The organism is Fodinicurvata fenggangensis DSM 21160 (genome assembly GCF_000686045.1).
GTDB lineage: Bacteria > Pseudomonadota > Alphaproteobacteria > Kiloniellales > DSM-21159 > Fodinicurvata > Fodinicurvata fenggangensis.
Window position 1 is genome coordinate 57143 of sequence record NZ_JMLV01000012.1, and the last position, 55916, is coordinate 113058.

The 55916-nt window shown below is 62.6% G+C and carries 51 protein-coding genes and 1 tRNA gene (1 of these 52 cut by a window edge); 19 read left to right on the top strand and 33 right to left on the bottom strand.

Annotated features, from left to right (window positions below; all coding sequences use genetic code 11):
- Together BP38_RS0114895 and BP38_RS20915 are read left to right on the top strand one after the other, a co-directional pair.
- Positions 1–375 carry the 3' end of a zinc-dependent alcohol dehydrogenase family protein gene (locus BP38_RS0114895; protein WP_026988389.1) on the top strand. 666 nt of this gene lie to the left of the window's left edge, so 375 of the gene's 1041 nt are visible here — the last part of the coding sequence; its start codon lies off the left edge, out of view; it ends in the stop codon at positions 373–375.
- A gap of 47 nt (positions 376–422) precedes the next feature.
- A complete protein-coding gene (locus tag BP38_RS20915; RefSeq protein ID WP_051609418.1) occupies positions 423–1574 on the top strand; it encodes an alpha/beta hydrolase in 1152 nt (383 codons plus the stop codon).
- A gap of 66 nt (positions 1575–1640) precedes the next feature.
- On the opposite strand, the gene ilvC is transcribed toward BP38_RS20915, so the two are convergent.
- The 4 genes from ilvC to miaA all read right to left on the bottom strand — a co-directional run bounded on the left by ilvC (position 1641) and on the right by miaA (position 6496).
- A complete protein-coding gene (ilvC, locus tag BP38_RS0114905) occupies positions 1641–2660 on the bottom strand; it encodes a ketol-acid reductoisomerase (protein WP_026988390.1) in 1020 nt (339 codons plus the stop codon).
- Between the two features lie 228 nt (positions 2661–2888).
- Positions 2889–3419 carry an acetolactate synthase small subunit gene (gene ilvN / locus BP38_RS0114910; protein WP_035725465.1) on the bottom strand — a complete coding sequence of 177 codons (531 nt, stop codon included), beginning with the start codon at positions 3417–3419 and terminating at the stop codon, positions 2889–2891.
- Positions 3420–3477: 58 nt separating this feature from the next.
- A complete protein-coding gene (locus tag BP38_RS0114915; protein ID WP_026988392.1) occupies positions 3478–5256 on the bottom strand; it encodes an acetolactate synthase 3 large subunit in 1779 nt (592 codons plus the stop codon).
- Positions 5257–5461: 205 nt separating this feature from the next.
- Positions 5462–6496 (bottom strand): tRNA (adenosine(37)-N6)-dimethylallyltransferase MiaA, encoded by a 1035-nt coding sequence (gene miaA / locus BP38_RS0114920; protein ID WP_081816713.1) that lies wholly within the window; start codon positions 6494–6496, stop codon positions 5462–5464.
- On the opposite strand from miaA, the gene serB reads away from it, so the two are divergent.
- Complete coding sequence (gene serB, locus BP38_RS0114925) at positions 6495–7394, top strand: phosphoserine phosphatase SerB (RefSeq protein ID WP_026988394.1); 900 nt, start codon at positions 6495–6497, stop codon at positions 7392–7394. The two genes, miaA and serB, sit on opposite strands and share 2 nt — an antisense overlap.
- A gap of 36 nt (positions 7395–7430) precedes the next feature.
- Here serB and BP38_RS0114930 read toward each other — a convergent pair whose 3' ends face one another.
- From BP38_RS0114930 to hflK, 4 genes are all read right to left on the bottom strand, one after another.
- Positions 7431–8939 (bottom strand): DegQ family serine endoprotease, encoded by a 1509-nt coding sequence (locus BP38_RS0114930; RefSeq protein ID WP_245602424.1) that lies wholly within the window; start codon positions 8937–8939, stop codon positions 7431–7433.
- 134 nt (positions 8940–9073) lie between these two features.
- A complete protein-coding gene (locus BP38_RS0114935; RefSeq protein ID WP_026988396.1) occupies positions 9074–9262 on the bottom strand; it encodes a DUF2065 domain-containing protein in 189 nt (62 codons plus the stop codon).
- Positions 9263–9336: 74 nt separating this feature from the next.
- On the bottom strand, positions 9337–10239 hold the full coding sequence (gene hflC / locus BP38_RS0114940; RefSeq protein WP_026988397.1) for a protease modulator HflC: 903 nt from the start codon (positions 10237–10239) through the stop codon (positions 9337–9339).
- 20 nt (positions 10240–10259) lie between these two features.
- The gene (hflK, locus tag BP38_RS0114945; protein ID WP_026988398.1) at positions 10260–11456 is read right to left on the bottom strand and encodes an FtsH protease activity modulator HflK; all 1197 of its coding nucleotides are present in this window, start codon (positions 11454–11456) and stop codon (positions 10260–10262) included.
- Between the two features lie 153 nt (positions 11457–11609).
- Between hflK and apbC the strand changes: the two genes are divergently transcribed.
- Positions 11610–12770, top strand: coding sequence for an iron-sulfur cluster carrier protein ApbC (gene apbC, locus BP38_RS0114950; RefSeq protein WP_026988399.1), 1161 nt, complete (start codon positions 11610–11612; stop codon positions 12768–12770).
- Between the two features lie 61 nt (positions 12771–12831).
- On the opposite strand, the gene BP38_RS0114955 is transcribed toward apbC, so the two are convergent.
- Positions 12832–13716, bottom strand: a complete 885-nt coding sequence (locus BP38_RS0114955; protein WP_026988400.1) for a transglutaminase family protein — start codon at positions 13714–13716, stop codon at positions 12832–12834.
- Between the two features lie 170 nt (positions 13717–13886).
- On the opposite strand from BP38_RS0114955, the gene BP38_RS20920 reads away from it, so the two are divergent.
- Positions 13887–14777, top strand: a complete 891-nt coding sequence (locus BP38_RS20920; protein WP_051609419.1) for a transglutaminase-like domain-containing protein — start codon at positions 13887–13889, stop codon at positions 14775–14777.
- A gap of 42 nt (positions 14778–14819) precedes the next feature.
- On the opposite strand, the gene folD is transcribed toward BP38_RS20920, so the two are convergent.
- Entirely contained in the window at positions 14820–15713 is an 894-nt protein-coding gene (gene folD / locus BP38_RS0114965) for a bifunctional methylenetetrahydrofolate dehydrogenase/methenyltetrahydrofolate cyclohydrolase FolD (protein WP_026988401.1), read from the bottom strand.
- Here folD and BP38_RS22695 point away from each other — a divergent pair.
- Positions 15712–15858: a hypothetical protein gene (locus BP38_RS22695; protein ID WP_155992461.1), complete on the top strand. Its 147-nt coding sequence runs from the start codon at positions 15712–15714 to the stop codon at positions 15856–15858. The two genes, folD and BP38_RS22695, sit on opposite strands and share 2 nt — an antisense overlap.
- 13 nt (positions 15859–15871) lie before the next feature.
- Here the strand turns inward: BP38_RS22695 and BP38_RS0114970 are convergent, their stop codons facing one another.
- On the bottom strand, positions 15872–16162 hold the full coding sequence (locus BP38_RS0114970; RefSeq protein WP_026988402.1) for a YggT family protein: 291 nt from the start codon (positions 16160–16162) through the stop codon (positions 15872–15874).
- Positions 16163–16385: 223 nt separating this feature from the next.
- Here BP38_RS0114970 and BP38_RS0114975 point away from each other — a divergent pair.
- Positions 16386–16461: transfer RNA gene (locus BP38_RS0114975), tRNA-Ala, on the top strand.
- 305 nt (positions 16462–16766) lie between these two features.
- Here the strand turns inward: BP38_RS0114975 and BP38_RS0114980 are convergent.
- Positions 16767–17339, bottom strand: coding sequence for a hypothetical protein (locus BP38_RS0114980; RefSeq protein ID WP_026988403.1), 573 nt, complete (start codon positions 17337–17339; stop codon positions 16767–16769).
- A 143-nt stretch (positions 17340–17482) separates the two neighbouring features.
- On the opposite strand from BP38_RS0114980, the gene BP38_RS20930 reads away from it, so the two are divergent.
- Positions 17483–19486 (top strand): ATP-binding protein, encoded by a 2004-nt coding sequence (locus BP38_RS20930; protein ID WP_051609420.1) that lies wholly within the window; start codon positions 17483–17485, stop codon positions 19484–19486.
- Positions 19487–19829: 343 nt separating this feature from the next.
- Here BP38_RS20930 and BP38_RS20935 read toward each other — a convergent pair whose 3' ends face one another.
- Positions 19830–20309: a nucleoside deaminase gene (locus tag BP38_RS20935; protein ID WP_035725470.1), complete on the bottom strand. Its 480-nt coding sequence runs from the start codon at positions 20307–20309 to the stop codon at positions 19830–19832.
- Between the two features lie 139 nt (positions 20310–20448).
- Between BP38_RS20935 and BP38_RS0114995 the strand changes: the two genes are divergently transcribed.
- The 5 genes from BP38_RS0114995 to BP38_RS0115015 all read left to right on the top strand — a co-directional run bounded on the left by BP38_RS0114995 (position 20449) and on the right by BP38_RS0115015 (position 26248).
- The gene (locus BP38_RS0114995) at positions 20449–20871 is read left to right on the top strand and encodes a DUF3775 domain-containing protein (RefSeq protein WP_026988404.1); all 423 of its coding nucleotides are present in this window, start codon (positions 20449–20451) and stop codon (positions 20869–20871) included.
- Between the two features lie 61 nt (positions 20872–20932).
- Positions 20933–21790 (top strand): pseudouridine synthase, encoded by an 858-nt coding sequence (locus tag BP38_RS20940; protein WP_051609421.1) that lies wholly within the window; start codon positions 20933–20935, stop codon positions 21788–21790.
- Positions 21787–22359, top strand: coding sequence for a 16S rRNA (guanine(966)-N(2))-methyltransferase RsmD (gene rsmD, locus BP38_RS0115005; protein ID WP_026988405.1), 573 nt, complete (start codon positions 21787–21789; stop codon positions 22357–22359). The genes BP38_RS20940 and rsmD overlap by 4 nt, the downstream gene beginning before the upstream one ends.
- A 78-nt stretch (positions 22360–22437) precedes the next feature.
- Complete coding sequence (locus tag BP38_RS0115010) at positions 22438–24702, top strand: penicillin acylase family protein (RefSeq protein WP_162175173.1); 2265 nt, start codon at positions 22438–22440, stop codon at positions 24700–24702.
- Between the two features lie 31 nt (positions 24703–24733).
- Positions 24734–26248 carry a GH3 family acyl-acid amido synthetase gene (locus BP38_RS0115015; protein ID WP_026988407.1) on the top strand — a complete coding sequence of 505 codons (1515 nt, stop codon included), beginning with the start codon at positions 24734–24736 and terminating at the stop codon, positions 26246–26248.
- Here the strand turns inward: BP38_RS0115015 and BP38_RS0115020 are convergent.
- The 5 genes from BP38_RS0115020 to BP38_RS0115040 are packed head-to-tail and all read right to left on the bottom strand — an operon-like array spanning position 26224 to position 30236.
- The gene (locus BP38_RS0115020) at positions 26224–26883 is read right to left on the bottom strand and encodes an ABC-type transport auxiliary lipoprotein family protein (RefSeq protein WP_026988408.1); all 660 of its coding nucleotides are present in this window, start codon (positions 26881–26883) and stop codon (positions 26224–26226) included. The two genes, BP38_RS0115015 and BP38_RS0115020, sit on opposite strands and share 25 nt — an antisense overlap.
- A gap of 18 nt (positions 26884–26901) precedes the next feature.
- Positions 26902–27867, bottom strand: a complete 966-nt coding sequence (locus BP38_RS0115025; protein ID WP_026988409.1) for an MlaD family protein — start codon at positions 27865–27867, stop codon at positions 26902–26904.
- 42 nt (positions 27868–27909) lie between these two features.
- On the bottom strand, positions 27910–28680 hold the full coding sequence (locus BP38_RS0115030) for an ABC transporter ATP-binding protein (protein WP_026988410.1): 771 nt from the start codon (positions 28678–28680) through the stop codon (positions 27910–27912).
- Between the two features lie 5 nt (positions 28681–28685).
- Complete coding sequence (locus tag BP38_RS0115035; protein WP_081816716.1) at positions 28686–29855, bottom strand: ABC transporter permease; 1170 nt, start codon at positions 29853–29855, stop codon at positions 28686–28688.
- A gap of 9 nt (positions 29856–29864) precedes the next feature.
- Positions 29865–30236, bottom strand: a complete 372-nt coding sequence (locus BP38_RS0115040) for a hypothetical protein (protein ID WP_026988412.1) — start codon at positions 30234–30236, stop codon at positions 29865–29867.
- Positions 30237–30501: 265 nt separating this feature from the next.
- Here BP38_RS0115040 and BP38_RS0115045 point away from each other — a divergent pair, with 265 nt between their 5' ends.
- Complete coding sequence (locus BP38_RS0115045) at positions 30502–31998, top strand: CoA-acylating methylmalonate-semialdehyde dehydrogenase (RefSeq protein WP_026988413.1); 1497 nt, start codon at positions 30502–30504, stop codon at positions 31996–31998.
- Positions 31999–32029: 31 nt separating this feature from the next.
- Here the strand turns inward: BP38_RS0115045 and BP38_RS0115050 are convergent, their stop codons facing one another.
- The 6 genes from BP38_RS0115050 to mdh all read right to left on the bottom strand — a co-directional run bounded on the left by BP38_RS0115050 (position 32030) and on the right by mdh (position 40887).
- Complete coding sequence (locus BP38_RS0115050; RefSeq protein ID WP_026988414.1) at positions 32030–32827, bottom strand: AMP-binding protein; 798 nt, start codon at positions 32825–32827, stop codon at positions 32030–32032.
- Between the two features lie 23 nt (positions 32828–32850).
- Positions 32851–34635: a 2-oxoglutarate dehydrogenase complex dihydrolipoyllysine-residue succinyltransferase gene (odhB, locus tag BP38_RS0115055; protein WP_026988415.1), complete on the bottom strand. Its 1785-nt coding sequence runs from the start codon at positions 34633–34635 to the stop codon at positions 32851–32853.
- A gap of 73 nt (positions 34636–34708) precedes the next feature.
- Positions 34709–37612, bottom strand: coding sequence for a 2-oxoglutarate dehydrogenase E1 component (locus tag BP38_RS20945; protein WP_051609422.1), 2904 nt, complete (start codon positions 37610–37612; stop codon positions 34709–34711).
- Between the two features lie 67 nt (positions 37613–37679).
- Positions 37680–38558 carry a succinate--CoA ligase subunit alpha gene (gene sucD / locus BP38_RS0115065; protein ID WP_026988416.1) on the bottom strand — a complete coding sequence of 293 codons (879 nt, stop codon included), beginning with the start codon at positions 38556–38558 and terminating at the stop codon, positions 37680–37682.
- Entirely contained in the window at positions 38559–39755 is a 1197-nt protein-coding gene (gene sucC, locus BP38_RS0115070; RefSeq protein WP_026988417.1) for an ADP-forming succinate--CoA ligase subunit beta, read from the bottom strand.
- A gap of 175 nt (positions 39756–39930) precedes the next feature.
- Complete coding sequence (mdh, locus tag BP38_RS0115080) at positions 39931–40887, bottom strand: malate dehydrogenase (RefSeq protein WP_026988419.1); 957 nt, start codon at positions 40885–40887, stop codon at positions 39931–39933.
- A gap of 802 nt (positions 40888–41689) precedes the next feature.
- On the opposite strand from mdh, the gene BP38_RS0115095 reads away from it, so the two are divergent.
- Both BP38_RS0115095 and BP38_RS0115100 read left to right on the top strand, forming a co-directional pair.
- The gene (locus BP38_RS0115095) at positions 41690–42745 is read left to right on the top strand and encodes a fatty acid desaturase (protein WP_245602426.1); all 1056 of its coding nucleotides are present in this window, start codon (positions 41690–41692) and stop codon (positions 42743–42745) included.
- A complete protein-coding gene (locus tag BP38_RS0115100; RefSeq protein ID WP_026988421.1) occupies positions 42742–43821 on the top strand; it encodes a zinc-binding metallopeptidase family protein in 1080 nt (359 codons plus the stop codon). The genes BP38_RS0115095 and BP38_RS0115100 overlap by 4 nt, the downstream gene beginning before the upstream one ends.
- Positions 43822–43830: 9 nt before the next feature.
- On the opposite strand, the gene BP38_RS0115105 is transcribed toward BP38_RS0115100, so the two are convergent.
- Together BP38_RS0115105 and BP38_RS0115110 are read right to left on the bottom strand one after the other, a co-directional pair.
- Entirely contained in the window at positions 43831–44889 is a 1059-nt protein-coding gene (locus tag BP38_RS0115105; RefSeq protein WP_026988422.1) for a MaoC family dehydratase, read from the bottom strand.
- Positions 44890–44946: 57 nt separating this feature from the next.
- Positions 44947–45834 carry an HpcH/HpaI aldolase/citrate lyase family protein gene (locus BP38_RS0115110; RefSeq protein ID WP_026988423.1) on the bottom strand — a complete coding sequence of 296 codons (888 nt, stop codon included), beginning with the start codon at positions 45832–45834 and terminating at the stop codon, positions 44947–44949.
- Positions 45835–45988: 154 nt separating this feature from the next.
- Between BP38_RS0115110 and pdxY the strand changes: the two genes are divergently transcribed.
- Positions 45989–46846, top strand: coding sequence for a pyridoxal kinase PdxY (pdxY, locus tag BP38_RS0115115; RefSeq protein WP_026988424.1), 858 nt, complete (start codon positions 45989–45991; stop codon positions 46844–46846).
- A 36-nt stretch (positions 46847–46882) separates the two neighbouring features.
- On the opposite strand, the gene BP38_RS0115120 is transcribed toward pdxY, so the two are convergent.
- On the bottom strand, positions 46883–47896 hold the full coding sequence (locus BP38_RS0115120; protein WP_026988425.1) for an aspartate-semialdehyde dehydrogenase: 1014 nt from the start codon (positions 47894–47896) through the stop codon (positions 46883–46885).
- Between the two features lie 92 nt (positions 47897–47988).
- On the opposite strand from BP38_RS0115120, the gene BP38_RS20950 reads away from it, so the two are divergent.
- Both BP38_RS20950 and BP38_RS0115130 read left to right on the top strand, forming a co-directional pair.
- Positions 47989–48969: a L,D-transpeptidase family protein gene (locus BP38_RS20950; protein WP_051609423.1), complete on the top strand. Its 981-nt coding sequence runs from the start codon at positions 47989–47991 to the stop codon at positions 48967–48969.
- A 58-nt stretch (positions 48970–49027) separates the two neighbouring features.
- Complete coding sequence (locus tag BP38_RS0115130) at positions 49028–49639, top strand: pyridoxamine 5'-phosphate oxidase family protein (protein WP_026988426.1); 612 nt, start codon at positions 49028–49030, stop codon at positions 49637–49639.
- Between the two features lie 92 nt (positions 49640–49731).
- Here the strand turns inward: BP38_RS0115130 and BP38_RS22700 are convergent, their stop codons facing one another.
- The 6 genes from BP38_RS22700 to BP38_RS0115155 form a co-directional block, all read right to left on the bottom strand.
- Complete coding sequence (locus BP38_RS22700) at positions 49732–49977, bottom strand: hypothetical protein (protein ID WP_155992462.1); 246 nt, start codon at positions 49975–49977, stop codon at positions 49732–49734.
- A gap of 263 nt (positions 49978–50240) precedes the next feature.
- A complete protein-coding gene (leuB, locus tag BP38_RS0115135; RefSeq protein ID WP_026988427.1) occupies positions 50241–51353 on the bottom strand; it encodes a 3-isopropylmalate dehydrogenase in 1113 nt (370 codons plus the stop codon).
- Between the two features lie 51 nt (positions 51354–51404).
- A complete protein-coding gene (gene leuD, locus BP38_RS0115140) occupies positions 51405–52013 on the bottom strand; it encodes a 3-isopropylmalate dehydratase small subunit (RefSeq protein WP_026988428.1) in 609 nt (202 codons plus the stop codon).
- A 29-nt stretch (positions 52014–52042) separates the two neighbouring features.
- The gene (gene leuC / locus BP38_RS0115145) at positions 52043–53452 is read right to left on the bottom strand and encodes a 3-isopropylmalate dehydratase large subunit (protein ID WP_026988429.1); all 1410 of its coding nucleotides are present in this window, start codon (positions 53450–53452) and stop codon (positions 52043–52045) included.
- A gap of 169 nt (positions 53453–53621) precedes the next feature.
- Positions 53622–54383 carry a lytic transglycosylase domain-containing protein gene (locus BP38_RS20955; protein ID WP_245602427.1) on the bottom strand — a complete coding sequence of 254 codons (762 nt, stop codon included), beginning with the start codon at positions 54381–54383 and terminating at the stop codon, positions 53622–53624.
- 387 nt (positions 54384–54770) lie between these two features.
- Positions 54771–55649 (bottom strand): N-formylglutamate amidohydrolase, encoded by an 879-nt coding sequence (locus BP38_RS0115155; protein WP_026988430.1) that lies wholly within the window; start codon positions 55647–55649, stop codon positions 54771–54773.
- Between the last annotated feature and the right edge of the window lie 267 nt (positions 55650–55916).

Genomic DNA, 55916 nt, shown 5'->3' on the forward strand with positions numbered 1-55916 from the left:
GCGGAGGACATTCGGGAGGTGACGAAAGGCGGCGCTCACCTGTCCCTCGACGCTCTTGGCCATCCGGCAACGCTGTTCAACTCGGTTTCCTGCCTGCGCCGGCGCGGTCGGCATGTGCAGGTGGGCCTGACTCTTGGCGACCAGAAGCACCCGCCGGTGCCAATGGATCGCATTGTTGCACATGAGCTGGAACTTCTGGGCAGCCACGGCATGCAGGCTTTCCGCTACGACAGCATGTTTGAAATGATCCGCCGCGGTCGCCTTGCGCCGGAAAAACTGCTCGAGCGACGGATCAGCCTGGACGAAGCGCCGTCCGCCCTTATGGCGATGGATGATTTCGGCGGGCGCGGCATCACGGTCATCACGCAGTTCTGAGCGCACTTCTTCCCTCTGCCACATTCCCGTGACAGGCTGACTGGACCATGATGCCGCTGCAGTCTTTCCGCCTCCGCCGGTCTTTCCTGGTCCTGGGCCTGGTCCCGGGCCTGATGATGGCCATGGCCCTGCTGGCTTCCTGTTCCCAGCGTGGCGGCGAGGCGCTGGCGCTGCTGGATTCCTTTTCCGGAAGCCAGCGGGCCGACAGCCCTGTCATCACGCGTGAGTCGGGGCGCCTGGACAGCGAACAGGGGGACTTCGAGGTCGATGTCTACAAGCGCGCGGACGAGCAGGTGCGGGCGAACCTCCTGCTCATACCCGGCGTCACGCCCCAGGGCCGCGACGATCCGCGGCTGATGGAGTTCGCCGAACTGCTGGCCCAGGCACGTTTTCGGGTCACGGTGCCCGAACTGCCCAACCTGCGCGAACTGAAGGTCTCGGCCGAGGATATTGCGTCCATCGACTCCCTTCTGATGCGCCTTTCAAAACAGGCCAGTGCAGAAAGCCGTCCCCTGGGTCTGGTTGCGATTTCCTATGCGGCTGGCCCCGCCCTGATCGCGGCCAGCCAAGCCGAACCCGAGAACAGGCCGGATTTCATGCTGGCCATCGGAGGCTATTACAGCACCGAGAATGTGGTGCGCTACTTCACCACCGGCGCCTTCCGCACGCCAGAAGACCAGGACTGGCAGGAAGGCCGGCCCCATCCCCAGGCGCGCTGGCTGTTCCTTAGGGCCAATGCGGATCGACTGGACAATACCGGAGATGTGTTGGCCCTGCGCAGACTGGCCGCACGCAAGCTTCAAGGCCCGAACGCCGGCAATGCCGCAGTGCACTCCCAGCTGACGGCCCAGGGGCGGGCGGTCCTGGCTCTGCTGGAGAATGACGACCCCGAGCGTGTGGAGGAAGGCATTGACGCGCTCCCCGAAAGCCTGCGCGCGGAACTTTCAGCCCTCAACCTGGCCGACCGGCCGCTGGACGCCGTCGATTTCCCGGTCCTGTTGCTGCATGGGCGCGATGACCCGGTCATTCCCTACAGCGAGAGCCTGCGCCTGGCCGAGGCCCTGCCCGAAGGCATGGCCGAGGTGACGCTGACCGAAGGGCTGATGCATGTCGACATGAGCGACAGCCGCATTTCCGATGGCCTGCGGCTTTATGATCTGACGGTCCGCCTGCTGGAACTGCGCGACGCCGTCGAATAGGCGCACGAAACGAAAAAGCCGGGGCGAGCCCGGCTTTTTCAGAAACGAAAGCTGCGATGAACAGTTTCAGTTCTTTTCCTTGTCCACCAGCTTGTTGGCGGAGATCCAGGGCATCATCTCGCGCAGCTTGGCGCCAACGTCCTCGATCTGGTGCTCGGCATGGCGGCGACGGGTCGCCTTGAAGCTGGGCTGGCCGGCCTTGCACTCCAGGACCCAGTCGCGGGTGAAGGCGCCGGACTGGATATCCTCCAGCACCTCACGCATCTCGGCCCGGGTCTCGTCGGTAATGATGCGCGAGCCCGAGGCATAGTCGCCGTACTCGGCCGTGTTCGAGATGGAGTAGCGCATGTTGGCCAGGCCGCCCTCGTACATCAGGTCGACGATCAGCTTCACCTCGTGCAGGCATTCGAAATAGGCCATCTCCGGCGCATAACCGGCCTCGACCAGGGTCTCGAACCCGGCGGTGATCAGCGCCGAAAGCCCGCCGCAAAGCACCACCTGCTCGCCGAACAGGTCGGTTTCGCATTCCTCGCGGAACGTGGTCTCGATCACACCGGCGCGCCCGCCGCCAATGGCCGCGGCATAGGACAGGCCGATCTCGTGGGCGTTGCCGCTGGAGTTCTGCTCGACGGCCAGCAGGCAGGGCACGCCGCCGCCGCGCACGTATTCACTGCGCACGGTGTGGCCGGGGCCCTTGGGCGCCACCATGAAGACATCCAGGTCGGCGCGCGGCTCGATCAGCTTGAAGTGAACGTTCAGGCCATGGGCGAAGGCGATGGCTGCGCCTTCCTTCAGGTTCTCGTGCAGTTCGTCGTTATAGAGATCGGCCTGAAGTTCGTCCGGGGTCAGGATCATGACCACATCGGCCCAGGCGGCGCCCTCGGCCGGTGTCATGACGGTAAAGTCGGCGGCTTCCGCCTTGGGGGCGGAGCGCGATCCGGCACGCAGGCCGATACGCACCTCCTTCACACCACTGTCCCGCAGGTTCATGGCATGGGCATGGCCCTGGCTGCCATAACCCACGACCAGGATCTTCTTGCCCTTGATCAGGTTCACGTCGGCGTCGCGATCGTAGTAAACGCGCATGGTTGGCTTTCTCCCTCTCTGGTGGCCTGCCCGGATTCAGCCGGACGTCGACCGGGATGCCACCTGACTCGATGATGATGTGAAGAGCCTCTGGCGCGTGCACCGGCCTGCACTCCGCCCGCTGGGTCTTGGCCCTTCTGTGATCGGACCGCCCCCGTGAGCACGGCCGTGAAACATACCCGTCCTTCTAGCTGCCCGCGGCGACAGCCGCAACGACACAGGAGCGCACTAAAGACCCTCGGCGCCGCGCGCGATGGCCACCACACCCGTCCGGCTGATATCTGACAGGCCCAGAGGTCCCATCAATTCGGTAAAGGCGTTCAGCTTGCCACTGTCGCCGGATATCTCGAAGATGAAGTGGTCGTGGCTGGAATCCACCACCCGGGCCCGAAAGACGTCGGCAATGCGCAAGGCCTCAACCCGCTTCTCGCCGGTGCCCACCACCTTCACAAGCGCCAGCTCGCGCGGCACATGCGGACCTTCGCGAGTGAGGTCGCTGACTCTGTGAACAGGTACAAGACGGCCCAACTGGGCCTTGATCTGTTCCAGGATCATCTGGGTCCCGCTGGTGACAATGGTGATCCGCGAGAGATGCTCAGCGGGATCGACCTCCGTCACAGTCAGGGACTCGATGTTGTAGCCACGCCCCGAGAACAGGCCGATGACGCGGGCAAGCACACCCGGCTCGTTGTCCACCAGCACGGCAATCGTGTGCGTCGCGATTTCTTCCCCGACTTGCGGGTTGGGACCATATGCCATTTCAAACCGTCTTTTATTGTTTCTTGCTTGCGTCTGCTGCCAGCCGGCAAAGGTCGGCTCAGACCAGGACCATGCCTTCTTCCGAAATCGGCTTGGCGGCCCGGTCGTCGGGTCCCATGAGCATCTCGTAGTGCGCCGCACCCGACGGAATCATCGGGAAGCAGTTCTCGTTCTGGGTCACGCAGCAGTCCAGGATCACCGGGCCCGGTGTTTCGACCATGCGGCGAATCGCGTCGTCCAGTTCCGAGGCCTTGGTGCAGCGGATTCCAGTGGCTCCGAAGGACTCCGCCAGCTTCACGAAATCCGGCAGGGAGTCGGTGTAGCTTTCCGAGTAGCGCCCGCCATGCAGCAACTCCTGCCACTGACGGACCATGCCCATCCACTGGTTGTTCACGATGAAGACCTTGACCGGCAACTTGTGCTGAATCAGCGTCGACATCTCCTGGATGTTCATCAGGATCGAGGCCTCGCCAGCCACATCGATCACCAGCGACTCCGGATGCGCGACCTGCACACCCATGGCCGCCGGCAGGCCATAGCCCATGGTGCCCAGACCGCCCGATGTCATCCAGCGGTTGGGCGCTTCGAACTTGATGTACTGGGCCGCCCACATCTGGTGCTGGCCGACCTCTGTGCTGAAATAGACGTCCTTGTCGCTGGTCAGGTCGTACAGCCGCTTGATGGCATGCTGCGGCTTGATCTCCTCGCCATCCTGGAGGTAGGCAAGGCAGTGCCGCGCACGCCACTCCTCGATCTGGTTCCACCAGGTCTTCAGGCCTTCCTGGTCCAGGCTGTTGCCATTCTCGCTCCAGGCCTTGTTCATGGCCTCCAGCGCTTCGCCCACATCGCCGATGATCGGCAGGTCCACCATCACCGACTTGTTGATGGAACTCGGATCGATGTCCACATGGATCTTCTGGGAATTGGGCGAGAATTCCGAGAGCTTGCCGGTCACGCGGTCATCGAACCGCGCCCCCAGGTTGATCATGACATCGCAGTTGTACATGGCCAGGTTGGCCTCGTAGGTGCCATGCATGCCCAGCATGCCCAGGAACTGGGGATCGCTGCCGGGATAGGCGCCCAGGCCCATCAGCGTGCTGGTGCAGGGCATGCCCGTGGTCTGAACGAACTTGCGCAGTTCCTGCGTGGCCTTATCGCCTGAATTGATGACCCCGCCGCCGTAATAGACGATCGGGCGGCGCGCCTCGGCAATCAGCTTCACGGCCTCGCGGATGCGTGCCGGCTCGCTTTTCACCTGCGGGCGATAGGTGCGATGCTTGACCTCGGCCCGCGGTGTATAACGGCCATTCGTCTGCAGGATGTCCTTGGGCAGGTCGATCACGACCGGGCCGGGACGGCCGTTGCGCGCGACATAGAATCCTTCATGGACCTGCCGGGACAGCTCGTTCACGTCCTTGACCAGGTAATTGTGCTTGGTGCAGGGCCGTGTGATGCCCGTGGTGTCGGCTTCCTGGAAGGCATCGTTGCCGATCAGGTGGGTGGGAACCTGGCCGGTCAGGCAGACAATGGGGATGGAATCCATCAGGGCATCCGTCAGGCCGGTCACGGCATTGGTCGCCCCCGGGCCGGAGGTCACCAGGACACAGCCGACCTTGCCCGTCGAGCGGGCATAACCCTCGGCCGCATGCACGGCCGCCTGCTCATGGCGCACCAGGATATGGCGAATGGAGTTCTGCTGGAAAAGCGCATCATAAATCGGCAGGACAGCGCCGCCGGGATAACCGAATACGACCTCGACATCCTGCTCGATGAGGGCCTGGATCAGCAACCTGGCACCATTCTGCAGTTCGGTATTCTGTGCGCTTTCCGTACTCATGTCGTCTCTTCCATTCATCCTGCGTTCGAGCTGTGCGCTGCACGGGCCACATTCCGGCTCGCGAAGCTTGCAACAGCTTTCTGCCGAGAAAAACATTTCGGCTCCAAAAAACCAAGCCGGCTGCGCATTTCACGGAAATTGGCGCAGGCGTCCCAAATGGACCGCGCCGCGCCCCTGCGCCGCCGACTGTCGGCAAGCTAGACCCTCAGCCTTGGGGGGTCAACACAAACTGACGAATAATTGAAAAGATTCTCTCTTCTGCGCTTTCATAATATTTCGTTTGCTCCAGGTGAACATTCTTTTTATGTCTGAGAACCTGGGTTCGCAGCCAGGTTTCCTGGCGCTTGGCATAGCGGCGCGTGGCGCGTTGCGCCGCTTCGATCGCGTCTTCCAGGGACAACGCTCCTTCCAGATGGGCGGACAGCTCCCTGACGCCCACGGCCTTGCGGATCGTGGCATCCTCGGGCGGTTCCAACGCCATCAACTGCCTGACCTCCTCCAGCGCACCGGCGTCCACCATTTTCAGGAACCGCTGGTCACAAACGGCGCCCAGCTCCGCGCGCGGCGGCAACAGGACCAGCCAGAGGAAGCGAAAGGGCGCAGGTGCCACAGCCGTTTCCCGCTGCCAATCGGACAGTGGGCGCCCGGTGTCCCGGGCCACCTCCCAGGCCCGCAGCAAGCGTTGGCTGTCGTTGGGATGCAGGCGCCCCGCCATCTCCGGATCCAGCTGCCTGACCTCCTCGACAAAGGCATCCCGGCCCAATTCTTCCAGGCGCTGTCGGGCTGCTGCCCTGGTTTCCGGCGCGACGGCCGGCGCCGTTGCCAGGCCTTCTTCCAGCGCCTTCAGGTACAGCCCCGTCCCGCCTGTCAGGATCGGCAGGCGCCCGTCCAGCCGCGCGGCCTGAATTTCCTGCTCGGCCAGTTCGCTCCAGTAAGCGGCCGAGAACCTTGTATCGGCTTCAGCAAAACCGTAGAGGCGGTGCGGCACGCGCGCCTGCTCCTCCTTGCCGGGCTGGGCCGAGAGCAGGAGAATGTCGCGATAGACCTGCAGCGCGTCGGCATTTATGACCGTTCCCTGGAAGACCTCGGCCAGTTTCATGGCCAAATCCGACTTCCCGCTGGCCGTGGGACCGGCCACGATCACCGCAGGCGGCAGGTCTTCCTGCGCCAAATGATCGCCATTCGTCTCGACAAGGCTCTTGTGACCGACGGGCGCTCTGTCTATAGGGTCCTGACTCATGACTTGGATATCCATTTTGCTGGCCGATCCGGCCGGAACGCCCTTGCGTGAACAGGATAGCGAAGCCGCCTGTCAAGGTCTCGCCCAGCTTGGCGCCACAGCAGACAGGCCGAACTGGCTGGCCGACGGCATTGCCCTGGAAGTGCCCTTCCAGGATGCGGAGCCCGCCGCCGCGCTTGAGGCCTTACGCGTGCAATTCGCCGCGCAGCCTTTCGATATCGCCGTCCTTCCTGCCAAGGGCCGACGCAAGAAACTGCTGATCGCCGACATGGAGTCCACCATCATCGTCGAGGAGATGCTGGACGAACTGGCCGACAGCCTGGGGCTGCGCGACGAGATCGCAGCGGTCACCGCGCGCGCCATGCAGGGAGAGCTGGATTTCGAAAGCGCCCTGCGCGAGCGCGTGCGCAAGCTGGCAGGGCTGCGGCAGGAAGTGCTCGATGAGGCGATACAGGCCATGACCCTCAACCCCGGTGCCCGCAGCCTGGTCGCCAGCATGAAGGCTCAGGGCGCTTTCTGTGCCCTGGTTTCGGGCGGCTTCACCTTTTTCGCCGATCCAATCGCCAAGACCTGCGGCTTCGACCGGATGCGCGCCAACAGGCTGGAGATTCGCGATGGGCAGCTGACGGGCGAAGTCCTGCCCCCCATCCTGGGACGCGAGGCCAAGTTGGCCAGCCTCGAGGAATTCACGCGCGAGCTGGGCCTCTCCACTCAGGACGCGGTGGCTGTGGGAGACGGCGCAAATGACCTGGCCATGCTGTCGGCAGCGGGCCTGGGCGTGGCCTGGCGCCCCAAGCCCCTGCTACGCGAAGCCATGGACACCTGCCTGGATCACGCCGATCTGACGGGCCTGCTCTACCTTCAGGGCTATCAGGCTTCCGAGATACAGCCGGGCTGAAGCCGCCGGGAAACCAAGGGAGCTTCCCGGCGTCGGTTACTCCTCACCCAGCGGCAAGGCCACCCAGAGGTAATCGTCGGCGCGCAGGATCAGCAGCGTGATCACGCGATAGCCTTCCTGGCGGGCCGTCACGACATGCTCCTCGATATCGGCCGGGCGCGAGACAGGCTCCTGGTCCACCTCGGCTATGACATCTCCCGGCTGCAGGCCCGCTTCCGCGGCAAGTCCCCGGGGGTCGATCTCAGTCACCAGGACCCCCTCGATATCCCGGGGAAGCCCGAACTCGCTCCGGCGTTCTTCCGACAGACCGCCCAGCTCAAGCCCCAGGTCGTCCAGGGATCCACTTTCCGGTTCCGGCTGGGGTTCACGCTGGTCATCCGAGCCCGGGCCGGACAGGGCCTCGTCGTCCATTTCGCCCAGGGTTATGGTCAGCGTGCGTTCCTCGCCCCGGCGCCAGACGACAACATCGACCTCCTTGCCGACCCGCGTCTCCGCCACCATGCGCGGCAATTCACGCATATCGGCAACCTCGCGACCATCGAATTCCAGGATGACGTCCCCCTGCTGGATGCCGCCCTTGTCGGCCGGTCCGTCCTCGAAAAGCGAGGCAACCAGCGCACCGGCTGCTTCCGGAAGCCGCAAGCCTTCGGCCAGTTCCTCGGTCACGGTCTGGATCTGGACACCCAGCCAACCGCGGCGAACCTCGCCGTGCTCCTTCAGGGAATCGACGACATTGCGCGCCATGGCGGAAGGAATGGCAAAGCCGATGCCCACGGAGCCGCCGGAGGGAGAAAAGATGGCGGTGTTCACGCCGATCACGCGTCCATCCATGTCGAAGGTCGGTCCTCCCGAGTTGCCGCGATTGATCGAGGCATCGGTCTGCAGGAAGTCATCGTAGGGGCCGGCATTGATGTCGCGCTGGCGCGCGGAAATGATGCCGGCGGTTACCGATCCGCCCAGGCCATAGGGGTTGCCGATGGCCAGGATCCACTCCCCGACACGGGCGGAATCGCTGTCCCCCCAATCGGCGGCAGGCAGGTCGCGATCCGTCTCGACCTTCAGCAGGGCCAGGTCGGTCTTCTCGTCCGTACCGACGATCTCGGCTTCGAGCGTTGTGTTGTCGAACAGGCGCACCGCGATTTCATCGGCGCCGGCCACGACGTGATTGTTGGTCACGATATAACCATTCGAATCGATGATGAAGCCCGAGCCCAGCGATGAGGTCCGCCGTTGACGCGGGAAGTCCGGGTCCTCGCCCCCATTGCCGCGTCGCTCGAAGAAATCACGGAACAGCTCTTCGAAATTCTCGATCTGGCCGTTGTCCTCGACCACCTGGCTGGTCGAGATGTTGACCACGGTGGGCAGCAGTTCGTCGGCCAGGTCGGCAAAACTCTCGGGTGCGGAGCGTGCCTGGACAGGAAACGACAGAAGCATGCCGACAATAAGCAGCATCCCGATCTGCAGGACGGCCGGAACCGGCCAGGCGATCGTGACGGGTGCTCCACTCGGATTTTTCTGGGCCTTGGCCTTCATGAGGTCGAACATCTGATAACTTCCGTTCTGTTTCGCACTGGCTGCGGCATGCAACATGCCGAATGGGATGATGCCGTCAGTCTAGCCTTGGGAAACAGTATGGGGAAAGCCCGCCGTCCAAGAATTTTTGTCCGCTGCCGGGACTCTCAGGTCGCAAGCCAGATCAGGAAGATACCGAGAAGGGCGGAAAACATGCCGGAATAGCGCAGCGCTTCCGGCGGCAGATCACGTATCTGCTCCAGTATCCGCTCGGGCAGGTTCGGAAACAGGGTCAGCACCAGGCCCTCGATCACGAAGACCAGGCCAAGCCCGACCAGCAGGTCGCCACCCGTCATGTCACGAGCGTCGACGGGCGCTGTCGCCAGCGCCCGTCTGTCCCCGCAAGTCCCGCATTACTGGGCGTCCCGCATTACTGGGCGTCCTGGGGCTCCGGTGCCGTTTCGCCGTCCTGCTGCGACTGGTTGAAGTAGCGCAGGAACTCGTTGTCCGGCGACAGGACCAGGGTGGATTTGTCGCCGCCCAGGCCTTCGCGATAGGCCTGCATCGAGCGGTAGAAGCGGAAGAAGGCCTGATCCTGGCCGTAGGCTTCGCTGAGCGTACGCGTGCGCTCGGCATCGCCCTGACCACGCAGGATCTCGCTCTCCCGCGTTGCTTCGGCCCGAATGACCGTGGCCTCACGATCGGCCGTGGCACGAATGCGCTGGGCCTGCTCTTCACCCTGGGCGCGGAATTCCGCCGCTTCCCGTTCACGCTCCGAGATCATGCGGTTGTAGACCGCCTCACTGGTCTCGTCCGGCAGGTCCGAGCGCCGGATGCGCACGTCGACGATCTCCATGCCCAGGCTGTCGGCTTCCTGATTCACCTGTTCCTGGATCATGGTCATGATGCGGGTGCGTTCCTCGGACAGGATGCTGGCCAGGGTTTCGTTACCCAGCACGGCACGCATGGCCGAGTTCACGATGACGTTCAGGCGATCCTCGCCAATCTGCTCCGTGCGTACGGCCTGATAGAACTGCAGGACATCGGCAATGCGGAAACGCGCGTAGGAATCCACCAGCAAGGGCTTCTGGTCGGCCAGAAGGACACGCTCCGTCGGCGGGTCCAGGTTCAGGACGCGCTTCTCGTAGAAGATGACATTCTGGAGGAAGGGTATCTTGAAATAGAGGCCAGGCTCGGTATTGACATCCTTGGCTTCACCGAATTGCAGGACCAGGGCCTGGTCGGTTTCCCGCACGATGTAGGCCGAACTGAACAGGGCGACGCCGGCGATGATGATCAGGATACCAAGCGGCAGCAGAAAGCGTGGTGACATGATGATTTCTCTCCCTTCGCTTACTGGCCGGACTGGTTGGACTGGCGGCCGGATGAAGACGACGGTGTGTCGGTTCGGACCGGCTGGCCATCGCTCAGCGTGCGGCGGTTCAATTCATTAAGCGGCAAATAGGGCACGATGTTCTCTGCTCCGTCGGAGTCCATCAGGATTTTTTCCGTACTGCCATAGACTTCCTCCAGGGTTTCCAGATACAGGCGCTGGCGCGTCGTATCCGGGGATTCCGCATAGGCCTCGTAGACGCTCAGGAAGCGATTGGCCTCACCTTCAGCCTCGGCCACGACACTCTCGCGATAGGCGTTGGCCTCCTGGATGATCTGCTGGGCCTCACCGCGGGCCCGCGGCAGGATGTCGTTGCGATAGGCTTCCGCCTCGTTGCGCAGCCGGTCACGATCCTGCAGGGCACGCTGCACGTCGTTGAAGGAATCGGCCACCGGTTGGGGCGGCTGCACATTCTGCAACTGGATCTGCACAACCAGTATCCCGGAGCCATAGCTGTCCAGGATGGACTGCAGCAACTCCTGTGTTTGTGCCTCGATCTCGCCGCGGGATTCCGTCAGGGCCCGCTGGATCTCGGTCTGGCCGATGATGTCGCGCATGGCGCTTTCGGCCGCCGTCTTAACGGTCTCGAAGGGCTCGCGGATGTTGAAGAGGAATTTGCGCGCATTGGAAACGCGCCAAACCACGTTGAAGTCGATGTCGATGATGTTCTGGTCCCCGGTCAGCATCAGGCTTTCCTGGGCCACATCATCCTGCGACACACCGGAGGTACCGGTGGTGCGGAAACCGACCTCGATGGCATTGATGCTTTCCACCGACGGGGTCTCGACCTCGCCGATGGGTGCCGGCCAGTTCCAGTGCAGTCCCGGCTCGGTCGATTCGATATACTCACCAAAGACCAGAACCACGCCTTCCTGATCCGACTCAACGCGGTACAGGCCGGACAGCAACCAGACGGCAATGACGGCGATCACAAGCAGCCCTATGACCTTTCCACTGCCGAAACCACCGGGCATCAGCCGCTTCAGGCGCTCCTGACCCTTGCGGATCATGTCTTCGAAATCGGGAGGACGCTGCCCGCCACCGCCACCGGAATTGTTGCCGCCGCCAGCTCCGCCGCGCCCCCACGGGCCGCCGCCGCCACTGCCGCCGCTGCCACCCCAGGGGCCACCGCTACCGCCGGACGATTGCCAAGGCATATGCACTCACTCCCTCTACATTCATGCGGTCCGCCCTTGTATAAAAACGGACGTGCGGACCATATATCACGCGGTACACTGTTAGAAAGCCGCAACTTGTATCCGCGGCAAAAAATCCATCTACATGCCATCAGGCCACAGGAAAAGATCAGTATGAGCGGACCCAGCGAAAACGACATTCTCGAAGCCCTGGAACAGGTACGCGACCCCGACAGTGGAGAGAGCATCGTCCAGCGCGGCATGATCAGCGGCCTGGTCGTGAAGGACGGGAATGTCGGCTTCTCCATCGAGGTGGATCCGGCCAAGGGTCCAGAACTGGAACCCCTGCGCCAGGAGGCCGAACAGGCCGCCGAAGCGGTGAAGGGCGTACTTTCCGTCAGCGCCATCCTGACAGCGCACCGCGGTGCCGGACAGGCCGCCTCCGGCCAGGCAGCCGCAGACCAGGGACAGGGCGCTGCGCACCAGCATGGCGCCGGACAGCAGGGCGGCCAGGAGGGCGGACAGCAGGCCCGCCAACTGGCCCCCGACGTGAAGCACATCATCGCCGTGGCCAGCGGCAAGGGCGGCGTCGGCAAGTCCACGGTCGCCACCAACCTGGTGCTGTCGCTCAGCCTTCTGGGCCTCAAGTGCGGCATCCTGGACGCCGACATCTATGGCCCCTCGCAGCCGCGCATGCTGGGCATCACCGGCCGGCCGCAGAGCGAGGACGGCAAGATCCTGAAGCCCATGCAGAACTATGGCATTACCTGCATGTCCATGGGCTTCCTGGTGGCCGAGGACGCGCCGATGATCTGGCGCGGCCCCATGGTGCAATCGGCCTTGCAGCAGATGCTGCGCGACGTGGAGTGGGGCGATCTGGATGTGCTGGTGGTGGACATGCCCCCGGGCACGGGCGATGCCCAGCTGACCATGGCCCAGCAGGTACCCCTGTCTGGCGCGGTCATCGTCTCCACGCCCCAGGACATCGCCCTGCTGGATGCGCGCAAGGGCCTCAACATGTTCCGCAAGGTGGACGTGCCCGTTCTCGGCATCATCGAGAACATGAGCCTCTTCGTCTGCCCCAACTGCGGGCATGAATCCCATGTCTTCGGCCACGGCGGCGCGAAAACCGAGGCCGAGCGCCTGGGCTGCGACTTCCTGGGCGAGATCCCGCTCAACATCGACATCCGGGAGACCTCGGACAGCGGCCGGCCCATTACCATCTCGAATCCCGACAGCCCGCACTCCAAGGCCTTCGCCGAGATCGCCGGCAAGGTGCGCGACAAGCTGTTTCAGGGCACCCAGAAGGCGGCCCCGAAGATCGTCATGGAGTAGGCCGGGACCGGGCCCGAAGGGTTGGAAACGGAAAAATCAGCCGCGGCGAGCTGCTGAAGGCCTATTCCTCGGAACGCACGACGGAGACCTCCACTTCCATGGAGAGGAAGCTGGAGCCCCCATCATGATAGCTGCCGCTGACCGGCATGGCCTGTTCCGGTGTGCGGGTGCTGGCCACGCGCACCAGGTTGCGCCCGGCGATGATCTGGTTGGTCGGATCGAACTCGATCCATCCCGCGCCGGGGACGAAGACATCCGCCCAGGCATGAGTCGCACCACCGCCGCTCAGGCTGGCGCTGTTCTGCTCCTCGGCCTCCGCAGGATCGTAAAGATAGCCCGTTACGAAGCGCGTTGCGAACCCCAGGGAACGGGCCGCCTCCATGAAGAAATAGGCGAAGTCCCGGCAGGTGCCGCTGCCAGCTGCCAGGGTTTCCGCCGGCGACTGCACACCGCTTTCCTCCCGCCGGCGATAGGCAAAGCATTCATGGATCCTGCCGCTGAGCAGGTCCAGCACCTGAAAGCTTCCATCCGGCAGCTCGGGCAGCTGTTCTGCCAGCCACTGCCTGAGCACGGGTTGGTCCTGCGGGCTGTGGATATGAAGCAGAGGTGACAGATCGAAAGCCTCCTCCGGCTCGTAGGTAAAGGGCCAGGGACCGGCGGAGCGCTCTATCCGGGCTTCTGGATCGTCCAGTCCATAGCGTCGCAGCAACAGGTCGCTCGCAATGACCAGCCTGTCCGCCTTCTCATGAAAGGTCAGCTGCGCCACTGAATTCCCGAAGGTATCGTACTCCCAATGGACCGACGCCTTGGGCGTCACGGTCAGAGCCGACTCCAGAATCCGCATGTCATGGCCATCCCGCGGACGAATTCTCAGGCGATGGGCGCCAAAGGTCACGGGGCCGTCATAGGAATATGTGGTACGATGATTGATACGCAGCGTGGTCATGGCCCGCTGAATTTCTGAGCTGCGGCGTGTAACAAGCCGTTCCTCCCGAGGGTTGAAAGCGCCGAATCTCTTTGCTGCGCCTGCAGGCCGGCGCCCCGCACGACGCTTTTATCGGGGCAGCATAGAGTGCGCGTCGCGCGGAAACCAGACACCAACCGAAGAAAGCCATCATGTTTATCCGCATAGGCCACGAAATCGTCCTTGAGTGCAAAAGCGAAACGCCGCTTATCCTGGCGCTTTCGCGGCACCCCGAATACGAAGGCCGCGTGATCGGCGACGATCGCGTGCACTGTGACGCCGACCTGTCCCTTCAGGAGTACATCGACGAGTTTGGCAACCGCCGGACCCGCCTCACCGCACCGCCCGGCCCGCTGAAGCTCTGGTCGGACTGTATCGTGGAAAACTCCGGCCTGCCGGATGTCTTCGACTGGAACGCCCGCCAGCACAGCGTACCGGACCTGCCACCCGAGGTGCTCGGCTATCTGAACGCCAGCCGCTACTGCGAATCCGATGAACTGTCCGAGCGCGCCTGGGAGCTGTTCGGTCAGACACCGCCCGGCTGGGCCCGGGTCCAGGCAATCTGCAACTGGGTGCACAATCACATAACCTTCGGCTATCACTTCGGGCGCCCGACAAAGACCGCCGTGGACGTCATGCGCGAGGCCACCGGTGTCTGCCGGGACTTCGCGCATCTTGCGATCACGCTCTGCCGGGCCATGAACATTCCCGCACGCTATGCCAGCGGCTACCTGGGCGATATCGAGGCACCGCCAGTCGAGGCCGGCGATTTCTCTGCCTGGTTCGAGGCCTTTCTGGAAGGGCGCTGGTTCACCTTCGATGCCCGTCACAACACGCCGCGGGTCGGCCGCGTCTTGATGGTCCGCGGCCGGGATGCGGCCGATGGCGCCATGATCACCTCGTTCGGCTCACATAACATGAAGCTGTTCCGCGTCTGGACACATGAAGTAAGCGGGGCGGACACGGACCAGGAGCGGCTGGCCCTGTTGGAGACCCTGCCCGATGCACCGGCCCTGACCCTGGCGCCGGAAGTCTCTCCGTAACCCCAGCGCCAAAGTCTCAGACGCGCGAAAGCTTCAGGACCGCTAAAGTTTCAGGTCGGGGGCCGGCAGGCCCTTGGCGCGGCAGGCGGCGGTCAGGGTGTTTGCCAGCAGGCAGGCAATGGTCATCGGCCCGATCCCGCCCGGCACCGGCGTGATGGCCCCGGCGACCTTGACCGCCTCGTCGAAATCCACATCGCCGACCAGGCGGGTCTTGCCTTCCTCACCCTCGATCCGGTTGATGCCCACGTCGATCACCGTGGCGCCCGGCTTGATCCAGTCGCCCTTGACCATCTTGGGCCGGCCCACGGCGGCGACCAGGATATCGGCATTGCGGCACTCGGCCGGCAGGTCGCGGGTACGCGAATGGGCGATCGTCACGGTACAGCTGTCGCCCAGCAACAGCTGCGCCATGGGCTTGCCGACGATGTTGGAACGCCCCACCACCACGGCCTTCTGGCCCGAGAGGTCGCCCAGGTGATGGCGCAGCAGCATCAGGCAGCCCAGCGGCGTGCAGGGCACCAGCGCATCCTGCCCGGTTGCCAGCCGTCCGGCGTTGATGACATGAAAGCCGTCCACGTCCTTGGTCGGATCGATGGCATCGAGCACGGCCGCCGAATCGATCTGATCCGGCAGGGGCAACTGCACCAGAATGCCATTCACCCGTGGGTCGGCGTTCAGAGCCTCCACCAGCGCCAGCAGTTCCTCCTGGCTGGTCTCCGCGGACAGGCGGTGCTCGAAGGACTCCATGCCGGCCTCGGCGGTCTGCTTGCCCTTGTTGCGGACATAGACCTGGCTGGCCGGATCCTCGCCCACCAGGACAACCGCCAGGCCGGGGGTCAGGTCGGCCTCGTCCTTCAGGCGGGTCACTTCCTGGCCCACGCGTTCACGCAGGCGGGCGGCAAAGGCCTTGCCGTCGATGATGCTGGCGTCCGTCATGCTTGCTCCTCTATTCCTGTGCGATGCAGCCTTGCCCTATGCGGTGCAGCGTGCCGCAGCACTTTCCCTGCCCCCGCGCCTTGCGGCCAACCCGGAAACGTCGCATTCGGCGCCACCACCGACACTGCCCATGATCCGGCGATGAACCGGGCCGTCCCTCAGGTCAGGGCGGGATAGATATCGTAGAACAGCAAGTTGCGCAGGAAGATCAGCAGCAGGATCAGGATCATCGGCGAGATATCGATGCCGCCCAGGTTGGGCAGGATCCGCCGGATCGGCGCCAGTGCCGGTTCGGTCGCACGATAGAGGAAATCCCCGATCATGTAGACGATGCGGTTGCTGGTGTTGACCACGTTGAAGGCCACCAGCCAACTCAGCACCGCCGAGGCGATCAGGATCCAGATGTAGATGTTGATGACCAGGTCCAGAATGGAAAATAGCGCGTGCATGCGGCCGGGACTCCCCCTTGGCTGTGGGTGCGCCCCACCTATAGCCATAGACAGGCCGCTCCCGCAAGGATTTCTCCCTTGTCTTTCAAGGAGTCAGCCCGGACGCAAAAGCCCGTTGAAGCACCGCCACGCAGAGGCTTGACAGCCTCCACGCCCGTGACCATTATCCGCGCTCCCGACGCCGCACGCACCGGATACAGCCAGGGCGCGCAGCAGCTTTTGTGGGGCCGTAGCTCAGTTGGGAGAGCGCAGCAATCGCACTGCTGAGGTCAGGGGTTCGACTCCCCTCGGCTCCACCAATTTTCAAAATGTCCAACCCGAAGACATAGGGGCTCTTCCCCATTAACGGGGGATGGGCATTCATGAGACCCGGTTTATTACACCGTTTCAGCCGCAGAGGGCGAGCACCCTACCTGCCGCTTGGCGGTCTCTAGCACATCGTATTCCTTGCTGTGCTCCGTTTCGATAATTTGAAACTCATTCGAGTCCGGGTCCGGCGGAACTCGGCTAAGAGTCGAGACAAGCCAAAGCAGCGCGGCGAGAAGGCCGAAACCAACTGCCAACCAAGTTAAGACAATTTCAATCAGGACAATCCCACCCCCCTCTATGAAAGTCCCCGGAACCGGCCATACACGTCCAGCAACCCAACCACGAACAGTGCGTAAGATGCGATCCCCAGCGCGATGCAAAGGAGGTTCATCCAGAAACCGGCCTTCCGCGCCGCGCCATGCTCGCTCGCGTAGAGCCACTGGGTAAGATAGACCGCCCCGGACACGACTGCGATAGCCAAGACCCCAAGAGCGAACCACAAAAGGGAAACAGCGAACCCCGAGACCAACCCAACCCGAAACTGCGCCAAGTGACCAATGAAGGCCAAAAGCGCGACGGAAGCGCCACCGTTCAGGAGAAAGGACGACTTGATTGCCTCTTGTCCCGACATAATGACCGAGCGGAACATCTCCAGCCGGTTGTTCTCGGTTGCTCTATAGTGTTCAAGATTCGACTGGAGTTGGGCACGGTACTGCTCAAGCTGAAACTCGGTCGGCTCCTGCTCAGGAGAGGCCAAGACCTCATCGAGATACGCAATCAGATTATCGACCTTAATCTCAGTGGTACCCTTCTCCCTCGCGTCCTCGACAATCTTCTTCAACTCGGTCGCAAAGCTCTTGACGCTCATACTCCCTCCCTCGACTGTGGACTCTGCCCGACTTTACCAGATCATTTCTCTCGGAGTGCCCATACTCCACCTCAAGGCCCTTCAACAACTTTCGGTGGATGTGATACACTGCTTTCTCAGCCTAATCGCTGAGGGGGCGAGAGATGAAGCTAGAAAAGGTGATCTTGGAGGGATTCCGCGGGTACCATGAACGTACGGAGATTAGCGTTTCCGCGCTCACCGCACTGATCGGGGAGAACGACGTCGGAAAATCCAGTGTCCTCGAAGCGCTAGATGCCTTCTTTAACGACGTAGTGGACGCGCAGGACGTAAACACCCGAACGGCCGGCGGCAAATTTACGGTAGGATGTATTTTTTGGGACCTGCCGGACCAGATCAATCTCGACGCCCAATCACAAACAACGCTCCAAGACGAGTACTTGCTCAACGATTCCGGCAAGCTCGAAATTTACAAAGTTTGGCGGACGACGGCGATAAAAGCCGAAGTGGAGCGCATCTACGCGCGGGCTAACGCTCCAGCACACGAAGTGGGTAAGGACCTCCTCTTCAAGAAAAGAGACGAGCTCAAGGAGATCGTCGAGGCGCACGATCTCCAGGCGAATAAACGGAAGAACCCGGACATGCGCCAAGCCATCTACCGTCACTTAGAAGCAGCCGGCGAACTCAAACTACAGCCCCGTGAAGTTGAGCTAGACCGACCAAAGGACAAGGGTGACGATTTTCAGGACGCTCGGAAAATCTGGAAAAAGCTCAATGACCGGCACCTCCCAGTCTATTCAATCTTTAAGGCGGATCAGGTGCGAGGGGACAAAGAAACCGCCGTTCGATCCCCACTCGACGCGACGTTGAAGGCTGCCATCAAGGAACTGGAAGAGCAACTTTCAGCTATAACAGAACAAGTCCAGAAACAGGTGAAAGAAACAACCGACCGGACGCTAGAGCGACTAAAAAGAGACTACCCAGAAATAGCGCAGAGCTTAGTTCCCGATTACAAGCCTCCCTCATGGTCAAAGGCATTCGACTTAGACGTGCTCCGAGGAGACGATGACGTGCCCCTGAACAAAAGGGGGACCGGGGTTCGCCGCCTCGTGGTACTGGCATTCTTCCAAGCCGAGGCAGAGAAGAAGCGCCAAGAACGTGCGGAGGGTGTTATCCAACCGCCGATAATCTACGCAATCGAGGAGCCGGAAACCTCACAACATCCGAATTTCCAGCGCAGCATCATAGAGGCCTTCAACTCTTTAGCCGAGGCGGGTGACCAAGTCCTACTAACAACTCACGTTCCGGGCCTTGCGGAATTACTGCCCATCGACTCAATCCGCTTCATTGATCGACCTCCGGGAGCTTCCACCCCGCGGGTCCGAAGCGGCACAGAGGACAGGGACGTACTATTAGAAGCCGCAACGAGCCTCGGTGTGCTGCCGAGCGCGATCCCCAGCGAGAACGCGCAGGTCGCCGTTTGGGTCGAAGGCGATTCGGATGTGTGGGTGCTGGAGACCATCGCCAGCAAGCTAGACCAAGCTGGAGCAGTGCCAGAACCGCTCGAAACGAGTCGTATTTTCTTCGTGTTCGGTGGGGGCGGAGACCAGCTGAAATCCATCGTGAACGGTGAGTACCTCGACGCGCTCGGACTGCCGCAGTTCTACCTGCGCGACTCAGACAAGGAGGCACCCGACCATCCGGGCAAGGCAATCCCCGCAGAGGTAGCGGAACGCGTCAGGAAGTGGGACGAGGACGGGGAGGGTCTGCCTATCGCGGTCGTGATGACGCGGAAGCGCGAGATCGAAAACTACCTAGATCTAGCCGCTATCGATCGCGTATGCGGGACTCCCGTCGATATCGAGACGCGACTCCCCGGACTCGACCTCGATTTCGGGAAGATTTCTGAGCGTGACACCGATTTCTGGCAGGAACTGTCGAGAGCGAAGACCGAGCTAGGATTTCATTTTCCCGCCGAGGTTCGGCGCGGCGTCACCTTAAAGCACAACAGGCCTAAACACGTGATCTGCGGCCTCCTACTCAAGGAAACGACGCTAGACGAACTGCGAGAACGCTGCGCTTCAACCGACCCGGAAGACGCAGAACGAAGCGAAGTCGAAGATTGGTTTCACGGAATAGCGCAGTTGGTTCGGGCAAGCCAAGGCTAGTGCGTTTTCCGATAACAGCTGCAATGACCGGAAAGTATCCTGCTCTGCAAATCCCCTGGTGGCATAGCGCAACCCATCGGCAGGTCAATCTATTCCCAAAGACGCGCACTGTACTTACACCAGAAGATTGACACTTTTCGTCCAACTTCAGTCTTTGCAGAAGAAACAGACATAGGTGTGTTGAACGATTAGACTGCCAAAAATCCGACCCCCATTAATCACTCCTTAAAACTTTTTCGGCAGGCTTATGAGCATGGAAGCTGTTTTCCGTCCCTAGCATCTGCTTCCTTTTCTGCCCAGAGAGCCGCGCTGCCCCGCGCGGCTCTCGCCTTTTGGGACCCTGTCATTGCTGCTGGTCGCGCGCCTGGGCCGCCCGGCGTTCGCGGAAGAAATCCCTCAACAGATCGCCGCAGGCCTGTTCCTGAACGCCGCCCACCACCTGGGGCTGGTGATGGCAGGTCGGTTGCTGGAAGATCCGCGCGCCGTGATCGACACCGCCCCCCTTGGGGTCATAGGCCCCGAAATAGAGCCGCCGGATGCGCGCGAAGGCAATCGCCTGAGCGCACATGGCACAGGGCTCCAGCGTGACATAGAGGTCGCAATCGGCCAGCCGCGCACTGCCCGACGCAGCCGCCGCCGCACGCAGGGCCAGCAGTTCGGCATGTGCGGTGGGGTCGTCATCGCACTCCACCCGGTTGTGCGCACCTGCCAGGATGGTCCCGTCGGGCGCGACCACCACGGCGCCCACGGGGACCTCGCCGGCCCGCGCACCGCGGGCGGCTTCATCCAGCGCTTTCTTCATGTAGTCCCTGCGCGCTATCATGGCCGCCCGGATCCTGTCTTGCTGGCTGTCACGGCTTTCAGACAAGCGTCGCGATTGCACCAGGTCAAGGATCAAGGTAAGGGTGCAAGGACTGCGTGAACAGGCCGAACATGGCAGCCCAAGGAACGGAGGCTCAAGGATGCTGCAGATTGATCCCGACAAGGTTTGCTACATCATCGCGCGGTTCCACGAGTTCGAGGAGGAAGACCTCATCGACGACCCCGATAGCCTTGAGACTGACGACGAGTTCGACCTGGACCACGAAGAAGCCTTCGACGAGCTGGACGGGCATGACGACAACGATCCCCTGGGCGAAGAGCTTGCGGGCTACATCTCCGCGCTGCCCGAAGACGAGCAGATCGAGTTGATCGCGCTGACCTGGGTCGGGCGCGGCGACTACGGACCCGAGGAGTGGTCCGATGTGATCGAAGCTGCAGCCGACCGTTTCAATCTGCGCACGGCGTATTATCTTCTGGGCATGCCCCAGCTGGCAGACTACCTGGAGGAGGGCCTGGCGGCCTTCGGCCTGTCCTGCGGGGATTACGAGGAGAACCGGATCTGACGCCACAGCGCCAGCGCCTTTTGAACGCGCCAGCGCCTTCTAGAACACGACAAGTGAGATCATGACAGAATCCCAGAGCGCCCCCGAGGGTGAGCGCATCGCCAAACTGATTGCGCGTGCCGGCGTCTGTTCGCGCCGCGAGGCCGAAACCCTGGTCACCCAGGGACGTGTCGCCGTGGACGGAGAGACCCTGGAGACACCGGCGGTGCGGGTGCGTCCCGGCCAGCGCGTCACCATCGATGGAGAGCTGCTGCCCGCCGTCGAGCACACGCGCCTCTGGCGGCTTCACAAACCCCGCGGCATCCTGACCACGGCGCAGGACCCGGAGGGACGGCAGACCATCTATGACGGCCTGCCCGCCGACCTGCCCCGCGTCATGCCCGTGGGGCGGCTGGACCTGACCTCCGAGGGGCTGTTGCTGCTGACCAACGACGGCGGCCTGAAGCGGCAGCTGGAGCTGCCGGCGACCGGCTGGCTGCGGCGCTATCGCGTGCGTGTCTTCGGCAGCGTCAACGAACGCGACCTGGCCAGCCTGGCCGACGGCCTGACGGTGGACGGCGTTTCCTACGGCCCCGTTCAGGCCAGGCTGGATTCCACGCGCGGGCGCAATTCCTGGCTGACCTTCGCCTTGCGCGAAGGCAAGAACCGCGAGATCCGCAAGCTGTGCGAACACCTGGGCTACCAGGTCAATCGCCTGATCCGCGTTGCCTATGGCCCCTTCCAGCTGGGCAACCTGAAGGAAGGGCATGTCGAGGAGGTTCAAACCAAAATCCTGCGCGAGCAGTTGGGCAACCGCCTGCCACAACAGCCGGAAAAGACGGGCCGTCCGGGACGCACGAAGCAGCCTGTGCGGGAGAAGCCCGCTGCGCGCCCCGAGCGTGCACCAGGCGGCAGGAACAGGCGCACGACGAAGCCATGAGGATCGTTGCCGGACAGCTCCGCGGTCGGACCCTGGAAACCGCGAAGGGGCATGCCGTACGCCCAACCAGCGACCGCACCCGCGAAGCCCTCTTTTCGATCCTGGAAAGCGGCAGCCTGCGTGAAGGCCACAACCTGGTGCGGGGGGCTTCCGTCCTGGACGCCTTTGCCGGCACGGGCGCCCTGGGGCTGGAGGCCCTGTCCCGCGGCGCTGCCGAATGCATGTTCCTGGACAAGAACCGCGACAGCCTGGCCCTGCTGCGCCGGAACATTGCGAATCTTGGCCTGACAGCCTCCTGCCAGCTGCGCGAAGGCGATGCCCTGCACCCGCCCACCGCACGGCATGCCTGCGGCCTTGTCTTCCTGGACCCGCCCTATGGCAAGGGACTGCTGGCCCCCGCCATCGAAGCCTTGCGCACGAGCGGCTGGATCGATGGCGACAGCCTGGTGGTCGCGGAAACCGACGGCAAGCACCCGGAAGCCTTGCCCGACGGCCTGCAGGTGCTCGACCGGCGCCGCTACGGCAAGGCGGGACTTGTCTTTGCTATCCTTGGCGATGAGCCAGCTTGACCGCGGGGGCCGTCGACCTAACTCCAGTTCCGGTTGATGCCAGCAGCACTGCCCAAGCCGAACCGTCCGAGAGCCGTCATGCCCCTTGCCACCAGACTTCTTGCCCCCCTGCTGATCCTGCTGCTTGCCGGCGGCTGCAACGCGCTCTGGCCGGACGAGCGGACGACCGAGGACAGGCTCTCCGTCTTTCCGACGGAGGACCTGCCCTTGAAGCAGCAGGTCAGCCTGCGCTGGAACGACCACCAGGTTCCCTATATCGAGGCCGGCAACAATCATGACCTGGCCTTCACCCTGGGCCTGGTCCATGCCCATCTGCGCGGCGCACAGCTCTCCCTGCTGCGTCATGTCTCCAGCGGCCGGCTGGCCGAAATCGCCGGCCCACCGGCCACGGAGATCGATCATGCCCTGCGCATCCTGGATTTCGGATATGCCACCGAGGAAATCGAGGCCGACCTGCCGCAGGAAACCCGCAGTTGGGTCCAGGCCTTCGTCGATGGCCTGAATCACTACCAGGCGCAGCGCCAGGAGCCGCCGCCCGAGTATGGCCTGGCCGGCCTGGAAAGCGAGCCCTGGACGGTTCGCGACGTGCTGCGCATCGGCCGCCTGGCCGGGTCGGATGTGAACTGGCTGGTCTATTTCTCCCTGCTGGCCGAACGCGGCGATCCGGAATTCCAGCGTCTCTGGAATCGCGCACTCGAGGCCGGGCAGAACGGCACCGTCTCTTTCCGCGAAGGCTCACAACAGCAGGCCCTGTCCGACTTCCTGGGCGGTCTCAGCCGTTCGGGCAGCAACACCGTGGTGGTGGCGCCCGAGCGCAGCGCCAGCGGTGGCGCCCTGATCGCCAGCGACCCCCATCTGGGCCTCAATCTGCCCAACCTGTGGATACTGGCCGGCCTGAAATCTCCCGACTATCATGCCGTCGGCCTGATGGTGCCGGGCCTGCCCTTCGTCGCCGTGGGACGCAATCCCGAGATGGCCTGGGGCGGCACGCATATGCGGGCGGCCAGCAGCGACCTCTACGATGTCTCGGACCTGCCCGCCGACGAGATAGACGTCCGGCAAACCGATATTTCCGTGCGCTTCTGGTTCGACGAGACCCGCCAGGTCCGCCGCACGCCCCACGGGCCGATCATCACCGATGCCGAAATCCTGCCCAACGGCGCGAACGAGACCCTGGCGCTGCGCTGGGTGGGACATGAACCCAGCAACGAGCTGACGGCGTTTCTGCGTGCCAACCGCGCCACAACGCCGGAGGAATTCCGCGCGGCGCTGGAAAGCTTCGCGCTTTCGCCCCAGAACATGCTGATCGCCGACCGGGCCGGCAACATCGGCCACATCATGGCCACCTTCCAGCCCATCCGGGAGGTCTTCCCGCCGCCCAACCTGGTGCTCGATCCCGAAGATCCGGACACCCACTGGCAGGGGCTTCACCGCACCTCGGACCTGCCGTTCCTCCTGAATCCCGAAAAGGGCTTCCTTGCCTCCGCCAACAACCGCCCCACGGACGCCGGTCCCGAAATGGGGTACTTCTTCAGTCCGGACGAGCGCGTAGACCGCCTGCAGCAGTTTGTGGGCGAGCGGCGCGACATCACGCTGGATGACCTGGCCGAGCTGCAGCGCGACACCCGTTCCCTGGGGGCCGAGACCCTGTCGAACTATCTGCTGGGATCCATCCGTAGTGCCGGACTTTTCGAGGAGCACGCGGATTTTCTGGCCCCACTGGAGGATTGGAATGGCGACTACGCGGCCGAAGCGCGGGCCCCCGTCGTCTTCGAAAGCCTGCTCTACCACCTCTGGCCAGGAATCCAGGGCGTGGACAAGGAAAGCGACCTGGCCGACGCCGTCAACGGCTGGAACTACATTCTGGCCTACCTGGAAGAGGACCTGGCCGCCCTCTCGCCCGAAGCGCGCACGACGGCCCTGTCCGAAAGCCTGCAGGCCGCACGGGAGGATGCCGAAGCCTATCCGAGCTGGGGCGATCTGCACCGCCTGAAGGCCGCGCACAGCCTGGCCAACCTGCCGGTGATCGGGGGTTTCTTCGAGTATGGCGACTACCCCGTGGGCGGATCGCGCGAAACGGTCATGAAGACGGCCCACGACCTGGTCAACGCGCGCCACGCGGCGCGCTACGGATCGCAGGCCAGGCATCTGTCCGACCTGTCGGATCCGGACGAGAACTACTTCGTGCTCTTCGGCGGGAACGACGGCTGGCTTGGCAGCGCGAACTTCATGGACCAGGTGCCGCTCTGGCGACAGGGGGACTACATCCGCATGCCCTTGACCCGCGAAAGGATTGTCGAGGACTTCCCGCGCCGGATGCAACTCCGGGCGGGTGATGGATGATTGCCCGTCCGCTGCCGTGCTAGGGTGAACCATGATGGATGCGACACCGATCCTGCGTCTCTATGCACGCTGGCGCCAGCGCCGCCTGGACAGACTGGACCCCGTGAAATGCCAGGAGCAGATCCTGCTCAAGCTTCTCCGGGAGGCGCAGGACACGCGTTTCGGGCAGGACCACGGCTTTGCGGACATCCGGTCCGTCGAAGCCTTCCAGAAATCCGTTCCGCTGCGCCAGTACGAGGATTTCTGGCAGCTCTATTGGCGGGAGTCCTTCCCCCGGCTCGACAACATCACCTGGCCAGGGCGCATCCCCTGGTTTGCGGTGACCTCCGGCACCACCACCGGCAAGACCAAGTACATTCCGGTCACCGACCGCATGCTGGCCAGCAACCGCAAGGCGGGCCTCGACGTCATCACCTGGCACCTGCAGGCCCACCCGGACAGCCGCCTGTTTGCCGGCAAGAGCTTCCTGCTGGGCGGCAGCACGGCCCTGGTGGAGGAAGTCCCGGGTGTCTACAGCGGCGATATCAGCGGCATCATCACGGGTGCAATGCCCTGGTGGGGCAATATCTTCGCCTTCCCCGACAAGGACCTGGCCCTTCTCTCGGACTGGGAGGAAAAGCTGGAGCGCACGGCGGAAGCCTCGCTGACCCAGGATATTCGAAGCCTCAGCGGCACGCCCAGCTGGCTGCTGATCCTTCTGGAACGCGCGCGCGAACTGAACGGCGGGCAAACGCCCTATCCCGAGCTGGAACTGCTGGTCCATGGCGGCGTCAATTTCGAGCCCTATCGCGCGCGTTTCGAGCGCCTGCTCTCAGATACGCCGGCCTCTTTCCGGGAAGTCTATCCCGCCAGCGAAGCCTTTATCGCCGCTGCCGATGCCGGGCCCCACGATGGCTTGCGGCTGAACCTGGATCACGATGTCTTCTATGAATTCGTCCCCCTGGACGAACTGGATCGGGACACTCCGACCCGCCACTGGATCGGCAACGTCGAAACCGGTGTCAACTATGCCATCGCGGTCACCAGCTGTGCCGGCGCCTGGGCCTACCTGATCGGCGATACCGTGCGTTTTGCCAGCCTTCAGCCACCGCGCCTCTTCGTAACCGGCCGCACCTCCTACAGCCTGTCCGCCTTTGGCGAGCACCTGATCGCGGAAGAGGTGGAAAATGCGGTCGCCGAGGCCGCCCAAGCCGCCGACCTGGAGGTGACCGACTACTCCATGGGCGCCGTTTTTCCCGAGGACGACCGCCGCCACAAGGGTCATCACCGCCTGTACATCGAGTTCGACCGCTTGCCGAACAGGGAGCAGCACCAACGTTTCGCCGCGGAAGTGGATCGCCTGCTTACGGAAGAAAACGACGACTATGCCGCCCACCGGTCAAACGAAGTCGGTATGGGCGCACCGGAGGTGCGGGCCCTGCCGGTTGGGACCTTCGCGGCCTGGATGAAGAAGCGCGGGCGGCTGGGCGGCCAGAACAAGGTGCCGCGCCTGATCAGCGACCCCGAACTCTTCGCGGATCTTCAGGAATTCTGCCGCGCGCGGTAATCGTTTTCCCCCTGCTGCAGGGTCCAGGGAACGACCTCTGACAACACCTTGCCGAAGGCCTTGTTGAAGCCGCGAATGATCGCATCCATGCTGTCACGTTCGGCCTTTTGCCGTGTCTCGAAGATCTTGGTGGCCACTACGCTGCTCTCCTGGATCGACAGCAGGCGCTGGACAAGCCGCACATGCACATCCGGCGGCGTACCGTCAAAATACTCGGCCTGGAAATCGCGAACTTCGGTTCTCAATCGGTAGTCCGGGCTCAACGCCAGGCTTTCGCGCCCGACATTCAGTATGCTGTCGGAGTTCTCGAATGCCGCCAGCATGCGGTTGGCGATCATGTCGGACAGGTGATTCGTCCAGTTGGCGCGGGCGAAGTATTCCACCTGAAGCGGCGATTGCTGCAGCGGGATTCTCAGGCTGTCCATGTCGGAGCCCGAGTCCACATCGGCGATGACGAGATGCCAGTCGACCCGGGGCTGGCTGGAAGGCAGCGTCAGATCGGGATCCAGGCGGTAGAGGCGCGGCTCATCCCGCTCGACAGCCTGAATCAGCGAACCGCAACCGGGAAGCAGACCGACACCGCCCAGCAGTCCGGCCGTCAAGAGACCGCGTCGCGAATAGAGAAGCTGTTTCACTGGTCTGATCCTTCCTGCTTACTGTCTGTCACCCTCGGGCTCATAGCCTGACTGGGGGTCGCCCAACAGGAACTGGGCCGGATCCCGTTCGATGCGTGTGACCACCTGGTTCAGATTGCCGGTCAGACTGCGCAATTCGGTCAGCAGTGAGGAAAGCTCCCCCAGCCCCGATGAGGTGAACTCGCTGAGGGGGCCGCTGTTCTGTTCTATAACCTGGTCCAGGCGCCCTGCCACGGCCGTGACCGACTGGGCGGTGTTGCGGAAGTCCTGGACCATCGGGTCGACGGACTTGCTGGTCCCTTCAGCCGTCTTTGCAAAGGCCTCTACGGCCAACAGGGTCTTGTTCGCCTGCTGCGTCAGGTTACCGGTTTCCGTGCGCAGGTCACGTGCCAGATCGGCAAATTCGGCACTTGCGTCCCGCACATTCCCCGCGGCATAGGCGCCTTCTTCCAATATCATGGAGACGTTGGAGATATTCTTGTCGCTGAAGACCTTCTCGGCCTGGCTCAGGACCTTGCTGACCGCCGACATGATGTCGGGGGCCCCTTCCAGGATCTGATCAATTGATGAGGCCTTGGTCTTCAATCTCGGATAGCGGTCACCGGACTGCCTCTGGGGCCGTTCGGCCGAGCGCGAACCGACCGTCAGCTCGATGAAGCGCCCACCGGTCAGGCCCTGGAAGGCCAGGGAGCCGACTGTATCGGCACGCACAGGCGTGCCCTCTTCCACACGAATGACCACATCGACTTTACTCGGGTCACTGTCATTCAGGTGAACGCTGTCGACACTGCCAACCCGCACCCCGTTGTAGCGCACGGAGCTGTCCTTGCTCAGCCCCGTCACGGAGCCATCGAAAACCAGAAGGTAATGATCGAACTTCTTGTCCCAGTTGCTCTCGGCGAGCCATATGGCGAACCCCAGTCCAGCCACGAACAGCAGCAGGACGAATATACCGACCGTCAGGTAGTTTGCCTTGGTTTCCATCAGCTGCCTGCCCTGCCTGTCATTATCTGTCCGGCCGTCCCGTCAGGTCCTGTCATGGGCCTGTCCGGCCTGCCTTCCGCGCGGACCGCCGAAATACTCGCGAATCCACGGATCGGGTTCGCGTACCAGTTCTTCGATGGTCCCGACTTTTACACGCCGGTCGACAAGCACCGCAACCCGATCACAGATGGCGTAGAGGCTATCCAGGTCGTGGGTCACCATGACCACCGTCAAACCCAGGGACGCCCTCAGGTCCCCGATCAGGCTGTCGAACGAGGCCGCCCCGATCGGGTCCAGGCCTGCCGTCGGCTCATCCAGGAACAGGATATCCGGATCCAGCGCCAGTGCACGGGCCAAACCCGCACGCTTGCGCATGCCACCGGAAAGCTCACCCGGATACTTGGGACCCGCATCGGGTGGAAGTCCGGCCAAGGACAGCTTCACGGCCGCCAACTCTTGGCGCAATGCTGGCGAGATCTTGGTGTGGAAGCGCAGCGGGACCTCGATGTTCTGCAGCACCGTCAGGGACGAGAAGAGGGCACCGTCCTGGAAGAGGACGCCCCAGCGCCGGCGCAAGGCAGCACGGGTCTTCGCATCCCCCGTGGCCATGTCCTGGCCAAGAACCTCTATATGGCCGGCATCGGGCTGGCGCAGTCCCACGATGGTATTCAACAGGACCGACTTGCCGGTGCCGGAACCGCCGACTAGGCCCAGAACCTCTTCACGATAGACATCCAAATCCAGGTTCTCGTGAACCACGTTGGTCCCGAAGCGGGTCTCAAGTCCCCTTACGCTGATGGCCGTCTCACTCATGCGCCTCAGACTCCTATCAGCGTAAAGAAGATCGAGAAGAAGGCATCCAGGACGATCACCAGGAAGATGGCCTCGACCACGGCACGGGTGGTCTGCCGTCCGACAGACTCGGCGTCCCCGCCGACACGCAACCCTTCGAAGCACCCGACCAGCGCAATGACGAAGGCAAAGACCGGTGCCTTGATGATACCGACCCAGAACGACCCGACCGAGACGGCATCATGCAGCTGCGAAATGAACTGGTTCGGATCAATATCCAACTGGGCCATGGCCATCACCGCGCCCCCCAGCAGGGCCATGAAATTCGCATAGACCGTCAGCAAGGGCAGGACCAGGACCAGGGCAAGGATGCGCGGCAACACCAGGATCTCCACGGGATCCAGGCCGATGGTCCGCATGGCATCCACTTCCTGGTTGACCTTCATGGTGCCGATCTGGGCGGTGAAGGCACTGCCGGAACGACCGGCCACTATGATGGCCGTGATCAGTATTCCCATCTCGCGCAGGACGGAAACCCCCAGCAGGTTGACCGTGAAAATCTGTGCCCCGAAACGGGCAAGCTGTCCCGCGCCCTGATAGGAAACCACGACACCGATCAGGAAGGCCAGCAGGCCCACAATGGGAAGAGCGCGAAATCCGACCTGGTCGATCTGATTGACCAGCGAGACGATACGCAGGCGCTTGGGGTGAAGCAGCGAACGCCCCGTGGCGACGATGCAAAGGCCGAGAAAGGACAGCAGGTCTCGCGCATCCCGTCCCAGCTCCACGGTCCCCCGCCCCAGTCTTTCCACCAGGCCGCCCAGACCCCGCATGCCGGGTGGCACCGCTTCTGGCTGGGAGGTTTTCGCCACCACGTCCAACAGCTCCTTGCGCGCGCCTTCGGCGCCCGCCACCTCAACCTGGAACCCGCGATCGCGCAGGCCGTTGGCCGTGCGCTCGACGACCCAGGCGCCCGCCGTATCAAGGGCCTCGACGTCGGACAGATCCAGCACCACGTGTTGCGAGGAGCGAATATCCTGGGAGTTCACCAGGTCCGTCATGTCCTGTTCGCGCGCCGCCACCGTCTCGGTGATCCAGGCACCGCTCAGCTCTATGGCCAGCCAGTTGGCCTCGCTGCGCCGCGTCAGACCTGCTTCCAGCAGTTCCGGTGACCGTGATGATACGCGCGAAATCATGGGCTACTGCTACTCCCTCGTCCCCTCTTGTCCCGATGTCTGATTGTCCCAGAGACGAGCCAATTCCTGTTGGTGCACTGCCTGGGCCTCGGCACCCTGCTCGGAGCCGTTATAGCGTCCAAGCTGGCGTAGCAACTGAAAAAACCCGCGTTGAGGAAGATTGCCGGTCGTGCGGCTGACCACCAGTGCGGCCCTGAGAGGACGTCCCGTCGCATGATCCTCGCGCATGGTCTCCTCCAGGAGGGTCGTCAGCCTGTGTATGCTCTGCCCTCCGGTCATGTCCAACCTCTTGGCCAGATCCCGATAGGTCACCGTGCTGCGCTCGGCCCGCAAACTTTCCAGTTCGGCTTCAAGGCGTTCCTTCAGCTCTGAATCCGGCATTGCGGCTGTCCTGATGAATGAGGCGGAGGAGTGCGGCCAGGAGTTGCTCTGACGACCGTAATGCCAGAATGGAGAGATCGAATAAAGAAAAGGTAAAAGCCGAGTTGTCCGAACAGGCCCCTTGGGACCTGCAGACAGTGTAACCGGACTCTGCTCCTGGGATCTGTGAAAATTCAGTCTTACTCTTTCAATTCCCCCTGTCCTTCCCTAAGCTGACGGCAATCCATTCAGAGTGGAAAATGAAGCCAACCGACAGAGGTAGAGGATGACACAGGAACTGCACCATTTCATAGGCGGACAGGTGGTCAAGGGCACCAGTGGACGCACCAGCGACGTCTACAACCCAGCCACAGGTGAGGTGACGGGCAAACTTTCCCTCGCCTCTGCTGCAGAGGTGGACAATGCGGTGCAGAATGCCGCGGAGGCCTTCCAGGACTGGGCCGCCACAACGCCGCTCAACCGGGCCCGTGTCTTCTTCAAGTACCGTGAGCTTCTGGAAGCCAACAAGCAGAAGATCGCGGAGCTGATCTCCCGCGAACACGGCAAGGTGCTGGCCGACGCTGCCGGCGAGGTGACCCGCGGCATCGAGGTGGTGGAGTTCGTCTGCGGCGCGCCGCATCTGCTGAAGGGTGAATTCTCCGAGAACGTCGGCACCAATGTCGATTCCCACTCGGTGCGCCAGCCGCTGGGCGTGGTGGCCGGCATCACGCCGTTCAACTTCCCCGCCATGGTGCCCATGTGGATGTTCCCGGTCGCCATTGCCTGTGGCAACACCTTCATCCTGAAGCCCTCCGAGCGCGATCCCTCCGCGCCGCTGTTCCTGGCCGAGCTGGCCAAGCAGGCCGGTCTGCCCGATGGCGTCCTGAATGTCGTCAATGGCGACAAGGAAGCCGTCGACACCCTGTTGACCCATCCGCAGATCGAGGCCGTCAGCTTCGTGGGCTCCACCGGCATTGCCGAGTACGTCTATCACACCGGCACGGCGCACAATAAGCGTGTCCAGGCCCTGGGCGGGGCCAAGAACCACATGGTCGTCATGCCGGATGCCGACATGGACCAGGCTGCCAATGCCCTGATGGGAGCCGGTTACGGCTCGGCCGGCGAGCGTTGCATGGCCGTTTCCGTTGCTGTCGCCGTTGGATCGGCCGGAGACGAATTGATCGAGCGCCTGGCACCGAAGGTACGCAACCTGAAGGTCGGCCCCTTCGACGACCCGGAGGCCGACATGGGCCCGCTGGTCACCAAGGAGGCCTATGAGCGCGTGCGCGGCTACATCGACTCAGGCATCGAGGAAGGTGCGGAAGCTGTGGTCGATGGCCGCGAGTTGAAGCTGCAGGGCTACGAGAACGGCTACTTTGTCGGCGGCACGCTGTTCGACAAGGTCAAGCCGGACATGCGCATCTACAAGGAGGAGATCTTCGGCCCGGTCCTCTCCGTGGTCCGGGCAAACGACTACGAGGAAGCGCTCAAGCTGGTGAATGATCACGAGTACGGCAACGGAGCCGCCATCTTCACCCATGACGGCGATGCCGCGCGCAACTTCTCCAACCGCGCCCAGATCGGCATGATCGGCGTGAACGTGCCGATCCCCGTCCCGATGGCCTTTTTCAGCTTCGGCGGCTGGAAGCGCTCGCTTTTCGGGGACCATCATGCCCACGGCCCGGAGGGTGTGCGCTTCTACACACGCATGAAGACGATCACCTCGCGCTGGCCCAAGGGTGTTCGCAGCGGGGCTGAATTCGTCATGCCGACCATGAAATAACAGGAAGCAGTCCAGCGGGGCCGGGCCGTGCCTATGTGCGTGTGCCTGGAACCCGCAGGTCGGCCTTTGCGGCGGCCTCGACCTTCTTGAGCGAATCCTCATCAAGGCGCGGAGACAGAACCAGTTCCGCGCCTTTTCTCATGGCCGCCAGAACGGCGATCAGGCTGTCCCGCCGCGTGAGCGGCTGATCCAGCAGCCAGCACTGCCCTTTCCTGCTTTGCGCCTGTGCTCCGGCTTCCTCCACCAGGGCCGACAGCGAACAGGCGCCCGACGACACCACGATCTCGCTTTCGCTTGAAAGTGCAGGTGTCATCTGTCCGGACTTTCCCATCAGCTTGTCCAGCCGATAGAAGGCGGAGTGCGCCGGCACCCGCGAAAAGGTGCCGCCACGCAGATACGGCGCAAGTATGCGCTGGAAAAAGGGCATCTGGCTGGCAAAGCGGGCCACGGCAACCTCTGGCTGCCGGCCTTCGGGCAGCACGGAGAGCAGCCTGTCCTGAACCGCCGAGAGATCCACGGTCAGGATAAGGTCGCCCTCCTCGATGTCCGCAAACTGGGGCTTCAGGTCATTCAATGCCGCGCGCGGATCCAGCAGGCGCGGCGCATACCCGGCGGCAAGACAGGCCAGCAGGGCGGTGATGGCCAAGGGGCAGTTGGGCATGAATATGGTCACCTGCCCTTCCTCTGAGCCCTTCCGTTCGACAAGCCCGGCGGCGAGCCGTTCCGCATCCTCACACAGGTCCGGAACCGAGGTCGCGCGCCCCATGAAGGAAACACGCGCCTTCGTCGAGAGACCCAGTTGTCCGACTATATCCTGGCTTCCTGCCATCCCGGACAACCCCGCGCGACCGATCAGAGGTCCAGCAGCATGCGCTGCGGGTTTTCCATCTGTTCCTTCAGGCGCACCAGGAAGGTGACGGCTTCCCGCCCGTCGATGATGCGATGATCATAGGACATGGCGACATACATCATGGGGCGGATCTCCACCTTGCCATTCACGGCCATCGGCCGCTCCTGGATCTTGTGCAGGCCCAGGATACCCGACTGCGGCATGTTGAGGATCGGCGTGGACAGCAGGGAGCCGAAGACACCGCCGTTGGTGATCGTGAAGCTGCCGCCCTGCATCTCCTCCATGGTCAGCTTGCCATCGCGCGCACGCGCGGCGACATCGCCCAGGGACTTCTCGATATCGGCGTAGGATTTGCTGTCGCAGTCCCGGATGACTGGCACCATCAGGCCGTTGGGGGTCGAGACCGCCATGCCGATGTCGTAGAACTTGTTGTAGACGAGTTCCTCGCCTTCGATCCGGGCATTGACCGTCGGCTGCTCCTTCAGGGCCCCGACCACGGCCTTGGCAAAGAAGGACGTGAAGCCCAGCTTCACGCCGTGCTTCTTCTCGAAGGCTTCCTTGAACTCGCTGCGCACCGCCATGACCTCGCCCATGTCCACCTCGTTGAAGGTGGTCAGCATGGCGGCCGTGTTCTGGGCCTCCTTCAGGCGACGGGCGATGGTCTGACGCAGTTTCGTCATCCGCACCCGTTCTTCACGGGGGCCGCTCTCCGCAGATGCGGACTGGCTGGAGGGCTGCGCCGCGGCGGCGGGTGCCGCCTGACCGGCCGACACCTTGGGGCGCGGCTTCAGTTGCGTCTTGCCGTCGATAACGTTCTGGACGTCTTCCTTGGTAATACGCCCCTGCGGACCGGTCCCCTGGATGCGTGCGGGATCCAGGTCATTCTCCTCGACCAGCTTGGCGACAGCCGGTGACAGACTGGCGGCGCTGGGCGAGGCGGACTCCACGAACTGCCTGAGATCATCGGCCGTGATCTTTCCGCCTTCACCGCTGCGCGGTGCAGCGCTCGGGTCCAGGTGCTGATCGTCATCCGCCTTTGCGTCGGGCTGGCTCTTGCCCGTATCCGCAGCCTTCTTGCCGCCATCGGGTTCAGCCTTTCCGCTCTGTTCTTCCTTGTCTTCAACTGGCGCGGAGTCGCCGCCAGACGCGCCGGCGGCAACCTTGCCCAGGACAGCGCCCACCTCGACGTTCGTGCCTTCCTTGGCGAGGATCTCGGACAGGCTGCCGGCCTCAGGTGCGTTGACTTCCAGGGTCACCTTGTCGGTCTCGAGTTCCACCAGCGCCTCGTCAGCCTCGACGGCCTCGCCCGGCTTCTTCAGCCAGCGCGCCACCGTCGCCTCGGAGACCGATTCCCCAAGGGTCGGAACGACTACATCCACGCTCTTGCCGGAGGCGGCGCTGCCGGATTTGCCCTTGCCTGAAGGGGCGCTGTCGCTGGGCGCGGACGCAGCCTTTTCTTCGGCTTTCGCCTCCTGCTTAGCCGGCTGGCTGTCCTTCTTATCTTCACTGGCCTTTTCGGAACTGGCCTTGTTGGACGGGGCAGCCGCCTGGCCTTCACCGATCAGGCCCAGCACGGCGCCCACTTCGACATTCGCGCCTTCCTCGGCCTTGACCTCGCTGATCGTCCCGTCGGCTGGCGCGTTGACCTCCAGGGTCACCTTGTCGGTCTCGAGTTCCACGAGCGGCTCATCCGCACTGACACTCTCGCCCGCCTTTTTCAACCAACGGGCCACCGTGGCCTCGGTTACCGATTCCCCCAGTGTGGGCACCTTGATTTCGGTTGCCATGTCTTTCCTCGTTCCACCCTTGTACGCCGGACGGGCCTGGCCACCCGGCTTTCGTGTCATCCCTCAGGCGCCGCTACTTGGCCGCCTGCTTGGCCTTTTCCTCATCCATCGCACGCCGTGTACCGATGCGTCCGGTCCGCTTGAGCCCCTTGGTCAAGGCTTCATCTATCAACTGGGCCTGCTCGGCCTCATGGCGCTTGAACGAGCCCGTGGCCGGGGATGCAGCCGAACGACGGCCAGCATACCGCGGGCGCGGGTTCTTGAAACCGACATCCGTGGCCACTTCCTCGATGAAGCTCTCGACCGTGGACCAGGCGCCCATGTTGCGCGGCTCTTCCTGGCACCAGACCAGATCGCAGTGCTTGTAGGCTTCCAGTTCCGCTGCCAGGCCGTCCACCGGAAAGGGGTAGAGCTGCTCCAGGCGTATCAGGTGGATGTCCTTCAGTTCCCGCTTTTCCAGCTCGTCCAACAGGTCGTAGTAGACCTTGCCGCTGCACAGCACCACCTGCTTGGCATCCTTGGGCTGGCTCGGCTGCTGTGGTGCCGGCAGGACCCTGTGGAAAGTGGACTTGCCGGTGAACTCCTCCATGGTGGAAACACAGCGCTTGTGGCGCAGCAGGGATTTGGGCGTCATGACCACCAGCGGCTTGCGGAAGTCGCGATGCACCTGGCGGCGCAGAACGTGGAAGTAGTTCGCCGGTGTGGTGCAGTTCACCACCTGCATGTTGTCTTCGGCGCAAAGCTGCAGGAAACGCTCCAAGCGCGCCGAGGAGTGTTCGGGCCCCTGGCCTTCGTAACCATGCGGCAACAGCATGACCAGGCCGGACATGCGCAGCCACTTGGCTTCGCCCGAGGCTATGAACTGGTCGATGATCACCTGGGCGCCGTTGACGAAATCACCGAACTGCGCCTCCCACAGGGTCAGCGCACGCGGTTCCGCCAGGGAGTACCCGTATTCGAAGCCGAGAACCCCCATCTCGCTGAGGGGGCTGTCCACGATCTCGACCTTGGCCTGTTCCGGATCGATGTGGGCCAGGGGCTTGTAATGCTCTTCGGTTTCCTGATCGACCCAGGCGGCATGACGCTGCGAAAAGGTCCCTCGGTTGCTGTCCTGGCCGGACATGCGTACCGGATGCCCTTCCAGCAACAGGGTCCCGAACGCCAGCGCCTCGGCCGTGGCCCAATCGATGTTTTCGCCACTCTCCAGCGCTTTCTTCTTGGCCTCGAGCTGACGTGCAATCTTGCGGTTCAGGTTGAAGTCGTCCGGCGCCGTGACCAGGGCCTTGCCGACCTTCTCCAGCTCGTTCTTGGGCACGGCTGTCTTGCCGCGGCGCGGATCATAGCCGCGCGCGGCCTTGAAGCCGCTCCAGGCCCCTTCCAGCCAGTCCGCCTTGTTCGGCTTGTAGTTCTTGGAAGCCTCGAATTCCTCTTCCAGCTTCGCATACCAGTCCTTGACGAAAGCCTCGCCCTCTTCCTGGCTGATGACCTTCTCTTCCACCAGCTTTTCCGTATAGAGCGCGCGCACCGACTTCTTGTCGCGGATCGTCTTGTACATGATCGGCTGGGTGAAGGCCGGCTCGTCGCCCTCGTTGTGGCCGTAGCGGCGATAGCAGAACATGTCGATGACGACATCCTTCTTGAAGGTCTGCCGGAATTCCGTCGCGATGCGCGCCACATGGACCACCGCTTCGGGGTCGTCGCCATTCACATGAAGGACCGGGGCCTGGATGATCTTCGCGACATCCGAGCAATAGGGACCGGACCGCGCATTCACCGGATTGGTCGTGAAGCCGATCTGGTTGTTGACGATGAAGTGGATCGTCCCGCCGATGCGATAGCCACGCAACTCCGAGAGATCCAGGGTCTCGGGCACCAGGCCCTGCCCGGCGAAGGCCGCATCGCCATGCATCATCAGGGCCATGACTTCGGTGCGGTCGGTGTCGTCGTGCTGCTGCTGCTTGGCCCGCACCTTGCCCGCCACCACGGGATTGACCGCTTCCAGATGCGAGGGGTTGGCGGTCAGCGACAGATGTACGCTGTTGCCATCGAACTCGCGGTCCGTCGAAGTGCCCAGGTGATACTTGACGTCCCCGGAGCCGCCCACATCCTCGGGATGCGCGGCCCCACCCTGGAACTCGCTGAAGATCGCCTGGAAGGGCTTGGCCATGAAGTTGGCCAGCACGTTCAGGCGGCCCCGGTGCGGCATGCCCAGCACGACCTCCTTCAGGCCCAACTGGCCGCCACGCTTCACGATCTGTTCCAGCGCCGGGATCATGGACTCGCCGCCGTCCAGGCCGAAGCGCTTGGTGCCGGTGTACTTCTTGTTCAGGAACTGCTCGAAGCTTTCCGCAGCCGCCAGGCGCTCGACAATGGCCCGACGTCCCCGCTCGGTGAAATCCGTGCGGTTCAGCTCCGCGCCCTCGATGCGCTCCTGGATCCAGCGCTTCTGGTCCGGGTCCTGGATATGCATGAACTCGACACCGATGGAGCCACAGTAGATACGCCGCAGGCGCTCCATGATCTCCCGGATCGAGGCCGTTTCCAGCCCCAGGACATTATCGATGAAGATCGGGCGGTCATAGTCCGCTTCCGTGAAACCGTAAGTCTTGGGATCCAGCTCGGGATGCGGCTCGATCTCCGTCAGGCCCAGCGGATCCAGCTTGGCTTCCAGGTGGCCGCGCACACGATAGGCGCGGATCAGCATCAGTGCGCGAATGGAATCCTTCGCGGCTGCACGCACCTTTGGATCGTCGCAATAAACCCCGGGGCCTCCGGATGGCGCCGGGCCGGCCCCCTCGGCCTTGTCCACCATCCCGTCCAGCAGGCTGCGCGCCTCCTCGGACAGGGACCCAAAGAAGTCGTGCCAATCGGCATCCAGGCTATCGGGCTCTCCCAGGAAACGGGCGTAAAGTTCGGCAATCTCTGCTGCGCTCGGGCCGATGAGAGCGGTATCAACGTGCGGGTTCTGCTGCGCCATCTTGCAATTTTCCGGCGGGGGCCGGCTGGCGGACCCCGCCGCCTCTCCTTCTGATCGGGTCGCGGCCTTACGCGGCCTTAAGTGCCTCTAACATAGTGCGTCCCAGGTGCGCCGGCGACTCCGAGACGTGGACGCCGGCATCCTGCAGGGCCTTGATCTTGAAATCGGCGGTGTCCTTGCCGCCGGAGATCACGGCACCGGCATGCCCCATGCGACGGCCCGGTGGCGCCGTACGGCCGGCAATGAAACCGGCAGCCGGCTTCTTCCGCGGCGCATCTCTCAGGAACTCGGCCGCCTCGACCTCGGCATCGCCGCCGATCTCACCGATCATGATGATGCCTTCGGTCTCGTCATCATCCAGAAACAGCTTGATGCAGTCGACAAAATTGGTGCCGTTGACCGGGTCGCCACCAATGCCAATGCAGGTGGATTGCCCCAGGCCGGTGGCGGTGGTCTGGGCCACGGCCTCATAGGTCAGGGTGCCGGAACGCGAGACAATGCCGATCTTGCCGCGCTTGTGGATATGCCCTGGCATGATGCCGATCTTGCAGGCATCCGGCGTGATGATGCCCGGGCAATTGGGCCCGATCAGCCGTGTATTGGAATCGGCCAGGGCGCGCTTGACCTTCACCATGTCCAGGACGGGAATGCCCTCGGTGATGCAGACCACCAGCTCGATACCCCCGTCAATGGCTTCCAGGATCGCATCGGCCGCAAAGGGTGGCGGCACATAGATTACACTGGCATTGGCCCCGGTTTCCGAAACGGCATCGCTGACGGTGTTGAAGACCGGCAAGTCCAGGTGCTTCGAACCGCCCTTGCCCGGCGTGACACCGCCGACCATCTGCGTGCCATAGGCGATGGCCTGTTCGCTGTGGAATGTTCCCTGCGCGCCGGTGAAACCCTGGCAGATGACGCGCGTGTTCTTGTCGACGAGTACTGACATTTATGCAGCCTCCTTTACCGCTTTCACGATCTTCTCGGCTGCGTCCGCCAGATCATCGGCCGAAACGATCGGCAGGCCCGATTCTTCCAGAATCTTCTTGCCCAATTCGACATTCGTGCCTTCCAGACGCACAACCAATGGCACATGCAGGGAAACCTCCCGCGCGGCCGCGACAACGCCCTCGGCAATGACGTCACAGCGCATGATGCCGCCGAAGATGTTGACCAGGATGCCCTCGACGTTCGGATCGGACAGAATAATCTTGAAGGCTGCCGTCACCCGCTCCTTGGTGGCACCGCCGCCCACATCCAGGAAGTTGGCCGGCTCACCGCCGTAGAGCTTGATGATGTCCATGGTCGCCATGGCCAGGCCCGCACCATTGACCATGCAGCCGATGTTGCCGTCCAGCTTGATGTAATTCAGCTCGTGCTGGCTGGCTTCGATCTCCATGGGATCTTCTTCGTCTTCATCGCGCAGTTCGGCCACTTCCTTGTGGCGGAACAAGGCGTTGTCGTCGAAGTTCATCTTGGCATCCAGGGCCAGCACGCCGCCCTCACCGGTTACCACCAGCGGATTGATCTCCATAAGCGAGGCATCCAGCTCGGTAAAGGCCTTGTACATGGCGCCCAGGAACTTGACCGCGGCGCCGACCTGCTTGCCTTCCAGGCCCAGCGCAAAGGCGATCTTGCGGCCCTGATAGGGCATGAAGCCAATGGCCGGGTCGATCGCCTCCTTGACGATCTTCTCGGGGCTTTCAGCGGCCACTTCCTCGATCTCCATGCCGCCTTCAGTGGAGGCCACGATGGTGACACGCGAGGTGGCGCGGTCCAGCAGCATCGACAGGTAAAGCTCGCGCGCGATGTCGCAGCCTTCCTCGATATAGAGTCGCTTGACCTGCTTGCCCTCGGGGCCGGTCTGCTTGGTGACGAGCGTAGAGCCCAGCATCTGCTGGGCGCTGTCGCGCACCTCGTCCTTGGACTTGACGACCCGGACGCCGCCCTTGCCATCCGGATCCTCCTTGAAGCGGCCGGCGCCCCGTCCGCCCGCATGGATCTGGGATTTGACGACCCAGACGGGGCCGCCCAGTTCGTCAGCTGCCTTCTCGGCCTCCGCCGGCGTATAGGCCACCTGGCCCTTCGGCACGGCAACGCCGAACTTCGCCAGCAGGCTCTTTGCCTGATATTCGTGGATATTCATGCTGGTCCGTTCGTGATGTTCGTGATCAGTCTGCGGGTGACGACATGGCGGGGCGATCCCGCCACATCCTCTTGCGCACCGGAAGCGCGCGTCACTTTATCACCCTGCCAGTAACACGCAACCGTCGCGACCGCCTTTTGCAGCGCCCGGTCAGGGTTGCCCAAGGCTGGCTGCATCAGCCGCCGGCCAGCTTCTTGCAGGTGTCCAGAAGGCCGCGCACTGTGTCCACCGAGGTCTCGAAGTCCTTGCGTTCCTCATCGGTCAGCTGCAGCTCGACAATGCGCTCGACCCCCTCGTCACCAATGACCACGGGGACGCCGACATACATGCCGTCGACACCGTATTCACCGTCGAGGTAGGCGGCACAGGGCAGGATTCGCTTCTTGTCCTTCAGGTAGCTCTCGGCCATCTCGATTGCCGATGAAGCCGGCGCATAGAAGGCCGAGCCGCTCTTCAGCAGGCCGACGATCTCCGCGCCACCGTCCCGGGTGCGCTGCACGATCTCTTCGACACGCTTGGCATCGATCCAGCCCATCTCGACCAGGTCCGGCAGGGGGATACCGGCCACTGTGGAATAGCGGGTCATGGGCACCATGGAGTCGCCGTGACCGCCCAGGACGAAGGCGCGCACGTCCTCGACGGAGACCTTGACCTCTTCGGCGATGAAATGACGGAAGCGCGCGGAGTCCAGGACGCCGGCCATGCCAACCACCTTGTTGTGCGGCAGGCCGCTTGCCTCGCGCAGCACCCACACCATGGCATCCAGGGGGTTGGTTATGCAGATCACGAAGGCATCGGGCGCGTAGGTCTTGATGCCTTCGCCCACGGAGTTCATGACCTTCATGTTGGTTTCGACCAGATCGTCGCGGCTCATGCCCGGCTTGCGCGGCACACCCGCGGTGACGATCACCACATCGGCGCCTTCGATGTCGGCATAGGAGTTGGCACCCTTCAGCTTTGCATCGAACCCCTCGACCGGCGCAGACTGCGCGATATCCAGCGCCTTGCCCTGGGGAAGGCCTTCGGCAATGTCGAAGAGCACCACGTCGCCCAGTTCCTTGAGGCCAGCGAGCAACGCCAGCGTACCGCCAATATTGCCTGCGCCGATAAGTGCAATTTTGCTTCGTGCCATGAGACGACTCCTCGAAAGCTGTGGTCGGGCAACCCGCCCTTGTGAAATTCACGGGCTGTTTACGCCCTTTGCCTCCAGCGAGCAAGGGACCGGCGACTGCGGGAGCCTCCTTTCAGAACAGTCTATCAACCTTGAGTGGCAGATCTGCCTGCTCTAGCTTCTCCCGCTCGTCGAGAAGCTTTGCACCGGGGCCCCATTGCGCCAACTCCGGGTCCCCTTGCAGCGAACGCAGATGCGTTCTCCTGCCCATTCACTTTCGAAAGAGACGTGGCAACGCAGGCATTGCCTGGTCTTGCCATCGGCCATATTTGGCTTGTCTCCCGACGGGCTCTCGCCCACGGGCTGGAAGAAGGTCATGTCCTGTTTTCCTTGCAGAGTCGGTTAGGCCCACAAACCTCTCTGTCCGGCAGTGATCGCACCACCGGACAGTCGGGCACGGGCAAGCGCAGAGCTTCAACTGGCGAGCATCAGCTGGCAGGTATTAGCCGGCGGGCTTGGTCTCCTTGCCGGAGCCGCCACTCTTGCCTGTGCCGGCAGGAGCTTCAGCCGTCTTCGTCTCGGCTTTGTCTTCAGGTTTCGGTTTCTGTTTCGAAGAGAAATCTTTGAAGGACATTGAAATTTTCTTTCGTAATTTCCGGCATCAATTCACCGGTATCAAATATATGGGGACTGCATTATTGATTCCCAGAATATAATATTTACATAGAGACTCTACGGTTATTTCCGCTTTCGGCCGTAAACACGGTATGGAACATGCAGGAAAATGACGTGGCTTCAAAGCACAAGCCCATGAAAGACCACAGTGATTCAAGAAGAAACCCAGGGGAAAACTTCCCCCACCCAAGCTGAACTTCAGCGTGCCACCGCCCCTTTCCAGACGCCGACGCTCCATGAAAGCCTGGGCCAGCTAGCCACCTCTTTCGGGGGCTTCATCCTGACCTGCGCAGGCATGTATCTGCTGGCCGCGCAATCCTACTGGCTTGCCCTGCTGCCCGCCCCCCTGGCCGCACTCTTCCTTGTCCGCATCTTCATCATACAGCACGATTGCGGCCACTACTCCTTCTTCCGCTCACGCAAGGCCAACAACGTCACGGGTTTCATTTGTGGCCTGCTGACCTTGACTCCCTACACATCCTGGCGCCGCCAGCATGCGGGACACCATGGCATCTGGAACGACCTGGACCGCCGCCAGAGCGGAGCGGATATCTATTCCTCCTGCCTGACCACCCAGGAATACCTGGCTTTGAGCCCTCGCCAACGCTGGGTATACCGTACGGCACGCCATCCGCTGGTCGCCAATCTTCTGCTGCCGCCGCTGATCTTCCTGCTGCTGTACCGCCTGCCCTTTGACATGCCACGCAGCTGGCAGCGTGAAAGACGGGGCGTTTACCTGACGAACATTGCACTGGTCGGCCTGGTCGTGGCTCTCGGCCTGTTCCTGGGCTTCGAGCGGGTTGCCCTGGTTCAGTTGCCGGTCATGGTGCTGGCCGCGATCATTGGTGTCTGGCTGTTCTCGGTACAGCATCGCAGCGAGAACACCGAATGGTTCCGGCATGATCGATGGAGTGCGCAGGCAGCTTCACTCAGGGGCTCGACCTTTCTGAACCTGCCCGGCATCCTGCGCTGGTTCACGGGCAACATCGGCTATCACCATGTTCACCATCTCAATCCGAGAGTCCCGAATTATCGCTTGAAGAGCTGCCACGAGGCCTTGCCGGCCTTGCAAGGCGCAGCGCAACTGAACTTCCGCGAGGCAATGCGCGCGCTCTGGTACCTGCTCTGGGATGAAAGCCGCGAGAAAATGGTGACCATCCGGCAGATGAATCGCGAACAGCCGCAAGCCAGGGCGCCTGCATGAAGCTCTTCGAGTGCCAGAACTGCAGGCAGCGCCTCTATTTCGAGAACACGAGGTGCGAACACTGCAGCATGGCACTGGGCTACATTCCCGAAGCAACGACGCTGAGCGCGCTCTCACCGTCAGACGACGGCCACTGGCAAGCCTTGGCCGCACCTGGCCAGGTCTTCCGCTTCTGCGCCAATGCCGCCCATGACGCCTGCAACTGGCTTGTCCCGCGTGGCAGCGACGAGGTCTACTGCCGCGCCTGCCGGCACAACCGGACGATACCCGATCTCTCGGATGCGCGGAACCTGTTGCTCTGGCAAAGAATCGAAGGTGCCAAGCACCGGCTCTTCTACGGCCTGTTGCGCCTTGGGCTGCCGCTGGTGGACAGGCGCGAAGATGCCACGCATGGCCTGGCCTTCGACTTCCTGGGCCAGGCTCCCGAGCCGTTCGGGGACTCCCCCCAGGTCATGACAGGGCATGCCGAGGGCCTGATCACACTGGATATTTCGGAAGCCGACGATGCGGCCCGGGAACGCCATCGCCTGCAGATGGCAGAGCCCTATCGCACCCTGCTCGGGCATTTCCGGCACGAGATCGGACATCACTACTGGGAAAGGCTGGTGCGCAACGGTGTCTGGCACAGGGCCTTTCGCGATCTGTTCGGTGACGAGCGCCAGGACTACGCTGAAGCGCTACAGACCCACTATAATCGAGGGCCGCTGCCCAACTGGCAGGACCACTACATCAGCAGCTATGCCAGTGCCCATCCCTGGGAGGACTTCGCCGAGTGCTGGGCGCATTACCTGCATATCCTCGACACCCTGGAAACGGCTCATGCCTTCCAATTGCAGATTGCGCCCCGCACCGGCCGCGATCCCGAGCTCGCCCGGACCTTTGACATCGACCCCTACGAGGAAGCGGATTTCGACCGCATATTCGCGGCCTGGCCTGCCCTGACCTTTGCCATCAACAGTCTCAGTCACAGCATGGGCCAACCCGACCTCTATCCCTTTGTGCTGACGCCGACTGTCATGGGCAAGCTGCGCTTCGTGCATGGCCTCGTCCAGACCAGCGCCAGGCACTCCGGCTAGATCAGAAAGCTATCCGCGCCGTGGCATCAGGACGGTATAATCCAGGTCCAGGACAACGGCGGGATCGGGCTTTCCGTCTTCCCCCTTGTCGGGGAAATCAGCACAGGGCCGGTCCTTCGTTGCCAAGGTGCGCAGCCTCAAGGCCGCGAGGTCCTCACGTCCAGGTAGCTCCATCTTCTGCAGCACGTCCGACCAGGCAAAAAGCGTATGCCCCGCGAAGGTGGGCGAAACATGGCGTCCCCCATTGATGGCAGCGATCCGGAAAGCATTGCCCAGGCCATTGAAGCTGAGCGCCCGGGCCAGGGAGATGACGTGGCCGCCATAAACGATCCGCCGCCCGAAACGGTTGCTGTTGGCCGCCAGTTGGTCGAAATGCACCCGGGCGGTGTTCTGGTACAGACGGGTTGCCATCTGGTGCTCGGCTTCCTCCAGGGTCATGGCGTCCCCGTGGTCAATGCGTTCACCAACCGCGTAGTCTTCCCAGAAATGTGAACTGCCTGCCAGCTCGGCGTCATAGCCGCTGCAATCGAGGCCTTCGGGCAGCACCAGGTCTTCCGCCGCGACCGCATCGGCCAGCTCCGGAACCTGGGTTTGCGGCGCCGGTGAGTCCGGATCGCGCTTGTTGACCAGAACCCAGCGCTTGAAGTCCAGGACCGGCTCGCCCAGCTGGTTCACCCCCGTGGTCTGGACATAGACGATCCCGGTATTGCCCGCGGATGTCTGCTTGAGACCGATCACCTGTGAATAGGCCGTCAGGGTATCCCCGGGATAGACCGGAATACCGAAGCGGCACTCGGCATAACCGAGATTGGCCACGGCATTGAGCGAGATGTCCGGCACCGATTTGCCGAAAACCACGTGAAAGACCAGCAGGTCGTCCAGCGGCGCCTCATCCAGGCCCAGCGAAACGGCAAAATCCGCAGAGGAATTCAGGGCAAAGCGACTGCCCGTAAGCGCCATGTAGAGCGCGACATCGCCTTCCGTCACCGTGCGCGGCGTGGCATGCCGGATGTCCTGGCCAAGCGTGAAATCCTCGAAGAAATTGCCTTGAAAGGCCTTGTCACTCACGGTCTTCTCCCTGTTCTGCCTGCTGGGTTCGTCCTGCAGCCTGGTACGGCTTTGCCCTTAGGACGCCGCCTGATCCTCCAGTTCCTTGATGGCTTCGGCCAGGGCCACGCTCCGTTTGGCCGTTTCCACATGCAGGTTCTCGATCAGCTTTCCATCCAGGACGACCACACCCTTGCCTTCACGCACGGCTTCGGCATGGGCCTCGATAATGCGCTTGGCCTCGGCCACTTCGTCGGCGGAGGGTGCGAAGGCCTCATTGGCCTTGGCAATGGTCTTGGGATGGATCAGCGTCTTGCCGTCGAAGCCGAGCTCACGGCCCTGGCGGCAATGCTCGGCAAATCCCGCGTCGTCGCTCAGGTCCAGATGCACGCCATCGACGATCGCGAGACCAGCGGCGCGGGCGGCCAGGACACAGAGCGACAGCGAGGTCAGGACCGGCAGGCGCTGATGGGTATGCTCGGCATTCAGTTCCTTCACCAGGTCCGAGGTTCCCATCACCAGACAGGTCAACCGCTTGCTGGCCTGTGCGATCTCGTCGGCATTCAGGATTCCGCGCGGAGTCTCCATCATGCACATCAGGCCGACGCTGTCCGGCGCCCCGGCCTTCAACATCAACGCCTCGGCCTTCTGGACCATGTCCGCCGATTCCACCTTGGGAAGCAGCAGGGCATCGGCCCCGCAATTCGCCAGGACCTCGATGTCCGCGCGTCCCCAATCGCTATCCAGCCCGTTGACGCGCACGATGATCTCACGACGCCCGTAGCCACCCTGCTTTACGGCCTCGGCGATGTTTGCGCGCGCCTCGTCCTTGGTATCGGGCGCCACGGCATCCTCGAGATCCAGGATGAGGGCATCCGCCGGAAGTCCACGGCCCTTTTCAAGAGCCCGTGTGTTCGAGCCAGGCATGTAGAGGACACTGCGGCGCGGGCGGAAGGTCTCGGTCATTCTGCTCTACCTCTCTTGTCGTATGGTCTGTCGAGGCCTTCTCAGCGACCTGACCGACAGATCGTTCTTATAATCAAAGGAATTCTTGCCGAAGCAGGGCCACTGCAGCAAGTTTGCCGGAAAGAAAAATCGTCAATCCATTGGAAAGTCCCAAATGAGCATACTCTCCGTCCAGTCCCATGTCGCCTATGGTTACGTCGGAAACCGCGCCGCCGTCTTCCCGCTGCAACGCCTCGGTTTCGATGTCTGGGCCGTCAACACGGTCCAGTTCTCCAATCATACGGGATACGGCAGCTGGACCGGGGAAATCTTCACGCCCGAGCACATCTCCTCGGTCCTTTCCGGGATTTTCGAGCGCGCGCCGCTGGACTCCTGCGAAGCGGTGCTGTCGGGCTACCTGGGCGCGGCCAAGCTGGGCGAGACCATTCTGTCCACCGTGGACCGCGTTCGCGAAGCCCGACCGACGGCACTCTATACCTGTGATCCGGTCATGGGGGATGTTGGCCGCGGCATCTTCGTGCAGCCGGAAATTCCCGACTTCATGAAACAGCGTGCTGTCCCGGCCGCGGACATTATCACGCCCAACCAGTTCGAACTGGAACTGCTGACGGGGGAAACGCCAAGCGATCTGGAGCACGCCATCGAGGCAGCTCACAAGGCCCGCACCCTGGGCCCCGAAGTGGTCGTGGTCACCTCGCTGCGCACCTCGGAGACCCCGGACGATTCCATCGAAATGCTGGCGGTGTCAGGCGAAGGTGCCTGGCGCGTGCGTACGCCCATGCTGCCACTCGAAATCCCGCCGAACGGCGCCGGTGACGCCGTCACGGCATTGTTCCTGGCGCATTTCCTGAAAACGCACTCGGCCCCCGATAGCCTGGCCGCCATGGCGGCGGCTGTCTTCGAGATCATTTCAGCCACATTGCAGGCGGGCACGCGGGAACTGCAGCTGATTGCCGCGCAGGACCGCTTCGTGAGCCCGGACAAACGCTTCACGCCGGAAAAGGTGGGGTAGAATACGTCCCCGATCCTTCTCCGGTGTTGCCGCCGTTCAGAGGTAGCTTTCGACCAGTTTCTCGGCGATCTGGACCGTGTTGAGGGCGGCGCCCTTGCGCAGGTTGTCGGAGACGACCCACAGGGCCAGCCCGTTGTCGACGGTCGGATCCTGGCGGATGCGGCTGACGAAGACGGAATCTTCGCCGGCACACTCGGCCGGGGTGACATAGCCTTCGTCGACACGGTGATCGACCACCGAGATGCCCGGCGCCTCGCGCAGGATCTCGCGGGCGCGATCCTCGCCCAGTTCGTCCATGAACTCGATGTTCACGGCCTCACCATGGCCAATGAAGACCGGCACGCGCACACAGGTGGCGTGCAGCTTGATCTGCGGATCCATGATCTTCTTGGTCTCGACCGTCATCTTCCACTCTTCCTTGGTCGAGCCATCGTCCATGAAGACATCGATATGCGGGATGACGTTGAAGGCAATCTGCTTGGTGAACTGTTCCTTCTTGATGGGGTCGTTCACGTAGATGGCGCGCGTCTGGTTGAACAGCTCGTCCATCCCCTCTTTCCCGCTGCCGGAAACCGACTGGTAGGTGGAGACCACGACCCGTTCGATGGGCATGACTTCATGCAAGGGCTTCAGCGCCATCACCAGTTGGATCGTCGAGCAGTTGGGATTGGCTATGATGTTCTTGCGCCCATAGCCGGCAATGGCTTCGGGGTTGACTTCGGGCACCACCAGCGGAACGTCAGGATCCATGCGAAAATGCGAGGTGTTGTCGATCACCACGGTTCCGGCGCGCGCGGCAATCGGCGCGTACTGCTCGGAAACCTTGCCACCCGGCGAGAAGAGCGCGATATCGACACCGGTGAAGTCGAACTTGGCCAGGTCCTGGATTTTCAGGACCTTGTCCTCGCCGAAGGAAACCTCACTGCCCGCCGAACGCTCTGAAGCGACGGCATAGACCTCGTCAGCGGGGAATCCACGCTCGGAAAGGATCGTGAGCATTTCGCGACCAACGTTGCCGCTTGCCCCGACAACTGCCACCTTGTAACCCATAGTAACTTATCCATATTTAACTTACGCCTGAACGGGGCTTGGACTTTAGACCTTTGCCGCTGTTTTGCAAGAGATGCAGATGGAACAATGCCATGCCTCAAGCACGTCAAGATAAGCCATTTTTCTCCCGCCGCAGCTTCCTTCAGGCCAGTGCCTGGGCCGTTGCTGCAGGCGCCCTGAGTTCGACGGCACTGTCCGCCGGACAGGCCCTTGCCGTTGACGGCACCGCCACTGAAGAAGGTGAACGTCCCGAAAGCCGCCTGGTGGGAGAACTTCGTCATTACCAGGCCAGGAAGGACGACACCCTGGTGGATATCGCAACGCGCATGGGCATCGGCTTCGTGGCCCTGCGCGCCGCCAATCCCGATGTGGATGTCTGGCTGCCGGGCGAGGGAACGGAAATCGTTCTGCCGACACAGAGTCTTCTGCCGCCCGTCAACCCCAAGGGCATTGTCATCAATCTTCCGGAAATGCGCCTCTATCATTTCCGGGAAGCCGACAGCCTGCCCGTCTTCTACCCTATCGGCATCGGCCGCGAGGGTCGCACCACACCGCTGGGCAGCACACGCATCGAACGCAAGACCGAGGACCCGACCTGGTATCCACCGGAGTCCATCAAGGCCGAAAAGCCGGAGCTCCCAGACGTCGTACCACCCGGTCCCGAGAATCCCCTGGGCACGCGCGCCCTCTACCTGGGCTGGCCGGCGTACCTGATCCATGGGACCAACAATCCCTATGGCATTGGACGGCGTGCCAGTGCCGGCTGTATCCGCATGTACCCGGAGGATGTCGAGACACTTTACCCCACTGTCCCCATTGGAACCGGGGTGCAGGTCCTCGACGAGCCGGTCAAGATCGCCTGGGTGGGAAGTGCCCTTTACCTTGAGGTTCACCCCACCCAGAAGCAGGCCGACCAGGTGGAAATCAGCGGCTATTTCGAACGCGAAATGCCCGCCAACCTGATCAACCGCGTCATGCGTGCGGCCGGCAAGGACAAGGGACGCCTGAATTGGCAGGCCATCGAGAAAGCCGGCATGGAGCGCCCTGGTTACCCGATACAGGTCAACGTGTAATCTCTATCCAACTGCAATCCGGTGCGAAGGCTGATTTTCAGGACGGACAGGAGCGGACGTGGCCATCGAGACCATAGAAGAACTGGAAACGCTTTACGATGCACGCATCTCCGATGCCGCGCGCCTGAAGGAAACCGACAGGATCATCGCACCCTACGCACGTCTGATCGAGGCCTCGCCCTTTGCAATCCTTGCAACGTCGGGCCCTGAAGGCCTGGATTGCTCTCCGCGCGGCGACCGGCCCGGCTTCCTGAAGGTCCAGGATGACCGAACCCTGGTCCTGCCGGATCGCAAGGGCAACAACCGCCTGGATTCCCTTCGCAACATCCTGAACGATCCTCGTGTGGCCCTGCTGTTCCTGATCCCGGGCAGCAGCACGACCCTGCGGGTGAACGGACGGGCGGTTATCTCCGACGATCCAGTCCTGCTCGAAAGCCTGGCAATCGACGACAAGCTGCCGAAGACAGCCCTGGTGATCTCCGTCGAAACGGTCTACTTCCAATGTGCGCGCGCCGTCCTGCGGGCCGGACTCTGGGACAGCGACAGCCAGGTGGATCCGAAAAGCCTGCCCAGCGCCGGAGATATCCTGGAAGCGGCATCGGATGCACGTATCAATGGCGAGAGCTTTGATCGGGACTGGGCGGAACGAGCCGTGAAGACGCTATGGTAAGCAGGGCTCACCCCTCTTCCGCGCCTATCCAACATCAAAAAACCCGGCCCTGAAATAGGACCGGGTTTTTCTTTGACAAGCCGCCGTAAGGCTTACTTGCGAACCGAGCTTTCGAAAGCACGGTCGGCGCGTGCGGCCGCACCTTCAGCCCGCTCAGCTGCAGATTCTGCCCGAACAGCAGAGTCCTCTGCGGAACGTGCAGCCTGTTCAGCTCGCTCAACGGAAGCCTGGAGCTGAGATTTATCCTCTTCGCTCATAGCAGTTGAGCAGGCAGCAAGGCCTGTTGCACTGAGGGTCGCGATACCGACGATAGCAAATGTACGTGCGAACTTGGACATGTTGAGTCCCCTTAAATCCATTGTTCGAAGATTTATAATTCTGCTTCTACCTTCCTCTCGGGAAGGACTAGTGCACAAGGTGTGGTTCAATCGGGAATATTGCAAGGTGGGTCCCTATAATGTCCCAAAATTGCAACCAATCACCTCCACACCCCCTTGATTCGCCCGGAAAGCGTCACAGCCTAACGGCGAGAAGGGGATGTGATATCGTTCATTATTGGTAAACTTTGCGGCAAAGTTGAGGCAATCACGCCTCACTGCGATCAGCCGTTGAGGCGCTCCAACTCCGCGAGTACGGCATCGCCCATCTGGCTGGTCGAAACGGCTTTCGTGCCCGCGGCCATGATGTCGGGCGTCCGCAATCCGGCATCGAGGACATTCTGCACCGCCTGTTCGATCAGGTCGGCTTCTTCTGCCAAATCGAAGGTATAGCGCAGCGCCATGGCATAGCTGAGCAGGGTCGCAAGAGGATTGGCCTTGTCCTGCCCGGCAATGTCGGGGGCCGAGCCATGCACCGGCTCGTAGAGGGCCTTGCGCCGACCGCTCTCGTCTACATCACCAATTGAGGCCGAAGGCAGCATGCCCAGCGAACCGGTCAGCATGGCGGCCACATCGGACAGCAGGTCGCCGAACAGGTTATCGGTGACGATTACATCGAACTGCTTGGGGTTGCGCACAAGCTGCATGCCGGCATTGTCGGCGTACATGTGGTCCAGCTTGATGTCGCTGTGCTTCTCCTGGTGCAGCTTCGTGATCTCCTGGCGCCAGAGCACACCGGACTCCATCACGTTGGCCTTCTCACTGGAGGTTACACGCCCGCTACGCTTGCGCGCCAGGTCGAAGGCCACATCGCCCACGCGCCGGATCTCGTTCGTCGTGTAGACTTGGGTGTTGATGCCGCGGCGCTGTCCGTCGGGCAGCTCCTCGATGCCGCGCGGCTCGCCGAAATAGACCCCGCCGGTCAACTCGCGCACGATCATGATGTCCAAGCCCGAGACAATTTCCGGCTTCAGACTGGAGGCACTGACCAGCGCCTCGAAACAGAGCGCCGGGCGCAGGTTGGCATAGAGCTCCATCTCCTTGCGCAGGCGCAGCAGGCCGCGTTCCGGCTTCTTCTCGAAAGGCAGATCGTCCCATTTCGGACCGCCCACGGCCCCCAGCAGCACGGCATCCACATTCAGTGCCTTGTCCATGGTGGCGTCGGTCAGGGGCACGCCGTGCGCATCGATGGCCGCCCCGCCGACCAGGTCCTCGTCCAGCTCGAAGGAAACGGAACGCTCACGCCCCATCCAATCGATGACCCGGCGTACCTGGCTCATGGCTTCGGGCCCGATGCCATCACCGGGAAGGAACAGAATCGATTTGTTGGCTGCCATCTTGCTTACTTTGTCCTGTCTGTTGTGTGTCGTTCGGGGAACCGGCCTGGCTCAGGCATAGAGCCAGGGTTGCCGGGCCTTCTGCGTGTTCTCGAAGCTGTCGATCTCGGCCGCCTTGTTCAGGGTCTGGCCCACATCATCCAGGCCGTTGAGCAGGCAGTGCTTCTTCCAGGGGTCGATGTCGAAGGTGATGCGTCCCCCGTCGGGTCCCTCGATCGTCTGGTTCTCCAGGTCGACCGTCAGGGTCGCATTCGCGCCCCGCTCGGCATCTTCCATCAGCTTGTCGATCTCCTCCTGTGGCAGGACGATCGGCAGGATGCCGTTCTTGAAGCAGTTGTTGTGGAAAATATCGGCAAACGAAGGACCGATCACGCAGCGGATGCCCGCATCCAGCAGCGCCCAGGGCGCGTGCTCGCGCGACGAGCCGCAGCCGAAGTTGTCGCCGACGATCAGGATCTGCGCAGACCTGTAGGCCGGCCGATCCAGCACGAAGTCCTTGGGATTGCCGTCCTTGTCGTGTCGAAGGGCATAGAACAGCCCCTCGGAGAGGCCGGTGCGCTTGATGGTCTTAAGGAAGCGCGCCGGAATGATCATGTCGGTGTCCACGTTCACCATGGGCAGGGGCGCGGCTACGGCGGTCAGCTTGTCGAACTTTTCCATTGTCTTGTCTCCTCTCGCTTGCGCCCTGCTCAGCAGGCCAGCTCACGCACGTCGCTCAGGTGACCCGAAATCGCCGCCGCGGCCGCCATGGCCGGGCTCATCAGGTGGGTACGTCCGCCCGGGCCCTGTCGGCCCTCGAAGTTGCGGTTGGACGTCGAGGCACAGCGTTCGCCTGGGTTCAGCTTGTCGGCGTTCATGGCCAGGCACATGGAACAGCCCGGCTCGCGCCAGTCGAAACCGGCCTCGCGGAAGATGCGGTCCAGGCCCTCTGCTTCGGCCTGCTCCTTCACCAGGCCCGAGCCGGGCACGATCATGGCATAGACACTGTCGGCCACACGGCGGCCCTCGGCCACACGCGCCACTTCGCGCAGGTCCTCGATGCGCCCGTTGGTGCAGGAGCCGATGAAGACCTTGTCCACGGCGACGTCCTGCAGGCGGGTGCCGGGGGTCAGGCCCATGTACTCAAGAGACCGCTTGATGGCCGTGGCCTTGTTCTCGTTCGGTGCATCCTCGGGGTGCGGGATGGCACCGGAAATCGGCAGCACATCCTCCGGCGAGGTGCCCCAGGTGACCAGCGGCTCGATCTCGTCAGCCGAGAGCACGACTTCCTTGTCATAGCGCGCGCCCTCGTCGGACGGCAGCGAGCGCCAGAAGGCCTCGGCCTGTTCCCAGGCCGCCCCCTTGGGCGCATAGGGACGTCCCTTGATGTATTCGATTGTGGTATCGTCGGGCGCAATCAGGCCGGCGCGGGCACCGCCCTCGATGGACATGTTGCAGATCGTCATGCGCCCTTCCATGGACAGATCGCGGATCGCCTGGCCGGCATACTCGATGACATGGCCGGTGCCGCCGGCCGTGCCGATCTTGCCGATGATCGCCAGGATCAGGTCCTTGGCCGTCACCCCGGTGGGCAGCGGTCCATCCACCGTGATGCGCATGTTCTTGGCATGGGTCTGATAGAGGGTCTGGGTGGCCAGGACGTGTTCGACCTCGCTGGTGCCGATGCCGAAGGCCAGCGCCCCGAAGGCGCCATGGGTGGAGGTATGGCTGTCGCCGCAGACAATGGTCATGCCGGGCTGGGTGAGACCCTGCTCCGGACCGATGATGTGCACGATCCCCTGGCGCACGTCGTTCATCCGGAAGATGGGAACGCCGAACTCTTCACAGTTCTGCTCCAGCGTATTGACCTGGATGCGGCTTTCCTCGTCCTCGATGCCGCGGGCGCGATCCGCCGTGGGCACATTGTGGTCGGGAACAGCTAGCGTGGCTTCCGGGCGGCGAACCTTGCGACCGGCCATGCGCAGGCCCTCGAAGGCCTGCGGACTGGTCACCTCGTGCACGAGGTGACGGTCGATATACAACAGGCAGGTTCCGTCATCCTGCTGATCCACAACGTGGCTGTCCCAAATCTTGTCGAACAGCGTACGCGGCTGAGACATACTCTCGCTCCTAACCCTTCCGAATGGGAATTGTCCTAATATATATGGCCCCTGATCAGGGACATGTCTTCCCCGGGGCGGGCGAGAATAGCGCTGGTCACCGGGAACCGCAATTCACCCCCGGCTTTTTGTCGCGAAGTTTTTCCCCCAGTCAGGCGCGGCGCGAACTCTAGCGTGCGAAGAAGGGCCCGCCTGGTCCAGGCTGGATCTGCGAGGAGTGTGCAAAGTGCTGGGTCGAATGGGGCTTGGCCGTGTAGGGTAAATTGCTTGCAGGTGCCGACTGGCTGCTGTCTGTCTTGCGAGACGCCTGCTGGACGGGAAGGGGGGCATCCTCCTTGCCAGAGGCCATCTTCTGCCGTTCCTTGTTCCAGATATCCATGACCTTGGTGCGATAACGCAGGTTGTACTTGGGCGTTGCCGAGTGGTAGCGGCCCACGGCGGCTTCCCAGGAGTTGAATTTGCGGTAGTGGTCGATCAAATACTTCGCGCTGTAGGCCACGTTGTAGGCCGGATTGAAGGCCTGCTCCAGGCTGTCGAAGGCATCCGGGTGATACATCAAGTTGATCTGCATGCAACCGACATCGATGTTGCGAACCCCCTTGGCCTTCAGTTGCCGCACTTCACGCACTGCAGCGGCGCGACTGGGCAGATAGCGCCCCCTGCCTTCGGCCATGACGGTCCAGGGCCAGGCAAAAACTGCCCGCAGCTCCTTGTTGTGCCGCCCCGATTCCGCCTTCGCAATGGCTGTCAGAAGTCTTGCCGGCACGCCCAGAAGGCGCTCCGCCTCGGCGATGTTGCGCGCACAGAGCGTCCAGTCGGAGTCGACACCGGCGGGCGCAAACTGCGGCTGCTCGGCTCTGACCGGCCAGGCTGCGAAGACAAGCAGCCCCAAAAACATCAGGGAAAAAGTCACTCTGCCGAAAGTGGTCACCTTGGAACCTCCTGTGAATTCACAGAAGGAGTGAAGCAAGCTTCATGCCACATAAGGAAATTAGGCCCCGAGCAGCCAGATACGCGGCCGCCCGGAATTGTGCGTTGCAGCACAGAACGGCCTCTGCAACCACGCACTATCTGGCGGCTATTAATAGTGGAATATATATGTATTCCAACTAGATACTATTTTCACCCTTGCACGCGCCCGGAAAATCCTTATATTGTGCAGTGCGGCATATGAAGGACTTTCTTCGTTTGCCGTACGTCTCTAAGGGCGTTTCCTCCCTAGACTTGGGGCCGTGCATAGCGCACGGCCCTTTTTTTCTTTCAGGACGCCTCTCGCTTGGACTTGCACGCGAGGGCCCTGGCGCACCCCGCCCTGCTTCTATGCGCCTTGAAGGTCCAGTTGACCAAGGTGCCGGATCAGTTCCGGCATCCTTTTGGCAAGACGGTCCAGACCCGCTGTGCGCTCTATGCGCGCCTCATCCATGTAGAGCCGGCGGTTGATCTCGATCTGCAGGCAATGCAGGCCTTCGCGCGGCCGGCTGTAGTGCCGCGTTACATAGCCTCCCGAATAGGGCTTGTTGCGTCCCACCCGATAGCCGGCCGCACGCAACACTTCGGTTGCGCATTCGGTGACCTCCGGCGCACAGGCCGAACCATGGCAATCCCCCAGCACGATATCCATCGTCGGCACGCGCGGGTCGCGCCCCCAGTTCTGTGCGCTGGAGGGCATTGAGTGACAGTCGAGCAGCAGGCAGGCCCCGAACTGCGCCCGGGTTTCGGCCAGAAGGCCGGCCAAGGCGTCGTGATAGGGCCGATAGCAGCGCTCGATCCGCCTCAGGGCATCATCCAGAGTCAGCTTGCCTTTGTAGATTTCCGCACCGTTCGCCACCACGCGCGCCACGGTCCCCAGACCGGCGGCAACGCGGGGCGAAGAAGAATTGACGTAATCGGGCAGCGGCTCATCGAACATGGAAGGATCCAGTTCGTAGGGCTCGCGGTTGGGGTCCACATAGGCACGCGGGAAGAGCGCACGCAGCAAGGGGACGCCCAGTCCGGGTGCCGCGGCGAAGATCTCGTCGACAAAGCTGTCCTCGGAGCGACGCAGCATCAGGGGGTCCAGCCGCGAGCGCGCCAGGAAGTCGGCCGGGTAGCTGCTGCCGCTGTGCGGCGAGGCCACCACGAGGGGCAGGCACTGGCGCCTGGGGCGCAAGACCTCGTGGCTCTCGCCTATGTCCGTCCTCTGGGCCGGGCCGTCCATGCTGACTCCGCAAAATCCCTCATTCCTTCGCTCAATGTCCGAATGTTGCCGGCACTTCGCAACGATTTCTTTGGCCGTTAGCCCCATCATGCCGCTCTCCCGTCATGCCGCTGTCGAGTCATTCCTGGCGCCGAGGCGCAATACGACTCCCCTATGGGGGGCGAATCCGCTAATCTGTCTCTCTCAAGGCCGTCACATCCGGGCGTCATGCTCCGAAGCGGCGCGCTGGAAGGACAGACAGGCGGGACACAAGCAGCCCTTGCCCGG

What these genes read in the sequence shown, in the direction of transcription:
- BP38_RS0115010 (WP_162175173.1), top strand. Translation starts at nt 22,438, where the DNA reads ATGCCCCTTGCCACCAGACTTCTTGCCCCCCTGCTGATCCTGCTGCTT.
- BP38_RS0115030 (WP_026988410.1), bottom strand. Translation starts at nt 28,680, where the DNA reads ATGAGTGAGACGGCCATCAGCGTAAGGGGACTTGAGACCCGCTTCGGG.
- leuB (WP_026988427.1), bottom strand. Translation starts at nt 51,353, where the DNA reads ATGGCAGCCAACAAATCGATTCTGTTCCTTCCCGGTGATGGCATCGGG.
- BP38_RS0115015 (WP_026988407.1), top strand. Translation starts at nt 24,734, where the DNA reads ATGATGGATGCGACACCGATCCTGCGTCTCTATGCACGCTGGCGCCAG.
- BP38_RS20920 (WP_051609419.1), top strand. Translation starts at nt 13,887, where the DNA reads ATGTTTATCCGCATAGGCCACGAAATCGTCCTTGAGTGCAAAAGCGAA.
- hflC (WP_026988397.1), bottom strand. Translation starts at nt 10,239, where the DNA reads ATGTCACCACGCTTTCTGCTGCCGCTTGGTATCCTGATCATCATCGCC.
- BP38_RS0114970 (WP_026988402.1), bottom strand. Translation starts at nt 16,162, where the DNA reads ATGCACGCGCTATTTTCCATTCTGGACCTGGTCATCAACATCTACATC.
- BP38_RS0114995 (WP_026988404.1), top strand. Translation starts at nt 20,449, where the DNA reads ATGCTGCAGATTGATCCCGACAAGGTTTGCTACATCATCGCGCGGTTC.
- BP38_RS0115155 (WP_026988430.1), bottom strand. Translation starts at nt 55,649, where the DNA reads ATGGACGGCCCGGCCCAGAGGACGGACATAGGCGAGAGCCACGAGGTC.
- folD (WP_026988401.1), bottom strand. Translation starts at nt 15,713, where the DNA reads ATGACGGACGCCAGCATCATCGACGGCAAGGCCTTTGCCGCCCGCCTG.
- miaA (WP_081816713.1), bottom strand. Translation starts at nt 6,496, where the DNA reads ATGAGTCAGGACCCTATAGACAGAGCGCCCGTCGGTCACAAGAGCCTT.
- pdxY (WP_026988424.1), top strand. Translation starts at nt 45,989, where the DNA reads ATGAGCATACTCTCCGTCCAGTCCCATGTCGCCTATGGTTACGTCGGA.
- BP38_RS20935 (WP_035725470.1), bottom strand. Translation starts at nt 20,309, where the DNA reads ATGATAGCGCGCAGGGACTACATGAAGAAAGCGCTGGATGAAGCCGCC.
- BP38_RS0114955 (WP_026988400.1), bottom strand. Translation starts at nt 13,716, where the DNA reads ATGACCACGCTGCGTATCAATCATCGTACCACATATTCCTATGACGGC.
- BP38_RS0115040 (WP_026988412.1), bottom strand. Translation starts at nt 30,236, where the DNA reads ATGCCGGATTCAGAGCTGAAGGAACGCCTTGAAGCCGAACTGGAAAGT.
- BP38_RS20945 (WP_051609422.1), bottom strand. Translation starts at nt 37,612, where the DNA reads ATGGCGCAGCAGAACCCGCACGTTGATACCGCTCTCATCGGCCCGAGC.
- BP38_RS0114980 (WP_026988403.1), bottom strand. Translation starts at nt 17,339, where the DNA reads ATGAGCGTCAAGAGCTTTGCGACCGAGTTGAAGAAGATTGTCGAGGAC.
- BP38_RS0115045 (WP_026988413.1), top strand. Translation starts at nt 30,502, where the DNA reads ATGACACAGGAACTGCACCATTTCATAGGCGGACAGGTGGTCAAGGGC.
- apbC (WP_026988399.1), top strand. Translation starts at nt 11,610, where the DNA reads ATGAGCGGACCCAGCGAAAACGACATTCTCGAAGCCCTGGAACAGGTA.
- BP38_RS0115110 (WP_026988423.1), bottom strand. Translation starts at nt 45,834, where the DNA reads ATGACCGAGACCTTCCGCCCGCGCCGCAGTGTCCTCTACATGCCTGGC.
- BP38_RS0114915 (WP_026988392.1), bottom strand. Translation starts at nt 5,256, where the DNA reads ATGAGTACGGAAAGCGCACAGAATACCGAACTGCAGAATGGTGCCAGG.
- ilvC (WP_026988390.1), bottom strand. Translation starts at nt 2,660, where the DNA reads ATGCGCGTTTACTACGATCGCGACGCCGACGTGAACCTGATCAAGGGC.
- sucC (WP_026988417.1), bottom strand. Translation starts at nt 39,755, where the DNA reads ATGAATATCCACGAATATCAGGCAAAGAGCCTGCTGGCGAAGTTCGGC.
- hflK (WP_026988398.1), bottom strand. Translation starts at nt 11,456, where the DNA reads ATGCCTTGGCAATCGTCCGGCGGTAGCGGTGGCCCCTGGGGTGGCAGC.
- leuC (WP_026988429.1), bottom strand. Translation starts at nt 53,452, where the DNA reads ATGTCTCAGCCGCGTACGCTGTTCGACAAGATTTGGGACAGCCACGTT.
- serB (WP_026988394.1), top strand. Translation starts at nt 6,495, where the DNA reads ATGACTTGGATATCCATTTTGCTGGCCGATCCGGCCGGAACGCCCTTG.
- BP38_RS0115050 (WP_026988414.1), bottom strand. Translation starts at nt 32,827, where the DNA reads ATGGCAGGAAGCCAGGATATAGTCGGACAACTGGGTCTCTCGACGAAG.
- BP38_RS0115035 (WP_081816716.1), bottom strand. Translation starts at nt 29,855, where the DNA reads ATGATTTCGCGCGTATCATCACGGTCACCGGAACTGCTGGAAGCAGGT.
- BP38_RS0114930 (WP_245602424.1), bottom strand. Translation starts at nt 8,939, where the DNA reads ATGTTCGACCTCATGAAGGCCAAGGCCCAGAAAAATCCGAGTGGAGCA.
- mdh (WP_026988419.1), bottom strand. Translation starts at nt 40,887, where the DNA reads ATGGCACGAAGCAAAATTGCACTTATCGGCGCAGGCAATATTGGCGGT.
- leuD (WP_026988428.1), bottom strand. Translation starts at nt 52,013, where the DNA reads ATGGAAAAGTTCGACAAGCTGACCGCCGTAGCCGCGCCCCTGCCCATG.
- BP38_RS0115100 (WP_026988421.1), top strand. Translation starts at nt 42,742, where the DNA reads ATGAAGCTCTTCGAGTGCCAGAACTGCAGGCAGCGCCTCTATTTCGAG.
- BP38_RS20915 (WP_051609418.1), top strand. Translation starts at nt 423, where the DNA reads ATGATGCCGCTGCAGTCTTTCCGCCTCCGCCGGTCTTTCCTGGTCCTG.
- BP38_RS0114935 (WP_026988396.1), bottom strand. Translation starts at nt 9,262, where the DNA reads ATGACGGGTGGCGACCTGCTGGTCGGGCTTGGCCTGGTCTTCGTGATC.
- BP38_RS20940 (WP_051609421.1), top strand. Translation starts at nt 20,933, where the DNA reads ATGACAGAATCCCAGAGCGCCCCCGAGGGTGAGCGCATCGCCAAACTG.
- ilvN (WP_035725465.1), bottom strand. Translation starts at nt 3,419, where the DNA reads ATGGCATATGGTCCCAACCCGCAAGTCGGGGAAGAAATCGCGACGCAC.
- BP38_RS0115120 (WP_026988425.1), bottom strand. Translation starts at nt 47,896, where the DNA reads ATGGGTTACAAGGTGGCAGTTGTCGGGGCAAGCGGCAACGTTGGTCGC.
- BP38_RS0115025 (WP_026988409.1), bottom strand. Translation starts at nt 27,867, where the DNA reads ATGGAAACCAAGGCAAACTACCTGACGGTCGGTATATTCGTCCTGCTG.
- odhB (WP_026988415.1), bottom strand. Translation starts at nt 34,635, where the DNA reads ATGGCAACCGAAATCAAGGTGCCCACACTGGGGGAATCGGTAACCGAG.
- BP38_RS22695 (WP_155992461.1), top strand. Translation starts at nt 15,712, where the DNA reads ATGCTTGCTCCTCTATTCCTGTGCGATGCAGCCTTGCCCTATGCGGTG.
- rsmD (WP_026988405.1), top strand. Translation starts at nt 21,787, where the DNA reads ATGAGGATCGTTGCCGGACAGCTCCGCGGTCGGACCCTGGAAACCGCG.
- BP38_RS20930 (WP_051609420.1), top strand. Translation starts at nt 17,483, where the DNA reads ATGAAGCTAGAAAAGGTGATCTTGGAGGGATTCCGCGGGTACCATGAA.
- BP38_RS22700 (WP_155992462.1), bottom strand. Translation starts at nt 49,977, where the DNA reads ATGTCCAAGTTCGCACGTACATTTGCTATCGTCGGTATCGCGACCCTC.
- BP38_RS20950 (WP_051609423.1), top strand. Translation starts at nt 47,989, where the DNA reads ATGCCTCAAGCACGTCAAGATAAGCCATTTTTCTCCCGCCGCAGCTTC.
- sucD (WP_026988416.1), bottom strand. Translation starts at nt 38,558, where the DNA reads ATGTCAGTACTCGTCGACAAGAACACGCGCGTCATCTGCCAGGGTTTC.